General features: G+C 44.4%; 53 protein-coding genes and 1 pseudogene (1 of these 54 cut by a window edge). 28 read left to right on the top strand and 26 right to left on the bottom strand.

The window, feature by feature from the left end:
• Window positions 1-122, top strand: partial view of a DUF2750 domain-containing protein gene (locus GZN30_RS05340; protein WP_075648913.1) — the 3' end only. It extends 229 nt beyond the left edge of the window; only the last 122 of its 351 coding nucleotides appear in the window; its start codon lies beyond the left edge, outside the window; it ends in the stop codon at window positions 120-122.
• 240 nt (window positions 123-362) lie between these two features.
• Window positions 363-2,255, top strand: a complete 1,893-nt coding sequence (locus GZN30_RS05335; protein WP_161987032.1) for a tetratricopeptide repeat-containing diguanylate cyclase — start codon at window positions 363-365, stop codon at window positions 2,253-2,255.
• On the opposite strand, the gene queC is transcribed toward GZN30_RS05335, so the two are convergent.
• Window positions 2,239-2,937 carry a 7-cyano-7-deazaguanine synthase QueC gene (queC, locus tag GZN30_RS05330; RefSeq protein ID WP_075648915.1) on the bottom strand — a complete coding sequence of 233 codons (699 nt, stop codon included), beginning with the start codon at window positions 2,935-2,937 and terminating at the stop codon, window positions 2,239-2,241. The genes GZN30_RS05335 and queC overlap by 17 nt on opposite strands.
• A 10-nt stretch (window positions 2,938-2,947) precedes the next feature.
• On the bottom strand, window positions 2,948-3,613 hold the full coding sequence (queE, locus tag GZN30_RS05325; RefSeq protein ID WP_075648916.1) for a 7-carboxy-7-deazaguanine synthase QueE: 666 nt from the start codon (window positions 3,611-3,613) through the stop codon (window positions 2,948-2,950).
• A 534-nt stretch (window positions 3,614-4,147) separates the two neighbouring features.
• Between queE and GZN30_RS05320 the strand changes: the two genes are divergently transcribed.
• Window positions 4,148-5,788 carry a methyl-accepting chemotaxis protein gene (locus GZN30_RS05320; RefSeq protein ID WP_075648917.1) on the top strand — a complete coding sequence of 547 codons (1,641 nt, stop codon included), beginning with the start codon at window positions 4,148-4,150 and terminating at the stop codon, window positions 5,786-5,788.
• Between the two features lie 17 nt (window positions 5,789-5,805).
• Here GZN30_RS05320 and GZN30_RS05315 read toward each other — a convergent pair whose 3' ends face one another.
• Complete coding sequence (locus GZN30_RS05315) at window positions 5,806-7,248, bottom strand: bifunctional NUDIX hydrolase/phosphatase PAP2 family protein (RefSeq protein ID WP_075648918.1); 1,443 nt, start codon at window positions 7,246-7,248, stop codon at window positions 5,806-5,808.
• Window positions 7,249-7,258: 10 nt separating this feature from the next.
• Window positions 7,259-7,726: a GNAT family N-acetyltransferase gene (locus GZN30_RS05310; protein WP_083627147.1), complete on the bottom strand. Its 468-nt coding sequence runs from the start codon at window positions 7,724-7,726 to the stop codon at window positions 7,259-7,261.
• A 556-nt stretch (window positions 7,727-8,282) separates the two neighbouring features.
• On the opposite strand from GZN30_RS05310, the gene GZN30_RS05305 reads away from it, so the two are divergent.
• From GZN30_RS05305 to GZN30_RS05295, 3 genes are all read left to right on the top strand, one after another.
• Complete coding sequence (locus GZN30_RS05305) at window positions 8,283-9,254, top strand: tripartite tricarboxylate transporter substrate binding protein (protein ID WP_075648920.1); 972 nt, start codon at window positions 8,283-8,285, stop codon at window positions 9,252-9,254.
• Window positions 9,255-9,439: 185 nt separating this feature from the next.
• Window positions 9,440-9,952 carry a tripartite tricarboxylate transporter TctB family protein gene (locus GZN30_RS05300; RefSeq protein WP_075648921.1) on the top strand — a complete coding sequence of 171 codons (513 nt, stop codon included), beginning with the start codon at window positions 9,440-9,442 and terminating at the stop codon, window positions 9,950-9,952.
• Window positions 9,953-9,969: 17 nt separating this feature from the next.
• On the top strand, window positions 9,970-11,502 hold the full coding sequence (locus GZN30_RS05295; protein WP_075648922.1) for a tripartite tricarboxylate transporter permease: 1,533 nt from the start codon (window positions 9,970-9,972) through the stop codon (window positions 11,500-11,502).
• Between the two features lie 63 nt (window positions 11,503-11,565).
• On the opposite strand, the gene GZN30_RS05290 is transcribed toward GZN30_RS05295, so the two are convergent.
• Window positions 11,566-14,706, bottom strand: coding sequence for an HD domain-containing phosphohydrolase (locus tag GZN30_RS05290; RefSeq protein ID WP_075648923.1), 3,141 nt, complete (start codon window positions 14,704-14,706; stop codon window positions 11,566-11,568).
• Window positions 14,707-14,963: 257 nt separating this feature from the next.
• Here GZN30_RS05290 and GZN30_RS05285 point away from each other — a divergent pair, with 257 nt between their 5' ends.
• The 4 genes from GZN30_RS05285 to GZN30_RS05270 are packed head-to-tail and all read left to right on the top strand — an operon-like array spanning window position 14,964 to window position 19,662.
• Window positions 14,964-16,364 carry a TolC family protein gene (locus GZN30_RS05285; protein WP_075648924.1) on the top strand — a complete coding sequence of 467 codons (1,401 nt, stop codon included), beginning with the start codon at window positions 14,964-14,966 and terminating at the stop codon, window positions 16,362-16,364.
• 12 nt (window positions 16,365-16,376) lie between these two features.
• Complete coding sequence (locus GZN30_RS05280; protein ID WP_075648925.1) at window positions 16,377-17,351, top strand: HlyD family secretion protein; 975 nt, start codon at window positions 16,377-16,379, stop codon at window positions 17,349-17,351.
• Window positions 17,351-18,529, top strand: coding sequence for an ABC transporter permease (locus GZN30_RS05275; protein ID WP_075648926.1), 1,179 nt, complete (start codon window positions 17,351-17,353; stop codon window positions 18,527-18,529). The genes GZN30_RS05280 and GZN30_RS05275 overlap by 1 nt, the downstream gene beginning before the upstream one ends.
• Window positions 18,529-19,662 (top strand): ABC transporter permease, encoded by a 1,134-nt coding sequence (locus tag GZN30_RS05270; protein ID WP_075648927.1) that lies wholly within the window; start codon window positions 18,529-18,531, stop codon window positions 19,660-19,662. The genes GZN30_RS05275 and GZN30_RS05270 overlap by 1 nt, the downstream gene beginning before the upstream one ends.
• A gap of 131 nt (window positions 19,663-19,793) precedes the next feature.
• Here GZN30_RS05270 and GZN30_RS05265 read toward each other — a convergent pair whose 3' ends face one another.
• Window positions 19,794-20,174 carry an ATP-binding protein gene (locus GZN30_RS05265; RefSeq protein WP_075648928.1) on the bottom strand — a complete coding sequence of 127 codons (381 nt, stop codon included), beginning with the start codon at window positions 20,172-20,174 and terminating at the stop codon, window positions 19,794-19,796.
• A 254-nt stretch (window positions 20,175-20,428) separates the two neighbouring features.
• Between GZN30_RS05265 and metA the strand changes: the two genes are divergently transcribed.
• Both metA and pilW read left to right on the top strand, forming a co-directional pair.
• A complete protein-coding gene (metA, locus tag GZN30_RS05260; protein ID WP_075648929.1) occupies window positions 20,429-21,370 on the top strand; it encodes a homoserine O-acetyltransferase MetA in 942 nt (313 codons plus the stop codon).
• Between the two features lie 145 nt (window positions 21,371-21,515).
• Entirely contained in the window at window positions 21,516-22,250 is a 735-nt protein-coding gene (gene pilW, locus GZN30_RS05255) for a type IV pilus biogenesis/stability protein PilW (RefSeq protein ID WP_075648930.1), read from the top strand.
• Window positions 22,251-22,279: 29 nt separating this feature from the next.
• On the opposite strand, the gene rlmF is transcribed toward pilW, so the two are convergent.
• Window positions 22,280-23,497 (bottom strand): 23S rRNA (adenine(1618)-N(6))-methyltransferase RlmF, encoded by a 1,218-nt coding sequence (gene rlmF / locus GZN30_RS05250; RefSeq protein WP_075648931.1) that lies wholly within the window; start codon window positions 23,495-23,497, stop codon window positions 22,280-22,282.
• 8 nt (window positions 23,498-23,505) lie between these two features.
• A complete protein-coding gene (locus GZN30_RS05245) occupies window positions 23,506-24,006 on the bottom strand; it encodes a M48 metallopeptidase family protein (RefSeq protein WP_075648932.1) in 501 nt (166 codons plus the stop codon).
• A 132-nt stretch (window positions 24,007-24,138) separates the two neighbouring features.
• Here GZN30_RS05245 and GZN30_RS05240 point away from each other — a divergent pair, with 132 nt between their 5' ends.
• Together GZN30_RS05240 and GZN30_RS05235 are read left to right on the top strand one after the other, a co-directional pair.
• Window positions 24,139-24,366, top strand: coding sequence for a glutaredoxin family protein (locus GZN30_RS05240; protein WP_075648933.1), 228 nt, complete (start codon window positions 24,139-24,141; stop codon window positions 24,364-24,366).
• A 1,505-nt stretch (window positions 24,367-25,871) separates the two neighbouring features.
• Window positions 25,872-26,015: pseudogene (locus GZN30_RS05235) on the top strand (glutaredoxin family protein); the annotation flags it as partial.
• A gap of 57 nt (window positions 26,016-26,072) precedes the next feature.
• Here GZN30_RS05235 and GZN30_RS05230 read toward each other — a convergent pair.
• Complete coding sequence (locus GZN30_RS05230) at window positions 26,073-26,996, bottom strand: arginase family protein (RefSeq protein ID WP_075647876.1); 924 nt, start codon at window positions 26,994-26,996, stop codon at window positions 26,073-26,075.
• Between the two features lie 132 nt (window positions 26,997-27,128).
• The gene (locus tag GZN30_RS05225; protein WP_174855908.1) at window positions 27,129-27,569 is read right to left on the bottom strand and encodes a GNAT family N-acetyltransferase; all 441 of its coding nucleotides are present in this window, start codon (window positions 27,567-27,569) and stop codon (window positions 27,129-27,131) included.
• A 250-nt stretch (window positions 27,570-27,819) separates the two neighbouring features.
• Here GZN30_RS05225 and GZN30_RS05220 point away from each other — a divergent pair, with 250 nt between their 5' ends.
• Window positions 27,820-29,061, top strand: coding sequence for an NRAMP family divalent metal transporter (locus GZN30_RS05220; protein WP_075647873.1), 1,242 nt, complete (start codon window positions 27,820-27,822; stop codon window positions 29,059-29,061).
• Window positions 29,062-29,139: 78 nt separating this feature from the next.
• Here the strand turns inward: GZN30_RS05220 and GZN30_RS05215 are convergent, their stop codons facing one another.
• Window positions 29,140-30,012 carry a LysR family transcriptional regulator gene (locus GZN30_RS05215; RefSeq protein ID WP_075647874.1) on the bottom strand — a complete coding sequence of 291 codons (873 nt, stop codon included), beginning with the start codon at window positions 30,010-30,012 and terminating at the stop codon, window positions 29,140-29,142.
• 136 nt (window positions 30,013-30,148) lie between these two features.
• On the opposite strand from GZN30_RS05215, the gene GZN30_RS05210 reads away from it, so the two are divergent.
• The 4 genes from GZN30_RS05210 to GZN30_RS05195 all read left to right on the top strand — a co-directional run bounded on the left by GZN30_RS05210 (window position 30,149) and on the right by GZN30_RS05195 (window position 33,313).
• The gene (locus GZN30_RS05210; protein WP_075650109.1) at window positions 30,149-31,363 is read left to right on the top strand and encodes an MFS transporter; all 1,215 of its coding nucleotides are present in this window, start codon (window positions 30,149-30,151) and stop codon (window positions 31,361-31,363) included.
• A gap of 48 nt (window positions 31,364-31,411) precedes the next feature.
• Entirely contained in the window at window positions 31,412-31,984 is a 573-nt protein-coding gene (locus GZN30_RS05205; protein WP_075650111.1) for a DUF1415 domain-containing protein, read from the top strand.
• Between the two features lie 166 nt (window positions 31,985-32,150).
• Window positions 32,151-32,726 (top strand): nucleoside triphosphate pyrophosphohydrolase family protein, encoded by a 576-nt coding sequence (locus GZN30_RS05200; RefSeq protein ID WP_075650113.1) that lies wholly within the window; start codon window positions 32,151-32,153, stop codon window positions 32,724-32,726.
• A 56-nt stretch (window positions 32,727-32,782) separates the two neighbouring features.
• Window positions 32,783-33,313, top strand: coding sequence for a GNAT family N-acetyltransferase (locus tag GZN30_RS05195; protein WP_075650115.1), 531 nt, complete (start codon window positions 32,783-32,785; stop codon window positions 33,311-33,313).
• A gap of 11 nt (window positions 33,314-33,324) precedes the next feature.
• Here the strand turns inward: GZN30_RS05195 and btuD are convergent, their stop codons facing one another.
• The 9 genes from btuD to GZN30_RS05150 form a co-directional block, all read right to left on the bottom strand.
• Complete coding sequence (btuD, locus tag GZN30_RS05190) at window positions 33,325-34,080, bottom strand: vitamin B12 ABC transporter ATP-binding protein BtuD (protein WP_075650117.1); 756 nt, start codon at window positions 34,078-34,080, stop codon at window positions 33,325-33,327.
• The gene (btuC, locus tag GZN30_RS05185) at window positions 34,067-35,062 is read right to left on the bottom strand and encodes a vitamin B12 ABC transporter permease BtuC (protein WP_075650119.1); all 996 of its coding nucleotides are present in this window, start codon (window positions 35,060-35,062) and stop codon (window positions 34,067-34,069) included. The genes btuD and btuC overlap by 14 nt, the downstream gene beginning before the upstream one ends.
• A gap of 132 nt (window positions 35,063-35,194) precedes the next feature.
• Window positions 35,195-36,223, bottom strand: coding sequence for a succinylglutamate desuccinylase (locus GZN30_RS05180; protein ID WP_075650121.1), 1,029 nt, complete (start codon window positions 36,221-36,223; stop codon window positions 35,195-35,197).
• Between the two features lie 241 nt (window positions 36,224-36,464).
• Entirely contained in the window at window positions 36,465-38,264 is a 1,800-nt protein-coding gene (locus tag GZN30_RS05175; protein WP_075650123.1) for a M3 family oligoendopeptidase, read from the bottom strand.
• 20 nt (window positions 38,265-38,284) lie between these two features.
• Window positions 38,285-38,902 carry a histidine phosphatase family protein gene (locus GZN30_RS05170; protein WP_075650125.1) on the bottom strand — a complete coding sequence of 206 codons (618 nt, stop codon included), beginning with the start codon at window positions 38,900-38,902 and terminating at the stop codon, window positions 38,285-38,287.
• Window positions 38,903-38,906: 4 nt separating this feature from the next.
• A complete protein-coding gene (cobU, locus tag GZN30_RS05165) occupies window positions 38,907-39,434 on the bottom strand; it encodes a bifunctional adenosylcobinamide kinase/adenosylcobinamide-phosphate guanylyltransferase (protein ID WP_075650127.1) in 528 nt (175 codons plus the stop codon).
• Complete coding sequence (locus GZN30_RS05160) at window positions 39,431-40,210, bottom strand: adenosylcobinamide-GDP ribazoletransferase (RefSeq protein ID WP_075650129.1); 780 nt, start codon at window positions 40,208-40,210, stop codon at window positions 39,431-39,433. The genes cobU and GZN30_RS05160 overlap by 4 nt, the downstream gene beginning before the upstream one ends.
• Window positions 40,210-41,238, bottom strand: coding sequence for a nicotinate-nucleotide--dimethylbenzimidazole phosphoribosyltransferase (gene cobT, locus GZN30_RS05155; RefSeq protein WP_075650131.1), 1,029 nt, complete (start codon window positions 41,236-41,238; stop codon window positions 40,210-40,212). The genes GZN30_RS05160 and cobT overlap by 1 nt, the downstream gene beginning before the upstream one ends.
• Window positions 41,239-41,247: 9 nt before the next feature.
• Entirely contained in the window at window positions 41,248-41,859 is a 612-nt protein-coding gene (locus GZN30_RS05150; RefSeq protein ID WP_075650133.1) for a flavin reductase family protein, read from the bottom strand.
• Between the two features lie 289 nt (window positions 41,860-42,148).
• Between GZN30_RS05150 and GZN30_RS05145 the strand changes: the two genes are divergently transcribed.
• From GZN30_RS05145 to GZN30_RS05130, 4 genes are all read left to right on the top strand, one after another.
• Complete coding sequence (locus tag GZN30_RS05145) at window positions 42,149-42,829, top strand: NAD(P)H-binding protein (protein WP_075650135.1); 681 nt, start codon at window positions 42,149-42,151, stop codon at window positions 42,827-42,829.
• Window positions 42,830-43,025: 196 nt separating this feature from the next.
• Window positions 43,026-44,408, top strand: a complete 1,383-nt coding sequence (locus GZN30_RS05140) for an L-cystine transporter (RefSeq protein WP_075650137.1) — start codon at window positions 43,026-43,028, stop codon at window positions 44,406-44,408.
• A gap of 374 nt (window positions 44,409-44,782) precedes the next feature.
• Entirely contained in the window at window positions 44,783-44,995 is a 213-nt protein-coding gene (cspE, locus tag GZN30_RS05135; protein WP_075650139.1) for a transcription antiterminator/RNA stability regulator CspE, read from the top strand.
• Between the two features lie 312 nt (window positions 44,996-45,307).
• A complete protein-coding gene (locus tag GZN30_RS05130) occupies window positions 45,308-46,471 on the top strand; it encodes an HD domain-containing phosphohydrolase (RefSeq protein ID WP_075650143.1) in 1,164 nt (387 codons plus the stop codon).
• A 57-nt stretch (window positions 46,472-46,528) separates the two neighbouring features.
• Here GZN30_RS05130 and GZN30_RS05125 read toward each other — a convergent pair whose 3' ends face one another.
• Entirely contained in the window at window positions 46,529-46,747 is a 219-nt protein-coding gene (locus GZN30_RS05125) for a DUF6500 family protein (protein WP_075650145.1), read from the bottom strand.
• A 218-nt stretch (window positions 46,748-46,965) separates the two neighbouring features.
• Here GZN30_RS05125 and sbcB point away from each other — a divergent pair, with 218 nt between their 5' ends.
• From sbcB to cdd, 4 genes are all read left to right on the top strand, one after another.
• Window positions 46,966-48,390: an exodeoxyribonuclease I gene (gene sbcB / locus GZN30_RS05120; protein WP_075650147.1), complete on the top strand. Its 1,425-nt coding sequence runs from the start codon at window positions 46,966-46,968 to the stop codon at window positions 48,388-48,390.
• A gap of 42 nt (window positions 48,391-48,432) precedes the next feature.
• Window positions 48,433-48,798, top strand: coding sequence for a CidA/LrgA family protein (locus GZN30_RS05115; RefSeq protein WP_075650149.1), 366 nt, complete (start codon window positions 48,433-48,435; stop codon window positions 48,796-48,798).
• On the top strand, window positions 48,798-49,475 hold the full coding sequence (locus tag GZN30_RS05110; RefSeq protein WP_075650151.1) for an LrgB family protein: 678 nt from the start codon (window positions 48,798-48,800) through the stop codon (window positions 49,473-49,475). Before GZN30_RS05115 ends, GZN30_RS05110 begins: the two co-directional genes overlap by 1 nt.
• A 196-nt stretch (window positions 49,476-49,671) precedes the next feature.
• Window positions 49,672-50,559 carry a cytidine deaminase gene (gene cdd, locus GZN30_RS05105; RefSeq protein ID WP_075650153.1) on the top strand — a complete coding sequence of 296 codons (888 nt, stop codon included), beginning with the start codon at window positions 49,672-49,674 and terminating at the stop codon, window positions 50,557-50,559.
• An 83-nt stretch (window positions 50,560-50,642) separates the two neighbouring features.
• On the opposite strand, the gene GZN30_RS05100 is transcribed toward cdd, so the two are convergent.
• From GZN30_RS05100 to GZN30_RS05085, 4 genes are all read right to left on the bottom strand, one after another.
• The gene (locus tag GZN30_RS05100) at window positions 50,643-51,854 is read right to left on the bottom strand and encodes an HD-GYP domain-containing protein (RefSeq protein WP_075650186.1); all 1,212 of its coding nucleotides are present in this window, start codon (window positions 51,852-51,854) and stop codon (window positions 50,643-50,645) included.
• Between the two features lie 241 nt (window positions 51,855-52,095).
• A complete protein-coding gene (locus tag GZN30_RS05095) occupies window positions 52,096-52,572 on the bottom strand; it encodes a response regulator (protein ID WP_075650155.1) in 477 nt (158 codons plus the stop codon).
• 1 nt (window position 52,573) lies between these two features.
• Window positions 52,574-53,896 (bottom strand): ATP-binding protein, encoded by a 1,323-nt coding sequence (locus tag GZN30_RS05090; RefSeq protein ID WP_075650157.1) that lies wholly within the window; start codon window positions 53,894-53,896, stop codon window positions 52,574-52,576.
• Window positions 53,897-53,899: 3 nt separating this feature from the next.
• Window positions 53,900-55,318, bottom strand: a complete 1,419-nt coding sequence (locus GZN30_RS05085) for an SLC13 family permease (protein WP_075650159.1) — start codon at window positions 55,316-55,318, stop codon at window positions 53,900-53,902.
• Window positions 55,319-55,560: 242 nt separating this feature from the next.
• On the opposite strand from GZN30_RS05085, the gene purT reads away from it, so the two are divergent.
• The gene (purT, locus tag GZN30_RS05080) at window positions 55,561-56,736 is read left to right on the top strand and encodes a formate-dependent phosphoribosylglycinamide formyltransferase (RefSeq protein ID WP_075650161.1); all 1,176 of its coding nucleotides are present in this window, start codon (window positions 55,561-55,563) and stop codon (window positions 56,734-56,736) included.
• 115 nt (window positions 56,737-56,851) lie between these two features.
• Here purT and GZN30_RS05075 read toward each other — a convergent pair whose 3' ends face one another.
• On the bottom strand, window positions 56,852-57,499 hold the full coding sequence (locus tag GZN30_RS05075; protein WP_075650163.1) for a thiopurine S-methyltransferase: 648 nt from the start codon (window positions 57,497-57,499) through the stop codon (window positions 56,852-56,854).
• Window positions 57,500-57,671 lie beyond the last annotated feature (172 nt).

Genomic DNA, 57,671 nt, shown 5'->3' with positions numbered 1-57,671 from the left:
TCTTTGTTGAAGATTGGCTACTAACTCTAGATGAAGATGGCGTACTAGTCGGTACAAACTGGAACGCTCAGCTTGAAGGCAAAGAAGTTGAGCCATCTCAACTGGCAAAAATGTACCTTTAATCAGTCACCATCATGACTATATAAAAACGCCCGTGTGGCGTTTTTTTTATAAGAAATATGCACTTCTTTGCGTTAGATCGCGATTACTTTCACATTTGCCACTAATCGCACAGTAGTCCGTTGTGACGACTAGTATCCTCGCTTATCATAACATCCTAATTATCAAATATTTATTTTAGTCACAACTTCATGAAACGCTTATTCTCAATTTTTATTACTGCTTGCTCACTCGCAGCTCCATTGCCCACATTAGCAGTCAGTGACCATACCCAATGGGAAGAAGCTTATGCCAATGCATTGAAAAGTGACAAGCAAAGAGCGCTTTCATTACTGCAAGATCGTTATAATGCCCTTCCTTCTGGGGTAGAAAAACTCTATATCAGCAGTAAACTCCACGGGTTTATGGTGCTTAATGGTCAACCTTATCATGGTAATCAAAAGACTTTTGATACTGAGTTTGCCAAACAAGAACAGTTTTTTCTCGAAGGTCTGAATAGCGAAGAACAGTTAGACTTCAACACCGCTAATCAAAACTACACTGAGCTTTTAAAACACTTTGATCGTCAAGGATCGCTAGACGGCAAAATCCTATTTGAATACCACCTATGCCGTGTATTAAACCGTCAAGCGCTTTATCATCAAGCGGATGTGTATTGTTCTTCCCTCAACACCCATATTCAAGATGCGGAAGAGACCATTTTGCCTAAGTATGGCGCGTTAAGAGTCATCGCAAACAACAGGGAATTTCTTGGTAAATATCAGTCAGCTTTAGAAACTTATGAAGAGTTGCTAAGAATAATACCGACCTATGTTGACTCGTCAGGCATATATAATGACACCGGTTTATTGCTGGCAAATTTAGGCTATTTTGACAAAGCGGAAGAATATCTAAACACGGCGCTCGACTTACGAGCGAATACTGAAACCCCATTAAAACTGGCACAAACTCATCACAGTATGGGCAAAGTGTTGTTAAAGCAAAATGAGTTTGAGATAGCCATTGAACATTTCGTCAAATCGAAAGACATTTCCGAACTTTATAGCAATTTGTATGGTATCACTTTCGCCCAACTAGGCCTCGGTCAAGCATACATAGGTCTCAATCAGTTCGATAAAGGAACCCGCTACCTACTCGATGCGCTTGATAGTGCATCAAGGCAGCAAAACTCCCAAATTCGTGGGGAGATATACCTAACGTTAGCTGATTCACATTACGCTCGTGGCAAGTATATTTCGGCTATCGAATTTGCCCAACAGGCTTTAAATCTATCGAGACAAATTGGTAGTGAGCGCCTAATCGCACAATCACTCAAACAACTGGCTGAAATATCTGAGCTACAGGGAAACTATAGTTCGGCCCTTAAGTATTATCGAGAATACGCGCGGTCTGAAATTAAAAAGCGAGACAAAGACAGTAAAAATGCTTTTGTCGCGTTGGATGCAGCAAGGCAAAATTATTTCAACCAAATCAAAAATGAAACACTGACTGATGAAATTGTGTCATTGCAAGAGCGTTTACAATCTGAACAAAACAAAACATCGATATACGGTTTCAGTTTACTGTTGATGGTTATATTTATATTTGCTCAACTGGTCTATCAGCGTAAAAAATCTGCCCTGCTTAAATTGGATGCATTAAGCGGCTCCCTAAGTCGCACCGCTTGTTTACGCCATATTAAAAAGCAACCAGCCTGCCCAACACCTGAAAATAAAAGTGTTGTGCTACTGGTCGACTTAGATAATTTCAAGGCGGTGAATGATGCTTATGGTCATCCAATAGGTGATAGAGCGTTAAAAACCATCACCAATGAGATAAAAACTCAACTTGCTGCTAATGACATCATCGGCAGAATGGGAGGCGAAGAGTTTATCATTTTGCTCAAAGACGTTGATGAGCTTGATGTCGAGCAGCGCATCGAAACCATTCACCAAGTGATTAACAACGCACAGATTGCAACGGACTGTCATCAATCCGTTGCAGTAACCTCAACGATTGCTTATCTTGCCACCACTAAGGCACTAGCTGATTTTGACGAACTCTATTCGATCCTAGATCAAGCTATGTTCCAAGCGAAAAAAAGTGGCAAGAATCGTGTCATTGATGCCTACAACGACCCTATTTACTTGGATTAGCCTGTTTGCGAGTCAATTCAGCATCCACCGACTCTTTGTTGCTTAAATAGTCATTCAAGCCTGTCTTGCGTAGATCGCAAGATGGGCAATCACCGCAACCATCACCAATAATACCGTTATAGCAAGTTAAGGTATGATTTCGCACTAGCTCCAAAGCCTGATATTGCGCAGCTAATGCCCACGTTTCGGCTTTATTCAGCCACATTAATGGTGTCTTAATCGTGATATTTTTATCCATGCCTTTTACCAAAGCATCATTCATCGCTTTAACAAACTCATCACGACAATCTGGATAACCAGAAAAATCTGTCTCACACACACCAGTAATAATAGTTTGCGCACCAACTTGGTAGGCATAAATACCAGCCAGTGTCAGAAACAGAATGTTACGACCAGGGACAAATGAGTTCGGTAATCCGTTCTCCTGCAATTCATGCGAAACGGCAATGTCATCACGCGTTAAAGAACTGATCGCCAATTCATTCAGTAACGTTACATCCATTACTTTATGCGCTGACACGCCGAGATCGTTAGCCAATTGACTGGCGACTTCAATTTCCAGTCTATGGCGCTGACCGTAATCAAACGTGATCGCATGAACCTCATCATACTGTTTTAAAGCTTGAACTAGGCACGTTGTCGAGTCTTGTCCACCACTAAATACAACTACAGCTTTATTCATGTTGTTCCCTTTAAGCGATATTAAGATATTTATGAGTTTGAATAGAAAGGCGCCAGTTTCGCTCAATACAAGTATCAATACACAATTGAGTTGCACGAGGTTTTTGGCTGATAGGCTGTAACGCAATGATCGCATCGGATTTTAATTGAACCCCAGCAAGCAATTGATCCAATTGCTCAATATCCTTGCCTGTGCCAACCGGATGCTTAATCTCATTGGCTCTCGCTAACGCACTGTCCAGAACAGGCAGGCGCCCTTTCATTGCGATCTTAGGCGATACGGTGACCCACGTGTCAGCTGTTACGGATACTGGTGATGTACCACTTGTTTCGATCTGGCATTGACAACCTATTGCTTCAAAAGCTTGGGTAAGAGGCAATAAATCATATTCACACGGCTCACCACCGGTAATAACAATATGTTTAGCTGTATATTTTTGACGATAAAGTTCGACCAATTCCTGTGCAGAAATCGAACACCACTTTGGTGACTCTACCGTTTTGGACAGAATGTGTGAAACGTCCGTTTGATCGTCCAAGTCAATCTGCCAAGTTTGCTTCGTGTCACACCATGCACATCCTACTCGACATAACTGCAGGCGAATAAAAACCGATGGTACGCCAGTAAAACTTCCTTCACCTTGTATGGTTTGGAACATTTCATTCAATTTATACAAAACTACAACCTATCTTCACGAACGTTTCTCCTCTTTCGGCGCACACCTTATAAGAGCAAGCGACCTAGGTCAATCTGAACATGAATACCTAACAATCAACATGTTGCACACTGTCAATACGTAACAAAGAGCTTTGCGAGCAGCTCCTCTAAAAAGCCAAACAAACACCACAAATTATCGTGACGATAAAAACATTATTAGCGCAAACTCCATTTTCCTACAACATCAAGCACATAAAAAACGTTACTATGTAATTATAGCGTTAAGAACTAATTCTAATGGAAATGATATTAGTTCTTTCAAATTACTTTTAAGATTATAAGCACGGTGTAAATAGATTTATTTAAACCCATTCTATAAGCTTAGATTTATAAGTAAAAAATCACCTGCTATTAAGGTTTAACTAGCGTTTCGATTTACAGTTTTCTCTTTCAACTTTTTAAACATCGAACACTATATAAACAGCCAGTCTCTTTTTTATACAACTACAGAGACTAACAACGTATACAAACCAACATCTAATAGGAACATAAGATGCTGCGAAATTTATCTGTGAAACAAAAAATCACTTTCCCAATTATTGCGATTATCGCTCTATTTGCGACGAGTTCGATTATCAATGTTTTAACATCAAAACAGCAAGGAGAGCTGACATACCAACTCAATCAAGTTGTTGTCCCTACCCTATTTAATATTGAAGACGCTTACCGCGATTTATATCAAGCAACTTCTGCAGTACAAGGAATCGCACTAGCAGGAAACAATCAAGAAGCAATTGAATTTAACCACTTCGAATATAAAGACAACGCCTACAAAGCGATTCCTCGCATGAAATCAGCACAACTGGTTGTCGATGAAAATGTCCTGCCTGCCAGCATGACCAAAGACATTGATCAACTTGTCATCGCTGCCAATCAATGGCTAGCCAGCTATGAAGCGATGCTTGCCAAACCGCAAAGCCAATGGGCAAGCACCTATCAAGCTAACAAAGACCTGTTTGAAGAGCAGTTCGTTGCCGTGCGTGAGCAACTCAATGTAGTAAAAGATCAAATTGAAGCCGAGCGAAACATTCTTCAAGACGAAATCAAAGCCGCTGCAACAAAAGCAGAAGTCGCCCTGCAAACCGGCACTGTAATTGTGATCTTATTGTCTCTAATCACTTGTTGGGTACTGATTAACTCAATCGTCAAGCCACTGGTCAATATTCAACGCGCGATGCAAGAAATCGCATCCGGCGACGGTGATTTAAACCAAACCATCACTTCGGAAGCCAACGATGAAATTGGCAAACTAGCCGAAAGCTTTAACCAGTTTGTCGGTAAGATCCGCTCAACCATTCAACAAGTTGTTTCGACTAATAACGCGGTTAAAAACGAGCTTTCAAACCTAGTTGCTATGTCACACGGCATTGCCGACCAAACCAATCAGCAACGTCAGGAAAGCGAACTGGTTTCTACTGCGGTTAACGAAATGCAAGCCACCAGCCAAGTGGTCAGCGATAATGCCCGCGATGCAGCACAAGCAAGCCAAAGTGCTGACATCGAAGTACAAACAACCAACCGCGTACTCGATCAAACGGTTGATTCAATTCGAACTCTTGCGGGTGAAATTGATGAAGCAAGCGGCGTAATCAATCACCTATCTTCTGATGTCGGCAATATCGCCTCTGTACTTGATGTGATTAAAGGGATTGCGGAGCAAACAAACCTACTCGCGCTAAATGCAGCAATTGAAGCCGCACGCGCCGGTGAACAAGGTCGTGGATTTGCCGTTGTTGCTGATGAAGTTCGATCGCTAGCAAGTCGCACACAACAAAGTACGGGCGAAATCCAAGCAATGATCGAGAAGCTTCAACAAGGTGCTGAACAAGCAGTGCAAGTGATGAACTCGAGCCGTAATAGTAGCGAAAGTACAATCGATTCAGCCGGACAAGCGAGCCAGTCACTACAAACAATCCTGAACGCGATTTCAAGCATGAGTGATATGAATACCCATATCGCCTCAGCAGCCGTTCAGCAAAACACGGTCAGTGAAGAAGTATCAGAAAACATCGTACGTATCGCGAGTAATAGTGCTCAGGTGGTGGAAAGTGTCCAACGCGCTGAGCACAGTATTCAAGGTCTAAATCAGCAATGTGATCAACTTGATAGATTAGTTTCTCAGTTCAAATGCTAATACCTTTTAGACAAAACCTAGCTTCGGCTAGGTTTTTTTTCGCCTGTTATTTTGATACCCGTTATTTTGATAAAAACAAAACTAACGATAACCAGCACAGGCAATAAAGAAACATAGACAAGCAACGAGTCAAAATTGCTACTGTTTACCAAGCTATGTAGATAAGCAAAACCAAAGGTTATTATCGCCAAACAGCCAGTGAGTAACACTGCGCTTTTAGCCGAAATTAATTTCGGCAATTTCAAGACGAGCACACATATAAGCGTCGCAAAAACGACTAAAGCGAGCCCTAAAAGCGCCGGAGTTTGCCAAATAAATGCAATCGCTGACGAAGCAAATAAAAGCACTATCCACACCCCTTTGCTAATAAACAATTCGTTACTTTGTGGACCAATGGTGGTTTCCAAACGTGACATGTGCCAAGCACAAAGCCAGCCAAAGAGTACCCCAATAATACAGTCCACTAAGAACGTACTCGCGCTATAAAATAGTGCGGCTACCAGCCAAAGCAGACCAATCGCACTGCAAGTATAGAAGCGGTTCCACCCTCTCAGATCGAGCTGGCTGCTGATCATCGCGATAGCAATCGTCCACAGCGTCAATGACAAGCTTGGTAAGCCGTAACCAATTTGTTCTGCCAAGTTTAAGTTAGGCTGGTAGACAAATGGACGCGGTAGTTGAAAGCCCAATTTACCCATCTGCACCACGAGTGCGCCAAATGCTAAAGTAAACATCAACTTCAAGGTAAAATCGCGACCAAACTGGGCGTAGCAAAGTGGCAACAGCAGCAGCCACCAAGGTGACGTAAACCATAGACCAACCAAGACCAAAGAGCTCATCATGTCGACCAGTGGGTTGTCACTGTAAAGTAAGTATGACTGTAACTTTGCAATCCAAGGCAACTCAAGTTGGTTAAACCGTGGCGCAGCCTGTGCAAGAGACTCGACAAAGCTCACTTTTTGACTTGTCGCACCTAGATAACCATCAACAATTGATTGCCACTGATTAGGATAACGATAGTCCTCAGCTAAAACAGTCTTAGCATCAATAAGATGAGCACGAGCGACTTCTATACCATAGTCAGGAGCAAACCAAATTGGCAATTCATAACCACCATCTTTGTCTTGTTGAGCAAAAGCAATTAAATCTGAGTCAGAAACACAATCAAAGAAGATTGCACTCTCCCCTCGCCACAATTCCTTTCCGACACTCACCACCAATCCGGTTTCTTCCCAAACTTCTCGTTGAGCAGCTTGTTGAGGCGGTTCTCCAGCCTCAATCGTACCAGCGGGTAGAGACCATTTATCAGTGAGAACCTCTTTAACCATCACCAAGTGACTGTCGGAACGAATCAAACAGACTGCGCCTTTGAAGTTATCACTCGCAAGGCTGGGCATGGCAGTAAATAAGGTGAGTAGCAAAAAAACACTCAATAGCGAGTTACGCAAAATTGTATCCATTCGATTTCTTTTAAAGTTGTTTTCTAAGCCAGTGAATATGATGTTTAAATCCTGAATCATCGTAAAAAGCGCAGGCTTGTTGGTTAAAGTGCCAAACCTCAACAAAGACCTGCTTAACGCCATATTCAGTAAAACGTGTCTCTAAAACCTGGTAAAGCTGCTTTGCTACTTTTTTTTGTCGCCAGTTGGGTAAAACGTACAGTTCATCGACACTTCCCATTTGCACTGGTTTACTGACCGATGAGATAAGTTCACAAAAATTACCGGTAATAAAACCGACCAATTGCTCTGCATCACTAGCGACAAAAACCAAACATTCTGGATTATCGATATAACGAGCGATACTTTTTTCTTGTTCGATCTCTTCCGCGGTTTTGAAGTTGTGAGGGTCTTGTAAGTGGTGCTCATGATGCAGCTGGTACATCAACTCATTTAATTGCTCTAAATCTGCGGTGTTTGCTGCGCGAATGGCGATCACAACGGTCCCTCTTAATATCAAAATAATGATTCTAACCTAATCTTTGGCTGATCCTACAACGCCGAAAGCCCTTGTTACAATCAATATAGTCATTATGGAAAATCGGATTTTAAGTGCTGATGACTCAATTGCCTATTTTCTCCTCATAACAAATGACATCATTTTGTTTTTTTCTCCGCCTAAACCTACAACATGAACTTTATATATTTGCAATACATTCTCAATATCAGATGAAACAGAGTATTTTCAGGTTTATTTATTGCGTTACCTGCCGCATTTTAATAATCCCACTATATTGCTCACCACGCCGTGAACAAAATGAACAAAACCCCCACAATGTTCAATATTCACATTATCTCTGCTTTAAAGACATTAAATTAACACTTTCATAACCTATAACTTACCGGCACTTAATATACACCCATAAAATCACTCATTGGTGCCAACCTAGACATATAGATAATAGTACCTAATATAGGTCGAAGCATATTATTCAATGTGTTGCATTTAAACATTACCTCTAGCGCTTTGCGCTTTAACAGAAGGAACGTGAATCATGTTTAAGGGAATGAAAACAACCCTAGCAGCTTCAATCATCGCTGCATCATTTTCGTTTAATGCTCTAGCGGCTGACATAGATAAAATCCACTTTCTAATTCCAGGTGGCGCTGGTGGTGGTTGGGATATGACTGCTCGTGGCACCGGTGACGTACTAGTGAAAGAAGATTTGGTAGAAAATGTTTCGTTCCAAAACTTGTCTGGTGGCGGCGGTGGTAAGGCAATTGCGCACCTAATCGAAACCGCTGAGCGTCAAGAAGACACGCTCATGGTTAACTCAACGCCTATCGTGGTCCGCTCACTGACCGGCGTTTTCCCTCAATCTTTCCGTGATCTAACCCCTGTTGCGGCAACCATTGCTGATTATGGCGCTATCGTAACGTCTCCTGACTCTCCATACAAAACTTGGGAAGATGTAGTCAAAGCATTTGGTGAAAATCCTCGTGACGTTAAAGTTGCTGGCGGTTCTGCACGCGGAAGCATGGACCACCTAGTTGTCGCTGCAGCATTTAAAGGCGAAGGCTTTGACGCTCGTAAAGTACGTTACATCGCCTATGATGCCGGCGGTAAAGCAATGGCAGCACTTCTTTCAGGTGAAACCCCTCTCCTATCTACGGGTCTTGGTGAAGTACTAGAAATGTCGAAAGCGGGTCAAGTTAAAGTACTTGCGGTTACAGCACCTAAACGCCTTGATGCGGCGCCAGATATTCCAACGCTAACGGAATATGGTAACGAAACGGTCTTTGCTAACTGGCGTGGCTTCTTCGCTGCACCTGGTGTTAGCCAAGATAAAATCAATGAGTGGAACGCGGCATTTACCAAAATGTACAACACAGACCAATGGCAAGTGGTTCGCGACCGTAACGGCTGGATCGACAACTACAAAGCAGATAAAGAGTTCTTTGCTTTCCTAGAAGACCAAGAAAAACAGATGGGTAACCTAATGCGTGAGCTGGGTTTCCTAAAGTAAATCTAACCTAAAACAAGATTTGGAAAGCTGTTTAGGCTGATTTCTCCTCAGCCTAATTTCCCTAGCCAACGATCAACTTTGCCCCTCTCATCTATCGATGAGGCAAACTATTCACGCGACTCCTTGCCTGTGTGGTTAGTTTGATTGTTGGCTATCTTTTCCCATTAAAGTATTTGGAGTTTGATATGTCGGATACACCGTCTCGTGCCTCTACGTCCTTTTTTTCCAAAAAAAATCTTCTTTGCCGCGATCGCGTTGGGGCATTGATTTTTCTCGCAGTTTGCTTGTGTTACGGATATCAAACCTCTCAAATTCCCCTATTTCCTGGGGATGAATATGAACCGTTCACCGCTCGCACTTTACCAACCATATTAACCTACTTAGGCGTCGCGTTAGCGCTAATGCTATTGGTGATGGCGAAAGGTGATGAAGAGCAAATTGAAGTAGGCTCATTTAATTGGAAACTACTCGCTGGTTTTCTCATCTTGATGGCTTTTTATGGGCTAGGACTGACTTACGTCGGCTTTGTCATCGCCACCAGCGCATTTTTACTTGCCGGTTTCTATATTCTTGGCGAACGTCGCAAAAGTGTGCTTTTTGGCGCTTCGATACCCTTTGTTGTCGCGTTTTATTTACTGCTTACCCAAGGATTAGATATCTATCTTGAACCGGGTTTGCTGTTTTTAATGTGGTCATAAACGATAGGATTTAAGTTATGTTGGATGGAATCTTACAAGGATTATCGACTGCGGTAATGCCAATGAACATCATGATGGTAATTGTTGGCTGTTTTGTCGGTACTTTTATCGGAATGTTGCCGGGACTCGGACCCATTTCAGCTATCGCGTTGATGATCCCAATTACTTATGGATTAGAGCCCTCTTCAGGTCTGATTCTTATGGCTGGTGTGTATTACGGCGCGGTATTTGGTGGCTCAACTTCATCAATTCTGATTAATGCACCAGGCTGTTCCTCCACTGTGGTCACCGCATTTGACGGTTACCCAATGGCAAAAAAAGGCATGGCGGGTAAAGCGTTAGCACTGGCAGCTTACTCTTCATTCACTGGTGGTACGCTCTCTGCCATCATGTTATTGGTCGCCGCTCCTGCTCTAGCGAAAGTGTCACTGAGCTTCCAATCGTCTGATTATTTTGCGCTAATGGTGCTTGGTCTTTCAGCTGTGGCGGCATTCGCAGGTAAAGGACAAGTACTCAAAGCATGGATGATGACCATTTTAGGCTTAATGCTCTCTACGGTCGGTATCGACAAAGGTGTCGGCGTTGAGCGCTTTACCTTCGGTCTCACTGACTTAATGGATGGCTTTAGCTTCCTGCTACTTGCAATGGCAACCTTTGCGCTAGGCGAAACGTTGATGGGCATTCTTAAGCCAAGCAAAGATACCCGTGACGAAGAACAAGATAAGCTCTCGAACATCGGCAGTATGAAGGTAACCAAAGAGGAAATTAAAGAAGTTGCACCGGTTTCAATTCGCTCTTCGATTCTCGGCTTCTTTACTGGCGTTCTGCCGGGTGCTGGCGCAACCATCGCAGCCTTTCTAAGCTACGGTATGGAACGTAACCTAGCACCAAAAGAGAAGAAAGAAGAGTTTGGTAAAGGCAGTATTCGCGGCTTAGTCGCGCCAGAGTCTGCAAATAACGCGGCATCAAGCGGCTCTTTCGTGCCTCTTCTTACGCTTGGTATTCCAGGTTCTGGCACAACAGCAATCATGCTAGGTGCGTTGATCGCTTATGGTATTCAGCCGGGTCCACGCCTTTTCGTTGAACACCCTGATGTATTCTGGTCGGTGATTATCTCAATGTACATCGGTAACATTGTGTTGGTGATTCTGAATCTACCTTTGATCCCTTACATCTCTAAGTTACTTGCGGTGCCAAGAACGGTATTACTGCCAATGATTCTGTTCTTCTCAATTACCGGTGTATACCTAGTATCATTCAATACTATCGATGTATTTATCATGATTCTAATTGCCATGGCAGCGATAGCTTTAAGGTTGGCAAACTTCCCTCTTGCTCCACTATTGCTTGGCTTTATCTTAGGTGGTTTGATGGAAGAGAATCTGCGACGCGCCTTGATGATCAGTGATGGTGAACTGAGCTTCTTATGGGAACGCCCTATTACTCTGGCGTTTACCGCTCTAGCAGTGCTCATCCTGTTTAGCCCAATTATCATCAATGCGGTTAAGCGAGTGATGCCAAGTCGCAACGCGAAATCAGTCACAGATTAACGGCAAATAGTCACAGCCGCTAAAAAGGAGCTCTTCGGAGCTCCTTTATTTTTCGCTTTGCATTTAGGCTGGTTGCTGCTGCTTCAAATACTTAGATAGCTCTACTTTATCTCGCTGTGATTCCGGTAAGTACAGTTCAGCGTATCGCTCAAACCCACCGCTGGCTAGAAACAGAATAAACAAGTCGTAATCAATATGCTCATCCTTTGCCATACTGTGCATGATATCAATCGCGACACTCAGTGGTTTGGCTTTCTTATAAGGGCGATCCGCGGCTGTCAACGCCTCAAATATATCAGCGATCGCCAAAATTCTTTCCGGTATCGATAGATCGCTTGCGCTGAGTTTGCGTGGATAGCCTCGCCCATTCAATGTCTCATGGTGAGTTGACGCATAGCGCGGTACCTTTGCTAACTCTGGTGGGAATGGCAACGCTTCCAGCATCTTAATTCCACTGGTCATATGCTCATTGATTTTAAAGCGATCTTCTGCGGTCAACGTTCCCCGGCGGATAATCAAGTTATAGATTTCACCTTGATTGTATTGATGTTCTGGAACCTCAATATCAAAACCGAGTTTAGGATCAAATTCCAACGGTCTAACCCGATGTATTACATGCTCTGGTTTGTCCGCTAAGAGCTTTTCCTCAGTAGGCAGTGATTCCTTAGTTGGCATTTTACTGAGCTCTTCAAAAGGTGACAGTCCAAGACGATTATCAAAATGTCGCAGCCAAGTTTGCTCTGCGATTTCTTTCACTCTCGATATCGCTTCATCACTCATAAATTCGCCACCCACATTGGCTTTGGCGACAAATTCGAAGTCCTGTTGTAATTGAGCATGGCGTTGATGAAGGGTTTCAAATGCTGCTGCTTTTGAATTTGGCTCGTCCAACACCGCTTTAAGATATTCAATTTCAGCGTCACGCCAAAGCACTTCAAAACGAGTCCGTACTTCATGGATACGATTGTAGTTCGCTTCAAGCTTAGTGCCCTTATCGACAATATGCTCTGGTGTCGTGATTTTGCCGCAATCATGTAACCAAGCGGCAATTCTGAACTCACGGCGCTCATCTTCACTGTTGAACTTGAACTCTTTAAACTTACCGCTCTGCGTTTGCTCGGCAATTTCCGCCAACATAATCCCCAGCTCCGGCACACGATTACAATGTCCCGCGGTATAAGGCGATTTATCATCGATTGCTTGTGCGATAACATAAATAAACGCATCAATAAAAGCTTCACGCTCTTTATGATACTTCTCTATTTCATCGACCATTTCCAACATCGATTCAGACAGCTCATGGACTTCTTTGATTCGACTATTCACCAACTGAACCTTGTTAAATTTCCGCTGTTTAATTAACTGCGTTTCAGATCTTAACTGAGTTACAGGCTTCACTATTGGTGAGCCAAATATCCATGCGATCGGTAATATGATGATCATCACCAAAGCTGTGATCGCAATCGATGTCATCAAGCGCGACATCACCTGTGAGGTAATCACCTCTTCGGGCACAATAACAGCGAAGTACTCATTACCACCGATACCTGAAACTGAAGAGAGATAGATAAAACTGCGTTGGTCGTCACTTTGCAGAATCTGATTGTGATTCGACTCGTTGAGCGCCAATTCAAACAATTCCGGATAAGGGACAAAGCCGCCTTTAGAGACGCTTTCGTCCAGCCATTTAGTCTCTAAAGCAAGTTGCTGTTCAGCCGTTATCTGCTTTAACGCTTTTAGCATGATTGGCATAAGGTGCGAGTGGCGCTCATTGAGTAAAAGTTGAAAAGAGATGCTGTCGAGACCGACCAATTTATTCACCTCTATGGCGTCGCTATTAGCAATGCCTTTCATCTCGTTCAACGCTAAGTAACTGTCAACAACATAATCCACTTGCCCGTTAAGTAGGTGTTGTTTAGCCGCCTTGAAATCATTCACACGGAAAATATTCACATCGGGCAAGGTGCGACTAATTAGCTCAGCCATACCTCGCCCAGCGATAACACCAACCCGTTGTGTATCTATGTCATATAAGCTCGCAGGCGCGTTTTGACCAGTCACAGTGGCAATCCCAATTGGTGCAGAATAGAAATCGAGGGATTCGAAACCATACGAGGTAGCCAGATCGTCGGTCACCGAGTGTAAAACGTCAATTTTGCCAGTGACGAATTTACTCAGTAAGGTGTTGGAATCGAACCCATTGACGAACTCCAACTGGAGTCCCGTTGATTGTGCCAGCAACTTCAATCTATCAATTGCGTACCCTTGAGGCTCGCCGGCTTGGGCAAAGTCATAAGGTCCCCAATTATTCTGGTTGGAAACAACCAATGTCGGCGCACTAGCAATTAGGCTTCTCTGTTGCTCAGTCAACGCAATTGGCTTGGCTCGCGGGATCGTTATCTCATTTCGCGAAGGCAAGTTCGAAGCGATCACTTCGCCATTGTGATTAAACAAAAACGCCTCGACATTTGGATTCGCTGCAAGCCCTAGTGAATCCGCCGATATTTTTGAGCTGACTGACGACAAAACAATATCGACACCAATCACCGATGTCTTACTGCGCGTAGAGTAAGTTTGCCCGGTGATCTTTAAATGCTTAAACAGGTAAGGATCGGTTTTATAGACTGACTTTTCACTCGCAGAGTGAAACCAAGGTCTTTGTGAAGGAAAATAGTTACTGGTTTCGGATTCAATTCGCGTGCGTGATAAACGCTCTGTAAAGTATTCGGTGGTTCTAATCCGGTTTTTAGCATCGCCTTTAATTTTAATGATCACCCAACGATCATTATCCTCAGCACCTATTCGCTCACGAACAATCGGCGCAGAGTCCAGATTAATAATCTGATAGAAATCCTCATTTTTATTGCCATAGTAAAGGCTATAAAACAGCGGATTGTCGACCAACACCTGAATGAAAATATCACGAATATCGCGTTCGCTCAGTTGGCGCTCAGCCGCAATAGAAACACTGCGTAATATCTTCGCGCTGCTGCTGGCGTTGATCTCAATTTGTTGAATATATTCACTGATCTCTGCACTCGCCATGCTCAGTTTACTCAGCACATGATCTTGAGACATTTGTTTGCTGAAATAATACTGCATGCTTATCGCTATCGCGGCAGTTATCACGGTAGCAAAGATAAACATGGTTCCGACAGTAAAACGTATAGAAAACCTTCTAGCCGACGTTAACGATTGAGTCATCGCGTCTTAGCCCTCCTTTGGCATACTAGATGGGAGGCTGTGGCCTCCTCTTGTTAATTTTACGTTTAGCAAAATGGCGCTTTAATCTATCCTATTAGCGCACTCTCCCTAGTTAATACTAATCCAGTATCAGCCTTGTTGCACAAAAGTTCAATTGAGCATACTGTAAAAGTTGATATGTTTGATTTACTAAGCATTTTTTGCGCGACCAACAGTTAGAGTATATACTCTAATTTATTTTACTCAGCGAATTGCCAATGAAACTACGTCCTCATTCTCTGTTACTCAGTCTATCTCTTAGTTGCGTAGCAATATCGCCTATGGCTTATAGTGCCGCGATCAGTTTTGATGAGGCTTGGCAACTGCTACAGCAAGATAACAATTCCATCGCCGCACAACGCGCCAATGTTGAGCGTTATCAACACCTGCAAAGTGCCACTGACGATCTTAATCTGCCTAAAGTCACTATTGGCGCTAACTACACTCGTCTGGATCAAGATGTAACGGTTTCGGGAAAGCAGTTGCTCGATAGTATTGATGGTGTATCACCAGCAATATCCGGCATCCTTAACCCTGTTATTGGCTCGGTCACCTCTACGATTTCTGAACGTGATATTTTCACCTCTTCTATTCGTGCTATTTGGCCTATCTTTACCGGTGGACGCATTAGTGCCGCGCAAAGTGCTGCGCAAGGTAAAACCGACGAGGCGCGTAGCCAACTGGCAATGGAAACTCAGGCGCGTTATGAAGATTTAAGTAAGTACTATTTCAGTGTGGTACTCGCGCAAGAAGTGGTTACGACGCGTAAACTGGTTGAAAGCGGTTTAACCAAACATCGTGACAACGCCGTCAAACTCGAACAACAAGGTCAAATTGCGCGTGTTGAGCGCCTTCAAGCAGACGCGGCTTTAGATAAAGCGATAGTGGAACGCAAAAAAGCGCAAAAGAGTTTGGAGATTGCCCAATCGGCACTGACTGAAATTCTCAACCAAACCACCAGCGTCGAACCTCGCAGCGCCCTGTTTATTAACCAGAACCTGCCGCCTCTATCTGCTTTTGTCGAGCAAACACTTGAGACTTATCCGGGTCTTGATCTGCTCGATGCCAAAGAAAAACAAGCCAGCAGCCTAATTCAGGCAGAAAAAGGCAAATACTACCCTGAAGTTTATCTATACGGTGATTACAGCCTGCACGAAGACGACTCGCTAGCGAGCCAGATGAAACCGGACTGGCTGGTCGGGCTCGGTGTTAGTGTGCCGCTGATCGATAACAGCGGTCGCAGTGAAAATGTACAAGCAGCCCACAGTGCAGTTAGCCAAGTGCGCTACCTAAAAGCGCAAGCAAAACAAGATCTCTCCGTATTGGTTAAGAAAACCTATTTAGAGGCACAGCAAGCACAAGAAGAAGTCATCGGTTTGGGCTCTAGCATCGAACTGGCAAAAGAGAACTTACGTTTACGCGAAAAAGCGTTTTCTCAAGGTATTTCAACCTCAACCGATGTGGTTGACGCGCAGCTCTATTTGGCTAGCGTACAAACGCAACGCGCTGCCGCTAGCTTCAACTATCTTATTTCGCTATCAAAACTGTTGGCGCTTTCTAGCCAAATGAACAGTTTTGCTCAATATCAACACAATGCAATTGCAACTCACAGCCTGTAATAAGGAACCAGCATGAAAAACAAAAAAACATTATTACTTTCGGCCACTGCAATTGCTCTCGCCTCTTGGATTGGTTACAGCTTTTACCAAGCCTACCAACCGAAACCTATGCATCTACAGGGTCAGATTGAATCGCAGCAATACAGCATTTCCTCTAAAGTTGCAGGGCGTATCGACCAAGTTTTGGTGCGTAAAGGCGATGAAGTAAAGCAAGAACAACTAATTTTCACCATTCACAGCCCTGAAATTGAAGCCAAACTTGAACAAGCCAAAGCCGGTCAAAAAGCGGCGGGTGCATTGGCACAAGAAGCAGAAAAAGGTGCGCGTGTACAACAGATTCAAGCAGCCAAAGATCAATGGCAAAAAGCCAAAGCAGCCGCTGATCTGATGGAAAAAACCTATCTACGCGTGAACAATCTATACAATGATGGGGTGGTTGCCGAGCAAAAACGTGACGAGGCGAAAACCCAGTGGCAAGCCGCGAAGTACACTGAAAGTGCCGCGTTCCAAATGTACCAAATGGCGAAAGAAGGCGCCCGTTCTGAAACCAAACTTGCCGCTGTGGAAAAAGCGCGCATGGCTGCCGGCGCGGTAGCGGAAGTAGAAGCCTTTGCCGCTGACACACAAATCAAAAGCTGGTTTGACGGTGAAGTATCTCAGGTATTGCTACAAAGTGGCGAACTCGCACCGCAAGGTTTTCCTGTGGTTACCGTCGTCGATAGACAAGATTCGTGGGCAGTGCTCAATGTACGTGAAGATTGGCTAAAACACTTTAACAAAGGCAGCACATTCACCGCCTATCTGCCTGCATTGGACAAGCAAGTAGAATTCAAAGTAACCCATGTTGCCGTAATGGGCGACTTCGCTACTTGGCGCTCTACCGATGCCTCTCAAGGGTTTGATCTGCGCACTTTTGAAGTGGAAGCGCGCCCTGTGACACCAGAGCCAGAGTTACGTATGGGCATGAGTTTGGTGGTTGAGCTGTAATGAGTTTTCAGCAAAACGCTAATGCGATCAGCCAGTGGCAGATAGTGAGACGAGATAGATGGTTGCTCTCTTGTCTCACTTGGCTACCGATTGCGTTAGCCATTTCTATTTGGGCGATCTTTTCTCAAGGTATCGCCCGTGATCTGCCAATTGCAGTGGTTGATCTTTCGCATAGCGAAATGTCACGTACATTATCACGCTATTACGATGCGACTTCATCGATGGCAGTGGTTGAGCAAATGCAGAGTGCCAATCAAGCGGAACAAGCGCTCATCAGTGGCGATATTTATGCCTACGCAGTCATCCCCCATAACTTTGAAGAAGATGTTTATAAAGGGCTAAACCCGCAAGTTTCGGTGTTTTATAACAGCCAATTTATCTTGATTGGTAAGCTAATCAACTCTGCATTTGTTCAAGCACAGGCAACATTTAACGCGCAAATTGCCACTATCGCTAACCTCGCTCATGGCAATCAGACCTTGAGCAGTGCAATGGGGCAAGCGTTACCCATTAGAACGCAAATCACCCCGCTGTTTAATAAAAACAGTAACTATGCACAGTTCCTCGTCTCGGCGATCATTCCTGCGCTATGGCAAATAGTCGTAGTGGTAAGCACTATCTTGATCTTGGCAGCCAATCATCGTCAGCAAGGGCTGAGCAAATGGTTAGCTGAACAACCTATCAAACGACTGGTTGTGACATTGTCACCGTATCTGCCCGTATTTGCCCTGCAAGGCTTTGCTTTTCTCTGTTGGTTTTACCTTGGTTTCAAGTGGCCGATGGAAGGCAGTTTATTGATACTGGTTATCGGACAATGGGTGACGGTTATCGCGTGCATGATCATGGGGAGCTTTTTCTTCTTTATGACGTTAGACCCTGCCCGAGCGATGAGCTTTGCTGGTGCTTTTACCGCACCTAGCTTTGCGTTTATGGGAATTACCTTCCCGGTGACAGACATGAATACCCTCGCCCAATTTTGGCGTAGTCTGCTACCAATCAGCCACTATATTGAGCTGCAAGTCAGTCAAGTGAGTTATGGCGCCAGTTGGCATGTCTCTATCCAGGAGTTATTGCCTATGCTTGGTTATTTGCTACCACTGATGCTGACCGGATTGCTCATCAAAAAGCATTTAACTGCCGCAGCAATACCTGCCACTGAAAAACAGGAGCACCAATAATGAACCTGTTTGAATTGATCAAAGCCGAACTCAAAGCCTTACTGACCAATCCAGTGGTGATGTTAACTGTGTTTGGTGGGGTGGTTTTCTACTCGTTTCTTTACCCACTCCCTTACAGCCATCAGACGCCAAGGGAGCAAAAAATCAGTGTGGTTAACTTAGATCATAGCCAGACCAGTTATCGACTAGAACGTATGGTTGATGCCACTCCGCAAGTACAGATCGTACAACGAGACTCAACCATTGCAACGGCAAAAGAGGCGTTTTTAGCCCGCGAAATCAGCGGAATATTGGTGATTCCTGAGCATTTCTATAAAGACCTGTTGTTAGGTAAAAGCCCGACACTCTCTTATGCTGGTGACGCTTCTTATTTTCTGGTTTACGGGACGATTGTTGAAGGCTTGGCGCAAGCAGGCGGCACGTTAGCGGCGCAAACCACCGTCAGTCGATTGGTTATGGACGGCACACCGATAGAGCAAGCGGCTAAACAATACTCTCCGACGCAGCTTAATATGAAGCCAACATTTAACCCGCGCATGGGCTATGTGGATTATGTGGTACCTGCGGTGTTTGTGCTGATCTTACAACAAACATTAGCCATGGCATCAGGGCTTATGGGTGGAACGCAGAAGCACGGCAAAGGTTACTGGACTAGCACTCCGGCGTATAAGCTCATCGCAGTGCGCAGCATAGTGCTGGTGACAATTTACTATCTACTCAGCATGTACTATTTCGGCGCTAGCTTTACCATGCATGGCGTCAGTCAATTGGCTCAAGCCAGTGCCCTATTGGCAATGTTGCTGCCTTTCCTATTAGCCTCATGTGCGATTGGCATTTGGCTTGGTGCGATTTTACCACGTAGAGAGCTGGTCACCTTGGTCGTACTGATTAGCTCGATGCCGCTGGTCTTTAGTGCCGGATTTATTTGGCCGACCGGCTCAATCCCGAGCATTATCGTCTGGCTTGCGAATCTCTTCCCAAGTACCCCGGGCATCCAAGGCTTTTTAGCCTTGAATCAGATGGGGGCTACTTGGCAGCAAGCTGCGCCGTATTACACTCAATTATGGATTCAAGCCATAGTGTGGCTAGCAATTGCCATCTGGACGCTCAAACGACAAAAAGTCAAAGCTTAAACCATCAAGGGTGGCACTCGTCACCCTTCTTCTCGTTTCTCATTTCTTGACTCTCAGATCTCGCCTCTCAGATCTACCTTCTCAATTCTCCCCTTCTCAGATCTCAATTCTCGCTTTCTCGCCTCTCCCCCTCATACCCGCCACTCTTGCCATTTAGCGCGCATCTTCTCGATCACGCTCTGCTCGACACCATGAATACTGCCATATTCACCATGACATTCGATGATCTCAAACTCGACTTTGAGCTTTCTCGCTAACTGGTAGTATGGCTGAATCTCCCAGCGACGAACAAAGGTATTGGCGACGACCACGTCCTCTCCTCTGCGCAGCGCTTGCTCGGTTTGCTGCTTACACCATGCATGCGCTTTTTCTAACAAAGTAGGATTAAATCGGTACTCGCCATTTTTATCAATAAAGTACATGTCCGCCTCAAAGTGCTGAGCTTGGAACGTTTTCGCTAGGGTACTTTTACCCGAACCAGGTAAACCACGGATAAGAATAAGCTTCGGCATAATGTGAAAAGACAACCAACTAATTAAATTGAGGAGGCGCAGTATAAACCAGCCACATTGTTATCGCTAACTCGTTCATCTGACGTTTTTACTCTCATAGAACTCACCGTTGAGGTATTTGATCTCGCGTCGTTACCTTGGCTTGGTTTACTACTTCGTCTAAGGTAAATTAAATTTGCTGTCGACATCTTAAAATGATTGTTGTAAGTTTGGATGTATAGACGTCCAAAAAAAACTGCTTTAGGGAGAAAGCCGTGCCGATCAAGATCCCCGATCAACTACCAGCCACTGACGTGCTACGTGAAGAGAACATCTTCGTGATGTCAGAAACACGCGCCGCGACGCAGAATATCCGCCCGCTGAAAGTATTGATCCTTAATCTGATGCCAAAAAAAATTGAGACGGAAACTCAATTTCTCCGCTTACTATCGAATAGCCCGCTGCAAGTGGATATTGAACTGCTTCGAATCGATAATCGTCCGAGCAAGAATACGCCGACTCAGCATCTGGATACTTTCTATCGCCAATTTGAAATGGTAAAGCAGCGCAACTTTGATGGCATGATCATTACCGGAGCGCCGCTTGGCTTAGTGCAATTTGAAGATGTGATTTATTGGGAACATCTGCAGAACATCATGAATTGGGCAAAAGAGCATGTCACCTCAACCCTTTATGTTTGCTGGGCGGCACAAGCTGGTTTGAAGCTGCTCTATAATTTGCCTAAGCGTACTCGTAAAGAGAAGCTTTCTGGCGTTTATAAACACCAAACCGTCAATCCGCTTAGCCCACTACTGCGCGGTTTTGATGACGAGTTTTTAGCGCCACACTCACGCTATGCGGATTTTTCCTCAGAGTACCTCTCTGAGCATACCGACCTTGATATTCTCGCGACATCCGACGTGGCGGGCGTCTATCTGGCAGCGACCAAAGACAAACGTAATGTGTTTGTCACCGGGCATCCGGAGTACGACTCTCACACGTTGCACAATGAATATGTTCGCGATCTTAGCGAAGGTATGGAGCCTGCGATCCCAATCAATTACTACCCAAACAACAACCCAGACAACCCTCCGCGTGCTAGTTGGCGCAGTCATGGACATTTATTGTTTTCTAACTGGCTTAACTACTGTGTTTATCAGCAAACACCTTTCGATTTGGAACACTTTAGTGAAGCGAACTTCACCAAAGACGATTAGGCACAAGCCAGCTAGTTTAAGCAACAAGCACCAAGACCAACTCTGTTGGTCTTTTTTGACCTGACTCGATTTACCCCATTCACAACTGAAACTCAATCTTACCCTGTGCTCGATATACTCAAATTCAACCAATTAGGAGGTGAAGATGAAAGTAAGATTAGTGACGGTAAGCGTATTAGCATTAGCGCTAATAGCTGGATGTGCCAGCGAGCCTATCACTGATTCAATGCCTTCCCACCAGCAAAAAGCGGATGCGCGTATCGAGCTTGCCAAAGGCTATCTCAAACAGCGCAACCTCAGCAGAGCTAAAGAAAATCTCGATAAAGCCTTACAGCACGCTCCCAAGTACTACCGAACCTTGCTTACGCAAGCCGATTACTTTAAGCAAGTCAACGAACCAGAAAAAGCGCGGCAAACCTATCAAACCGCGCTCTACTATCATCGCGACAACAGCTATGTATTAAATGACTATGCGGTCTTCCTTTGCAGTCAACAACAATACCAGCGCGCCAATCAATACTTTGTGCGCGCGACAGCGAACCCATCCTACCCGCATATTGCCAGTAGTTACGCCAATGCCGCTTACTGTGCGCTCAAAGGGCGAGATACTGAGCTTGCGATCGAGTACTTCCGTCGCTCTTTAAGCTATCAACCAGATGACTTCCGAACACTGTTCCATTTGGTTGAATTAGAGATCGCCCATGGCTATTTTGAACCAGCAAGAACGCGATTGATCAGTGCACAGCAGCAATTTGGCACTCAAGCTCAGATCCTACAATCTCTAGTTCGATTAGAAATCAAGGCAGGAAATACCGCAAGCGCGCAGAATTATCAGCTTAAGCTGGCAAAAATAAACCCGCACATCGGCGGGTTTCAATAACATAACATGGTCAATAATTAGTTAACTAATTAATTAGACTTCACCGCCAACCATTTTGCACGCTCAGCTTTATCTTTAAAGCTCCACGCCACAAAGCGGCTAATCTTCTGCCCTTGGCTCATCTCGACAATTACTGCCTCTTTTGCACCGGCTTTTTCGAGATTTTTGCGCAACCAACGAACATTATCTTTTTTCGAGATTAAGGTCGTAAACCATAATACCTGAGTAGCAAATTCACGGCTTTCAAATGCCATGTTTTTCACAAATGCAGCTTCGCCGCCCGGGCACCACAGCTCAGCCTTTTGACCACCAAAGTTAAGTGTCGGCTTACTCGCTTTAGTCTGAGTGCCTTTTTCAACTTTCACCTGACCACGTTTGGCTTTGTGCGCATTGAGGTTATTCAGTTTGCGCTCTGTACCCTGCTGCGCTTCTTCAAGCGAAGCATGAAACGGAGGGTTACAGGTCGTCACGTCATAAAATTCATTCGGCTCAATGATGCTCTTGAAGAAATGGCGACTGTCGCTTTGTAAACGGCACGCCACTTTACCTGTAAGTACAGCGTTGTTTTGCGCGATCTGGTTTGAGTTATCTACCGAGATAGGATCAACATCACTGCCGATAACCTCCCAGCCATATTGGCTTGCCCCGACAATTGGGTAAATACAGTTAGCGCCGACACCAATATCAAGCGCTTTAACTAGACTATGGTTGAGCTTTGGCGCTTCATTGAGCAGCAATTCCGCTAGACGGTGAATATAATCCGCGCGCCCAGGAATTGGCGGACAAAGGTAGCCTTGAGGAATATCCCATTGTGTGACACTGTAATGTTCAGCAAGCAGAGCTCGGTTTAAAAGCTTGACTGCCGTCGGGTCATCAAAGCGAATGGTTTGCTCACCTTTGGGATTAAGTACCACATGCTTTTCAAGTGCTGGTAGTGCTTTTACCAAACGCTCAAAATCATAACGACCTTGGTGTAGGTTACGCTTATGCAGCCCTGCTTTTCCCGCCACGGTCGTCACCAGCATCGAACTAGTCTGCTCAGGGTTACTCTGATTAGAGTTGCTCTGCTTAGGATTGCTCTGCTTCACGGCACTCTTAGACGCTCTCGCTGGCTTAGTTCTCACTGGTTTGGCTTTCTCAGCACTTTTTGTTGCACTGGCAGCGTTGCCTTTTGACTTACGTGTCGACTTATTTGGAGTGCTGTTGTGTGGCTTGTGCTTTGAGCGCGAAGTCTCTTTATTACTCATAAGGGTCGTTACTTAATATCTTGGTAAATCATAAACAGGCGAGCATCCAGCTCTAATTGATGATAGTCCGGTTCCATATGACAGCACAGTTGGTAAAAAGCTTTGTTATGATCTTTTTCTTTTAAATGCGCTAATTCGTGTACAACGAGCATGCGTAGCAAAGGCTCCGGCGCGTGTTTAAATACGCTGGCGATGCGGATTTCATTCTTCGATTTGATTTTTCCACCATGCACTTTGGCAGCGTAAGTGTGCAGCCCCAACGCATTGTTGATCAGATGGATCTTGTTATCGTAAATCACCTTGCTCAGTGGCGAAGTCTTCCTCATATACTGGTTTTTCAGCGCCATGGTGTATTCATACAGCGCTTTTTCACTTTGAATTTCGTGACGCTGTGGGTAGCGCTTTTCAAACCACGCGCAAAAACGTCCCGCCTCAAGCATCTGTGAAACGGGAGTTAGAATATGTTCTGGGTAACCTTGGATATAACGAAGTACAGGATTTGGATTCATAACCGAACAACAAATAATAAAATCGCGCTAAGTCTACCTTAATCAAGGCGTCGCTTCACGGGAATCGTTGTCGAAAGTGCCCTATTCGCCTATACTCGCGCCAGTTTAACGTTCCAAGAGCCAATAGTGACAATGAAACGACTCGTATTATATGTAAAAGATAAGTGCCCGCACTGCAAAGATGCTCAGCGCTACCTTGATTCAAAAGGTTATCCATACCGTCTAACCAACGCAAAAATGCAACGTGGTCGCAAAGAACTCGATGCGATTGGCGCACGTTCACTGCCGGTATTGAAAATTGGCGACCGCTATATGATTGGCTGGAACGCTTCTAATTTTGAGAAAATGTACAAGGCATAAATCTTCAAGCATGAAAAACCCGCAACTAGTGCGGGCTTTTCCATTTAGATTTGTATTAACCACTCTCGGTCAATTTCAATCAACCACTTTATTAAACGAACAAATACACTAATCATTACTTACCCCTTGCACAACGAACTAGAAAACACCAAGATTTCCACCCGTATGCGTGGGCATCTAGTACCTTTGATGAATTTCTTACACGACGAAAACGTGTGTAAACCCATTTAAAGCCGGTTGGGGCTGGTTTATGGCTGATCGATTTCATGCCATTTTCTCCTATATAGGACTATTGAAAATGGACTAGCGAAAGGTTCAGTTCTTGTTGACGCACTTACCCATGCATATTATTCTGTGATAGTGATCACTGAGATAACATGTTTATTTTAGTAAATTACGACTACACATATATCGAAGTCTTTCTGGTGTATGGATCAAACTTTGGTCGGGGAGATCCACACGAAACTAGTCCTTCGTTTTGCAAATGAAACCCTCTAAGTTAACCCTTCGGAGGGTTTTGTTTCATTTGCAGGATATATTTTACTCTCATCTTGATTACTTGTAATCCCCTCTATTTTTGACAGTTTTCCCTCTTTTAACGGGAATACCCACGTTTATTTGATTCTAATCACAAATAATCAAGCAAATTACTTACATTCAACTCAATAAAAGCCCATTATTCTCGCAACACCCAACTTATCCACAGGATACATTTTCACGTTTCGTGACTTTAATCACATTTAATCTTGCGTAATTTAAAATAATTCCTGTAATGACGCCTGATGGTTGTTTAAATAACTGCACCTCAATTAACTTTGAGTTGAAATAAAGCCTTAAAACGAATTATGCAAAGAATTTACTAAATTCGTTGAATAACACCACGCTATCCATAGGATATACACAGGAATGTTAACATTCTTGCGTTTCAAGATAGAAATCCTTTTACCTTGTTATTTGACAAAAATATATAATTGTGCATTTGATATGTTGATATCAAGATATCTATCACACAAAAAACTAGATATACCCAAAAATCCCATTAAATTAATAAAAAATCACTAGATTTAGTATTATGGTGATTTAGTAGACAGACGTATTAAACTCTAAAGCACACCCCAAAAGTATTGATCTAGATCATTAAAATTCAGTTGCAGTACAATATGGAAACGATCTTGTTGGCACTGCTCCCAGATACAAAGAAAACAATGAAAGTTGCATTTTTTCTGTTATTAAACTTGATTTTTTGACAAGGCTTATCAGATAAGGGCTTATCGATCTGCGCCGCAATAAGATCGATTAAATTAGCAGATATACGTCACTAAATACTATATATAGTGTCTTTAAGCATGTTCAACACACAAGATTACCAGTGGCTCATTATTTGAGCCATCTTTATAAATGTACGTTTTATAATATGTTTATTAGATAACTATTAAAAAAGACACTTTACGATTTGTAATAAGTCTCTTAAAGCACGATAAAAAAGCCAACGAAACGTAGTACTCCGACTGGCTTTAAGTAAAATGCAACATGGTCGCAAAGAACTGGATGCGATTGGTGCACGTTCTCTGCCGGTATTGAAAATTGGCGATCGCTATATGATTGGCTGGAATGCGGCTAACTTTGAGAAGATGTATAAGAGCAATTAATTGCCACTACAGAACACAGTAAAAAGGATGGTTTACCATCCTTTTTTCGTTTTATCGCTAAGCGCGGTATCCCCACACCGCATCAATCAATTTAAGCATTAACTGTTTAGATATGCCCTGCTCATCTAATTCTGGCATGTACTCGACAAAATCAATACCGACAAACTTGTCATGGTTTGCCAAACCGTATATCAGATGAATCGCCTCTCTCGCGCTTAATCCGCCTACATTCGGCGTGCCGCAGGCGCGGAAGATACTGCCATCGAGTGCGTCATAGTCAAAAGAGACATAAAAATAATCGTAGTCACTGTCGATGGTTTTGAGCAGTTGACTTAACACATGGTTGATGCCGTGGCTTTCGATAGCCGCCATGTCATAGTTGATGATCGAGTGCTGTTTAATTATCGCATCTTCATTGGGCATCAAATCACGCACCGCGACATAGTAAAGATCATTTGATTTTAGAAGAGCCTTAGGTTCGCGACACTCCAACTTTTCATAAGATTTGCCCATCAGCATAGTGACCGGCTTGCCGTGTAAATTACCCACATTTGAGTCATTGCAATCTGCATGGGCATCAATCCAAATTAGCGCTACACGCTTACCTTGATGCATCTGATAATGATCTAGAGCCGCTTGCACGGACCCCACTGCGATGGAGTGGTCGCCACCAATGGTAATTGGGATTCGTCCCTTATCGTAACTCGCCAATACCTGCTGCTTCAGCTGCTCTGTATAGCCACTCAGCCCTTGCGCTTGTTTGTTGGTTGCAATCAAATCAGCGATAGTTGGAGTAAGCGCAATATCACCGCGATCGACTACATCCGCTCCCCATCGAGCATTGCGAACTTCGATCCATTCACTTAGCCCAACGTCGCCATTCTCATCATTATGGCGCAGACCATTAACGGTATTTTGTTTTGTGGGTCTGCAGCCCAACAAATTAAACGGAGCACCAATGATATCAAATGCTTTTGCCATACCGACTCCCTAATCGTAAATCCTGTAACCATAAGATTAATTTAACAATTTTTAAGCGAAGAGGCAGTTAATCTGGCTAACAATTCGACAGATCACAAAATTAATGCTCTGTTTGAAAAATCTAAAGGATTATCACAGCGGACGCTGCATATACACAAACTGCTCGGTTTCAGAGGTCACTTCAAAACCGTGACGACGATAAAGCGCGCCCACGCGGTTGCCTTGTAGATAGAGTAAGCTGATCGGAAGTTGCTGTTTTTGTGACATTTCAATCACATTTTGCATCACCGCACTGCCAAGCCCTTGCCCTTGATAACTTGGCAAAATAAAGAAGCGCCCAAAGTAAATTTCGTCACTACGTTGTTCAATCAGAACGCTGCCAACATCTTCACCATCGACTATGATTATCAATGGTTTAGCTAGTTCCCACTCTTGTTTATGGATCTGCCACTGAATGATTTCATCCCAACCAAACACGTTCGCTATTGCCTGCTTCTCAGTTATTTTTTTGAGTTCAAACAGGAACTCATAATCAGACTCAACGGCTTCTCTTGTTGAATAATTTATTGCCATTTTTTTAACATTCACCCCGTGATAGAGAGGGAAAAATATAAGGGAAACCGGCTAATTTAGCGATGAGAAAATAAATAAAAAACAACTATTGACAAGCGCTTACGACCTCTTTAAAATCCGCCGCCAGCAAGTAAGGACAGATTTGAAATTACTTGTTTTTACAATAAATTACGAGCATAAGTTCAGCTGATCTTGGTCAGTTGTCTTTCTATTTTTTTAAAGATAGAGACACAACATTTTGAGATTCGGCATGACAACACAATCTTCTACCGCGACCATCAACGCGACTGCTCCGATTAACAACGAGACTTCATGGCAAAAGAAAGCCATTCTTAGCGTTGCCTTCCTAATGGCGACAACGTCTGTTGGTCCTGGCTTCCTAACTCAAACCGCAGTTTTCACTAATATCTACAAAGTAGATATGGCATTCCCTGTATTCGCTTCAATGTTTATCACTTTCGGTATCGTGATGAACCTATGGCGAATTGTTGGCGTATCTGGTCTACGCATCCAAGACATCGCAAACAAAGTCGCACCTGGCATGGGCTATGTGGTTGGCGTACTACTGGCACTTGGTGCAGTAGCGTTTAACTTCGGTAACGTCAGTGGCTCAGCGCTTGGTATCAATGTACTGACTGGTATCGACACTACTTGGGGCGCCCTATTTACCGGTCTTATCGGTAGCTTACTGTTCATTGTACACAATGCTTCTAAACGCATGGACCAAATGGCGCGCTACCTTGGCTTGTTTATGATTGTTTTGATTGCTTATGTCGCAATGACAAGCCTTCCTCCAATGGGCGAAACGCTATCTGCAGCCGTTATGCCGAGCGATTTTGGTAGTCTGCTACTGCCAACACTTACCATCGTGGGGGGTGCTGTAGGCGGTTACTACACTGGTGCACAACGTCTAGTTGATATCGGTCTGCAAGGTAAAGAGAACGTTCCGTCAATCAAAACGGCAGCTTGGGCAGGTATCTCAATTGCGGTTGTGATTCGAATCCTACTGTTCCTTGCAGTATTTGGCGTAATCTCAGCTGGTGCGGTACTGGACTCATCAAACCCAGCAGCCGATGCGTTCCGTCAAGGTGCAGGTGAAACGGGTTACTTCATCTTCGGTCTAGTATTGTTTGTTGCATCAATCACCTCAGTAGTGGGCAACTCATACATGGCTATCTCGCTTATCAAAACGCTGTTCCCTGTGGTAGCGCGTAATGAAAAAGCATGGTGTGTGGCATTTATCCTAGTGACAAGCCTTGGCACCGTAACCATGAACATGCCAATCCTTCTGCTGATGCTAGCGGGTCTGGTAAACAGCATTATCCTACCTATCGTATTGGGCATGGTACTGGCGGCTACTCGTCGCAAAGACATCATCGGTGACTACAAACACCCAGTTTACCTAACAGCCATTGGTGCGATAATCGTGGTAGTCATGGCTGCATCAAGCGTGACTAACATCAGTAACTTCGTTGCGAAGTTTATCGGCTAAAGCCTTAGCGATATAAGCCGAACGATTAAGAGCCGCATCTAGCGGCTCTTTTTTATCGGCGGTGAATCGGCTTCTAATTCAATGAAAAGACTTAACGAACTCAATAAAGGTTCGATCCGCAATAGACAGGTAGCCCCCCTTTCGCCACGCCAACGCTAAATCGAGTTTTACTGGTTGTTCAAATGGCACACCGACGATATCCGCTTCATGGTGGGTCACCAAGTCGAGCAGAGCTGTAATCGCAAACTCACGTCTTACAATACTTAATATTAATGGCAGTAAATTGGTCTCAAATGCGCACTCTAATTCAAGCGCATTCTCCTTCGCCTTCGCTTCAATATAGTCGCGATGAAAGTAGCCCTCTTTGAACATCACTAAGTCCTGCTCAAAGAATTCATCAAACCTTACCGATTGCTTACTGGCAAACGGATGATCTTTTCCCACCACGGCGACCATTTCAGAATGCAGTAGGATGTCGGTCTCTAAGTCATCAGGCACCTGTTTATCGAGATTGATGACCCCTATATCCAATTCACCATTAAGCAACATGTTGCGAATTGAGCCGGTACCTGCATCCACCAAGGTAAGCTTTAGATCTGGATAACGGCTTTTAAATGCCATTAAAATTTGCGGAAAGAAATACGAACCCATCATGCTTGGTGCGCCCAGCCTCACTTCCCCTTTCTCTAACCCTTTTAGCTCATCCATCGCTAGCTTGGCATCATCTATTTGTTGTAGCACCCGCTTGGCATGTTTCAGCAACACCTTGCCTTCATCGGTGAGTTCGACCTTACGCTCATTACGGCGAAACAACGTCATACCCAGTTGCTGCTCAAACTTTTTAATCGAGATACTTAATGCAGGCTGAGCGATATGCAGCGCTTTAGCTGCTTGAGTAAAGTGACCAAACTCGGCAACGGTGACAAAATGTTTGAGGTGTTTAGAGTCCATACGAGCGTCCATTTTTGCAGCTAGAAATCACGACTATGATATACAGAATATATTAGGATGATATTTTTAATATATTTTATTAATCCAGCTTTCACTGATAACTTGATCACATCTGTTATCTTTGCATGCGTAAACCATGATTGAACTTGGCACATCTCAATACAAGCGCGTAACCTTAAGCTTAGCTTTAGGTTCATTCTTAGTATTCTGTAATCTTTATCTTTTTCAGCCAATGCTGCCATTTATGGCGGACTACTTCTCAGTATCAGAAACCCAAGTTAACTGGATTTTTGCCGCTTCGACGCTGGCGTTGTCTTTCTCTTTATTACCATGGGCAATCAGTTCAGAAACAGTGGGGCGACGAGCGATAATGCTAACCGGCTTATTCGCTATGCCCGTGATTGGGGCGCTAATGTTACTTAGCGAATCGCTATTGATGCTGGTCATTCTGCGCGCTCTGATGGGTATTGCGCTTGCTGCCTTTGCTTCGGTGGCGGTGGCTTACATGGTCGAAGAATTAAGCGCAAAGGCGTTTAGCCAAGCGATTGGCACTTATATCGCCGCGAACTCTCTCGGTGGGATTTGTGGTCGAATCGTGGGAGGCACCCTAACTGACACCCTAGGCTGGCAACAAGCGGTTCTCGCTATGGTAGTGTTTACCATTATTGGCGTATTACTCGTGGCGTGGTTGCTCCCAGCACAACAACATTTTAAACCGCAAAAAGGACTGCTCCGCTACCATAATCGCGCGATTATTTCACACCTCAAAAACCGCACCATTTGGCTTGCTATGCTGATTGGCTGCTTAAACTTTGCCTTATTCGTTAACCTCTACTCGGTGATGGGTTTCCGTTTAGTATCAGCACCGCATAGCCTACCGATAGGGTTGGCTTCACTAATATTTCTCTGCTATTTAGCCGGAACACTCAGTTCGACCTTAACCTCAGCGTGGACCAATAAACACAACGCAATTTCTGGCATGATGCTTGGCACGGCAATCAGCCTAGTCGGTATGTTGGTCGCCTACTTCGATCATCTGTTATGGATGACATTAGGCTTATTGTTGATTAGCTTTGGGGCGTTCTTCACTCACACGCTAGCCTATGGCTGGGTGAGTCAAAAAGCCAAACGCGCCAAAGCCACAGCAACCGCCCTCTACCTCGTACACTATTATATTGGTGGTAGTATTGGTGGCTTCTTCCTAATTTATTGCTGGCAGCACGGAGGTTGGCAAGCGGTGATCATGGGTGGCAGTATGTTATACCTTGCGATTTTTGTATTGTGCGCGCGCCTAGAAGCAAAAGACAAACTTCTCACCACGAATTCTGTTATTATTGACAATAAAAAATAAAACTATCGTATCAATAAACAGCTTTTTGTTGTTCATTTGGGAAGCTCTATGAATTGTCCACGCTCAACTCCACAAGTACCAGAAATCAAACAGCAAGTGAATCAATGGCTGAATGATGTTGTTATCGGGCTTAACTTGTGTCCTTTTGCTGCAAAGCCACAACGAAATAAACAGATTGAGATTTTTGTTAGCCAAGCAACCGATGATGAAGCTCTGCTAGAAGATATCTTTAGCCAACTGCTTCATCTTGATCATACCCCAGTCAAAGAGCTTGAAACGACGCTAGTTGTCGCGCCGTATATGCTCGATGATTTTTGGGATTACAATATGTTTATCGACTGGGTAGAAGGTATTATTCAGCAACAAGGTTGGGATGGTATCTATCAAGTTGCGACATTTCATCCAGACTACTGCTTTGCTGACAGTGAGCCGGAAGATGCATCCAACTTAACTAACCGTGCGCCCTATCCAGTATTTCACTTAATCCGTGAAGAAAGCATGGAAAAAGTGCTAAAACACTACCCGAATCCTGAAGCGATTCCTGAGACCAATATTGCGCGAGTTGAATCATTAACGCCACAAGAACGCTTACAGTTATTCCCTTACCTATTTGGCAAGTAACGCGCCGTAATTTGCTAAGCAACGTCAAGCTGTATTAAATCTGCACACATCCCAAAAGGATGTGTGATTTCTTACTCGAACAGTTAACTAATTCGTGCCAATGCGTAGCGAGCCGAGCTCTGCTTTGTTAGTATTGCGCGAAATTTATATTTAGCGGAAAAATCGCATGTACCTATCAAAACTGACTCAAGAAATCTTCGATCACCTTTACCGTGATATTAACGAATTCCGTAGCACTTTTGATCTTCCAGTTGCTTCACCTGAAAGCCTAGATGATAAAGCGGACACGTTACACACTTCTCTAGCTATCGAAGAACTAACTGAGCTTGCGGAAGCAGACAACAAAACCGAACAAGCTGATGCGATTGTCGACAGCGTGTACGTTTTGATGGGGCGTCTAGTGCACCTAGGTCACGACAAAGTAGAAGACAACCTAGCAATCAGCTACCTAATCGACCTATTGCTTAACGTTGCAGTTAACCGTGGTATTGATTTTATTCCTTGCTGGGATGAAGTGCACTCAAGCAACATGAGCAAAGTATGCCGCAGCGAAAAAGAGTACGCAGACACTGAAGCGCACTACGCTGAGCAAGGTATCAAGCTAATGGCGGTACAAAAAGGCGACTACATCATCGCGAAATGTGCGGAAGACTTCGTCTCTGAAGCAAAAACAATTCGCCAAGGTAAAGTACTAAAATCTGTTTACTACCGCCCTGCCGATCTAGCGCCACTCACTCGCTAATTTCATTATTCTAAGACCGCCTACTGGCGGTCTTTTTTTGCCATAAGGATCTTGGCATGCAGCTCATTCCGCTCAGCCTGCAACATACCCAGCAACTGCTCAAATTTGAACGAGATAATCAACACTGGTTTGAGCAACATATCCAAGCAAGGGCGAGCGATTTCTATTGTGAATTAGGTGTGCAGACCCACATTGCTGAACTGCTAATGGACCATACCTTAGGCAAGGCTTTACCCATGCTTATCGTCGACAATAGGCAAAACATTATTGGGCGCATAAACCTCCACAATATTCATCGAGGTAAGGCATTTCTCGGTTATCGTTTGGGTGAGCAATACATTGGTCAAGGGATCGCACAGTTAGCCGTGCAAAAAATGTTGCCGCTAGCACGTGACAATCATGTTCAACGACTGATTGCTATCGCTTCCCGGCAAAATATCGCGTCTCAAAAAGTACTGACAAAAATTGGGTTTGTCGCCATACGTGATTTAGCCAACTTCACCCAAGTGCAAGGGACAATGCTCAACTGCATCGAGTATCGACTTGAACTTAAGTCTCTCAGCTTCGGTAAACAAAATTGTGGTTAACTTATTCTTAGTTAATCAAACAGTAAAATCGATTTACCGTTAACATCCACTCGTTCTACTTGGGTATTAAATACCTCGCCAAGTTGCGCTGGAGTCAATACTTGTGAAACCTCACCGAAGGCTTGCATAACACCTTTGTCGAGCAGAATCGCTTTCTTAGCATGCTTAAGGGTACGATTGAGATCGTGGTTCGACATCAACACTGTTAGCCCCATCGAAGCAACCTTTTCAATTAACTGATACAACAACGCTTCCTGACCAATATCAAGAGGAGCTGCTGGCTCATCTAATATCAGTAGCTGTGCATAAGGATTTAGCGATGGCCAGATTTGCAAACAAATCGCACATAACCGCACACGCTGCCACTCACCACCGGATAATTGATGAATACTTCGATGCAGCTTGTCATCAATTTGCAAAAGGTCGGCAAGCTCAGAGACGACCTGTTCTATTTTTGAGGTTTCATGCTTGGCATTGGCAGGAATCGACAAAGCCAAGTAATGCGCGACTTCTAGGTTAAATGCAGGGCGATCAGATTGAGATAAAAAAGCTCGATAAGCGGCTTGCTGTGCAAGTGGCGTTTCACTGAGGATCACCTCATCTAATTCAACTTGTCCTTTATGCTCAAGCAGTCCAGAAACTGCCGACAACAAGGTGCTTTTCCCACTGCCGTTGGGACCAATGACATGAATAATTTCACCGGGCTCTGCATCAAAAGAGAGCGGGAGCAGCCTTTCTCCAACACTGAGTGCTTTAACGTGCATCATGGTTTTTTACCAACATCCAAACAAAGATTGGCGCACCAATTGTGGTCGTAACCACACCCAGTGGCAATTCAGCCGCATCCAACGCTGTTCTGGCAACGATATCGGCAAAAACAAGTAACGTGGCACCTGCTAACGCAGAAATCGGAATTAAATATCGGTTCTCACTGCCTAATGCTAAGCGGAGTAAATGCGGCACAACCAAACCAACAAAACTGATCACCCCACCGAGCGCCACCGCGCCGCCAACTAATACCGACACAGCTAGAATAAGCTTCCAACGAATCGCTTCCACATCCAGACCTAACTGTTTGGCATGGGTTTCACCCATCATCAGTTTGTCGAGAATAGATCCTTGGCAACAGAGCCAGATCATCACTGGCAGAGTGATAAGAGTCAAAACATGTTGATACCAACTCGCGCCCCCAATACTGCCCATCAGCCAGTACATCAAAATACGCAAACTCATATCATCACTAAAGTAGAAAGCCCAGGTCACCACAGAGCTAGCGAGGATACCTAACGCGACGCCAACCAACAGCAAGCGTGTCGTGGTTAAGCGCAGCACTCGAGTCATGGTTACGATGAGTAACGTAAATAGCATAGCGCCCACCACCGCAGCAATCATAAAGCCAATCGGTGTTGCTAACATAGGGAAGAAAAACAGTAAAATAACCATCATGACACTTGCCCCACCCGAGATACCTAACACTCCGGGCTCTGCCAATACGTTACCCAGCAAGACCTGTAATACCGCGCCAGATACGGCGAGCGAAGCACCAATTGCGATTGCCGCTAACAAACGCGGCAGACGTAACTGTGTAACAAGCTGTTCGTGTAAAGGAGTGAGTTCGCTAAATGGAGTAATAAATACCTCACCAACCATCAAATAGACCGTGCTGACGATCAGTAGGCTTGCCACCATCCATGTTATCGTGCGTCGCCAGCGCAGATGTTTGCGGGCAATCAGTTGGGAAAATTCCATAAAGCGTTAACTATGTGTCAGTTGTTCGTCTATACCTAATACTACGTCAGATGTTGAGGTATAGATAAAAATAATGGCCTAACGATACCGTTAAGCCATTTAAATAGAAAGAATTTTTACTGGTATTTACGATCAGTCGTATACGATTTGCCCATCTTCGTAGCGCACTTGCACCGGACAAATCATCAACGCAGCGCGCTGCCCAATCTCCACATTTCGATTTGGGAAAACGATCGCCTCTCCTTCATTTTTCGCCATTAATGGCTTGTCGCCATCATGACCAAACACCTCACCGTGCTTAAACGAAGTAAAGTTGGCAATGTCGTCATCGAACAAGAAATCAAAGTCTTCGTGGATACGAACGATGGTACGGCTTACGCGGTACATCAAAGGCTTTCTTGGTAGATGCTCTGATTCACTATTGGCAATCAAATCTCGCAGTGCGAGATCAAACGCGACCAACTTGCTGTGGTCGTTGTCACCAAACTTAGCCACGCGACCTAATTCAATCGTCAACGCTTGGGCGCTAAATGTTTCACCGGTATACCAACTGAAGGTGCTGGATGGCGCATTGGAAAACAAGATCGCTTCCATATGGGCACTCTGCACAAAATCCATCAAGGCTTTACTTCTCACAGGATGACGCGTTTTCGGGCTCACCGCGAAAGTATAAAAACGCGAATCGCGAATCGCACTATGAAGGTCAAAGTGCCAACGTTGTGATTCCTGTGTGCCAGCAAAAAACTTCGTTACACGCTCTTTTAGCATGTCAGCAATAGCGAGTTCTTTTGAAGGCTCGTGAGCTTTAGCATCAAACAAACGATTCAAATTGGCTTCAATGAAACGTGTATGCGCATTGGTCGCTTCAGGATGAGCAACAATCAACAATAAACGCTCTTTAATCGGCTGAAAGCCCGTTTCAATATCCGCAAGAATCTTATCCATTAACTCCATCGGTGCCGTCTCGTCACCATGGATACCACACGAAATCACAATATGCTTGCTATCGTCGTCTAACGCGGCTGGAATCACTTCCAACACGCCTCGCTGATGCAGTTTCAATCGGGTACCAGAGGCGACAAACACCTCTCCCTCAAGCATCTCTTGAGTAAGATCTAAGCTGTCCAAAAGAAAAGATTGGCGAAATAATTTTTTCGTCATGCGCTACTCCTTTATTGCACAGCGGTATGTTAATGAAATGTTCTGACAATTTTTGTTGTAGTGATCGCACTTACAAGCAGTAGTTACGTGCTTCATCGAAAAGTCAAACCTTGTCACACTACGTAACCTCTTGGTATTCGTAGGAAAGAAAGAGAAAGCTGTACAATTTCTACCGAGAAAGCTCGGCGATGCGATATTAACATAAGATCTATCGTTTGTTTTTTGATCTAACACGAATTGACTAGCTAGATTGCCCTCTTTGCGCGATTAACGCCTCAAATTGGGAAACTTTATCATTCACTAAATCAATGCTTTGCTGCCAAAACTCTGCTTTCGATAAGTCCATACCCAGATGCCTTTCCACCACATCTTCCGCCACCATTGAGCCAGTATCGCGCAATAACTCAACATAATCGCGATAGAACTGCTCACCTTTCGCCTCACGCTGAGCATACACACCGATACTAAACAGATAACCGAATAAGTAAGGATAATTGTAAAAACTGATTTCCGAGATTGAGAAATGGAGCTTACTCGCCCAAAAATAGGGGTCAGGTTCGTCCATCGAACTGCCATACCACTCTTTCCATGTATCGCTCATCAACTGGCAAAGTTGTTCTGCATCCAGCTCACCTTCTTGGCGACGCTGGTAAAGAGCTTGTTCAAACTCAAAACGAACCGGAATGTTAATCATCAGCGCGTAAGCTGAAGATAACTCCTCCCACAGCATCTCCAATTTATCTTCATCAGATTCAGCAACAGAAAGCAGATAGTCTCTCACCACGTTCTCGGCAAATATGGATGCGGTTTCCGCCAAAGTCATTGGGTATCGAGTCTGACATAATGGCATATCACGCATTACCCAATTGTGGAACGCATGACCAAGTTCATGAGCTAAAGTCAGCATGTCAGAGCGACTTCCACCCCAAGTCATAAAGACAAGCGGCGTACGAGTTGCTGCAAACTTAGTGCAATATGCCCCTAAACGTCGATTTGGCGTTGGCTCGGCATCAATCCAACCATTTTCGACCATCATATCGACAAAGTCAGCCATCTCCTGATCAACTTGTGCAAAAGCCGCTTTGATAACTTCTACCGCTTCATCAAAACGGTAGTATTGGCTTGGTTGGTCATTATCTAAACTCGGCATTCCTGCCATATGATTCCACGGTTTCATCGAACCAAGACCATGAACTTGCGCCATCAAGTTGCCCGCTTTTTGCCCCACAGCTCGATTACGTTTAGTGGTCTCAATCATCGCCTCTAAGGTGGCGAGTTGGATTCGGCTCCCATGCAAACTTGCATCAAGAAAGTGTACCGGCTTGTGATACGAACGCTTCTGATATTCCGTGTGACGCCAACCGGCTAAAGCATTGATAATGGCGGCAAAGCTCTCTTTGTGCTGCGCCATCGCTTTTTGAATACCACGCCAAGCCGTTTCTTGTTGCTCGAATTCTGTCCCATACAGCAAACTTGCCGCCTGCGAAAAGCCGATTGTCTCATTATCCGCCATCTCAATCTGGATCGAACCAGTAATGCTGTCGTACAAGCGTCCCCAAGCATCACGACCATCCACTTGCATAGCGGCAAGTAATTGCTCTTCTCTTACGCTTAATTTCGTCGCTGCCACTCTGCGATCACACGCGATAAGAAAAGCCTGCCCATAAACGTCACCGCTTTCGTGCGCCAAAACTTGTTTGATAACGTCGATTGGCGCGCTAGCTAAGTAGTCTTGATAAGGTGTATAGGCTTGGGTCAATTCAGAGTTGAGTTTAGCAAGTTTGCCCGTCAAAGCGTTTGCGTCGCTATTTCGTGCATCTTGAGAAGCGTAGCAATGGGCAAAGGTATCTATGGTTTCCAGTAACTTGCCAGCCGCCTCTTTGGTTTGAATCGCGTTTTGCATCACGTTCACCAACTCGCGGCGTTCGACGTGTTGCTGCAGTACAAGAATACACTGCTTAATTAAATCAATATCTTGATTAATTTTCTCATCAGAAAGAGATTGATAAGCAATCGAAAGATTCCAACTCGGTGCCGTCATAGCCATTCCTTAAGCAAGTTTTAACTGGTAGTTAGCGGTGCGCCGATCGAGCACACTTGCGGGTACAATTGATCCGCAACGGTAATGCGGATATGAGTTAGCGATTGATTGCCAATGTGCAGCGTAGAAAATAGCTTAGCATTGGTCCAATCCAAACCTAACGTATGTGCCAATATCATACGAATTGTACCACCATGGCATATCAGTAAGGTATCGTGTTCACTGTTGTTGAGCAGTTTTTGCCAGCCTTGGCTCACCCTAAGATAAAAATCTTCCAGCGGCTCAGCTTCAGGTAGTGGACTTAAGGCTGGATTTTGCCAAAACTGCTCCAACTGCGACCAATCCTGGTCAATATCTTCAAATGGGACACCATCAAAACGACCAAAATTGATCTCTTTGAAGGCATCATCCACCACTAATTGACACTGAGGTTGTGTTTGGTTTAGCAGATTTGCCAAATCAGAACAGCGTTTTAGGGGGGAAGACACCACTTTTTTTATCGCTAATGGCAATTCAAGTAGCGCCTGACAAATGGCTTGTTGTTTATCGCTATCAACCAACACATCTGTGTGTCCATAAAGAGCGGGTGCACCCTCAACTTTACCATGGCGCAGTAGATAAAAATTTACTGTTCGCATGCCGTTAGCCCTTCATCGTCAAAGGTAAGCCTGCAGCGATAAACGTCACCCTATCGGATACTTTTGCAATGGCTTGGTTCATCCACCCTGCATGGTCGACAAATAAGCGGGAAACCTCACCCATAGGAACAACACCTAAACCCACTTCATTGGAGACCAGCACCACATCGGCACGGCAACACTTTAATGCCTTAATAAGTTTAGCTACTCTTTGGTTGATCGCCGCTTCACTTGCCGTCTCACCATGCTCAAAAATCACGTTGCTCATCCATAAGGTCAAGCAATCAACCAAGACCACATCGTTGTCAGAAAACGAACCTAAATGCGCGGCAATTTCTAACGGGATTTCATGCAAACACCAGTCACTATCTCGACGAGCCTGGTGATGATCAATGCGGCGTTGCATCTCATCATCGGTGATTGTTGCTGTGGCTATGTAGTGACGATACTGCTTATCGCTTGCCAGCACTTCAGACTCAGCAAAACTCGACTTGCCAGAGCGAGCACCGCCCAATACTAGGTGAATAGTCATAACGAATGCATCATCCAAGCCAAAATTATTAGGTAACTGGTTAACTCAAACAACTGTTGTGCGGCACCTAAACAGTCTCCGGTAAAACCACCAATACGTTTGATTAACCATGCTTTAAACAAAACACGGAACAACCATGCTGAGCCAAGCAAAATCGCCGCTAAACCGAGAGGTAAAATCAGGCTTACGCATACTCCCGTGGCGATCAGCACAGCAAGATCAACCTGACTTTGTTGATTCGCCAACGGCTTACTTTTACTGCTATCAGGATCGCTAACATAAGGCATATCGTAGATCAGTGATGCGGCAACCGCGCGACTTAAGGTATAAGCCACCACGAACACTGGCAACATGCTGGTTAATGACGTCAATTCCGTTAACAGCACATATTTACTCAATAGAGCCATTATCAGAGTTGCTGCCCCATAAGTGCCAATGCGGCTATCTTTCATGATGGTGAGCCGACGCTCAAGCGTCATACCACCACCAATGCCATCCGCCATATCGGTCAAACCATCTTCATGGAAAGCGCCAGTCAACATTAAACTGAACCCCATGGTAAGGATAACGGCAACGGAATCGGGAAAAATCGCATTAAAAACATAAAACAGTGCCGCACAAATAAGCCCGAGCACCACACCAACCAAGCCAAAATATCGTCCAGCTTGATTCATGCGTTCTTCACTATAAGGAGTACGGGAAGGAATAGGCAGACGTGAGAAAAAACCCAACGCTAGCCAAAACAGTTCGAGTTGATAGTGCAAAGCTTTACGCATTACATATCTACTCCTGCATCTTCAAAACTTGCCATATTATTGTAAAACTCGACAGCAGCTTGAATTAACGGCACCGCCAAAACCGCGCCCGTCCCCTCACCTAATCGTAGTGATAGATCGAACAACGGTGTAGCCGCTAACTCTTGTAACATAAACTTATGACCTGACTCATGCGATTGATGAGCAAAGATCATGTACTCTCGACAGCTCGGTTCAATTTTCGCCGCCACGTAAGCGGCTGAAGTTGCAATAAAACCGTCAACTATCACCGGCGTATTGTATTTGGCTGCGGCAATAAACGCACCTACCATTTGCGTGATTTCAAAACCACCCACTTGACGCAATACTTCTTTAGCATTTTGTCCTCGGCAACGATTTACACCTCTTTGCACCAATTGACGCTTTTTGGTCAGTTGTTGTGCATTTATCCCTGTACCTAAACCAACACATTTTTCCACGCTACGCTTTGATAGCGCAGATAAAATAGCCGATGCGCTGCTGGTGTTGCCAATCCCCATCTCGCCAAACATCAGTAAGTTAGAGCCTGAATCTATTGATTGTTTAACGATCTTTTCGCCGTACTCTAAACCTTTATCGACTTGCTCATGAGTCATCGCAGGACCGTATGCAAAATTCTCCGTCGACTCACCTAAACGCTGTTGAATCAAATGTTTTGACTGGCTTACCACTGGTTTTAAGATACCGGTATCAATCACACGAAGCTCAACATTATTTACGCGGCAAAAGCAATTTACCGCCGCGCCACTGGCTAGAAAATTCTCCACCATTTGTTGCGTCACTTCCTGCGGCGCAATACTCACGCCTTCACGAGCAATACCGTGATCACCGGCGAAAACCAGCACGGTTGGCTTGTTTATCCAAACATTAGTGACAGGGTCACTCTTATTCTGACTATGAATTAAAGCGAGTTTATGTGCCACATGCTCTAATTTGCCTAGTGAGCCAAGCGGTTTAGTCTTATTGTTGATGCGATTCCAGATCGCTTCTGAATGAGTTGTATCTAACATGTATAGTGCTTACTTTGGTCGTGCTACGGAAAATGTTTTATCTAAAACGGCGTATTGAGTGCCACCTAGGCGGCACAATGGATTAACAGCCAAAGTATCCAACTGTAATCTCTCTTCTTGGGACTGAGTCACTTGTGAATCGATGTAAATTTGCTCAATTTCAGCAAATACCAAATGCTGTGGCGCATCCCCTATCGGTTTCACTTCATATAACCGACAAGCAAATGCAATCTGGCAATCTTGTAAGCGAGGCAATTCAAATGCGTGGAACGGAGTAACGCTAAGTTGTGCGGCTTCAACCTCAGACTCTCCATGTGGCAAGGTTGCCGCTGTCTGTGTCACTTTCTCAGCCAGTTCAGCACCTGCAATATGAATCACCATTTTACCTGTCTCAATTGCATTACGGACCGTGTCTTTCGGCTCACCCGTTGGTTTGTTGCCAGCTGAAAACATCAATAATGGCGGCGTGCTTGAAACTGCCGTGAAATACGAAAATGGCGCTAAGTTGTAATTGCCACTACCAGACTCTGTCAGCACCCAAGCAATCGGTCTCGGCACGAGAGTCTGTGTCATTAAATGATACGCCTGGGTTGACGAAAGCGTACTCATATCGATATTCATAGACATCCTTGTTTTAGCTAACCTAGTGTAGTCACGCTTAGTTATGTCACACTATGTGCACTTAGTTGCTTTAGAATATTTCTTGAAAAGCAATAAGTTATCAAAAGTACCCGCATAGATACACTGGCTTTTACTGTTACACTTCGCACTTCAAAACTTTCATTAGATAAATAGACAATTGGGCATTTAAAATTTCGACCAATAGCAGCAAAATATTTGTGATCGAATAAATAGATCTTAACAACGAAATAGTCGAAGCTTTGATTAGTCGAATACGCAAGGGGTTATCATGCTTAAACAACAAATCGTAATGATTGCTGGAGCCACCGGATTGGTTGGTAACGAGCTGATGAAATTGTTGCTTGAGGAGCGTGCGATTGAGCATATCTATGCGCTTACTCGTTCACCACTGCCTTATAGCCACACCAAACTAGAGACAATCCAAGATCCGCAACTAAGAATTGTTGACTGGGACGAGTCAAAACCCGCTGCTGATAAAGGCTATATCTGTTTAGGTACCACGCGTAAACAAGCTGGTTCTAAAAAAGCATTAGAAGACATCGACTATCATCTGGTGTGCGAGCTCGCCAAAACGATGAAATTGCTCGGCGTACAGCACCTCTGTGTCGTATCCAGCATTGGGGCTCAACCTCGCTCTCCCTCACATTACTTGCGCTGCAAAGGCAAAATGGAGCAAGCGATAGAGAAGATGGGTTTTGCCAGTGTCACCTTCGTTAGACCAGGTCCATTGGTAGGTTTACGCGATGAACCGCGTACCGATGAAGCCGTGGTGCAATGGGTATTTAAGTTCCTTCGTCCACTAATGGTTGGCGCCTTAGCCCGCTATATTCCTATCCCCGCAGAGCTTGTGGCAAGAAGTATGTTGTATAGTTCATTTGAATCGACACCTCGCCCACTAAAAATTCTCGACAGTGTTGATATGCGCTCATTGATTAAGAAATACCAATAATGCTGACAAATACCCCTAGGTATGCGGGCTTTTTATACGCGATTTAAACTTAAGAACTAAAAGTAATAATAAATACTGTTTTCTTATTTCAATTCATCATGACAAATCATTAATTTCGCAAACCCAACCAGATTGTGAGTTGAGTCAAACTTTTCTGCAATCTAGTTCAAATTAGAATTACTAAAGGGTTTCGACTATGTCTATTGCAGTTTTTGCTGCGCTAGCAATCTTTAGCGGCGTACTATTTTTCTTATATCGTTATCAAAGCCAACAAGGACCACTTTCTCGTCAAGTATTGCTTGGATTAGTACTTGGTAGCTTATTTGGTTTAGCGCTCCAGTTCCTCTTCGGCGAGACAAGTTCGGTGACGCAGCAAACGTTGCAATGGACAAATATTATTGGGCAAGGCTATGTCAACTTGCTAAAAATGATCATCATGCCGCTGGTGTTAGTGTCGATGATCGCTGCCGTGGTTAAATTGGAAAATGGTGGTTCATTAGGAAAAATCTCTTCGATCACCATCGCTGTATTGATGCTAACCACTGCAATCGCAGCATTAGTCGGCATTTTGGTTACCTCAACCTTCTCGCTCTCTGCCGAAGGTTTAACAGAAGGTGTGCGTGAGTCTGCGCGCATTACTGAACTGCAATCTCGAGCGCAAACCGTTGGCGAGCTGAATATCCCTCAGATGTTGATCAACTTTATTCCAACCAATCCTTTTGCCGATCTGACAGGAACGCGTTCGACGTCAATTATCGCTGTGGTTATTTTTGCAGTACTTGTTGGTATTGCGGCTCGTAAAGTGATGGCAGAAAAAACTGAGCTTGAAACGCCCATTCGTACTTTTGTTGAAAGTGCTCAAGCGATTGTGATGCGACTGGTTAAAATGATCATGGCATTGACGCCTTACGGCATTGCCGCATTGATGACTAAAGTGATTGCGACCTCAAATGGCAGTGACATCCTTAAACTATTAGGCTTCATTGTCGCGTCTTATGTTGCGATTGCTCTCATGTTCTTGGTTCACGCACTCTTGGTATCACTCGTCGGGGTGAGTCCAAAAGCCTACTTCAGCAAAATTTGGCCCGTGTTGACCTTTGCATTCTCCTCTCGTAGCTCAGCGGCGACGATTCCTTTGAATGTAGAGACGCAAATTACCAAGCTAGATGTCCCACCAGCGATAGCCAACTTATCTGCCTCGTTTGGCGCGACAATCGGACAAAATGGTTGTGCGGGTATTTACCCTGCGATGCTTGCGGTAATGGTCGCGCCTACAGTGGGCATCAACCCATTGGATGTGCACTTTATCGTTTCGTTAGTCGCTATCATCACCATTAGCTCATTTGGCATTGCGGGCGTAGGCGGTGGTGCAACCTTTGCTGCACTGATTGTTCTCCCGGCGATGGGATTACCTGTCACCATAGCCGCATTGCTTATCTCTATCGAACCGCTGATAGATATGGCGCGAACCGCTCTCAATGTATCAGGGGCGATGACGGCTGGCACTTTGACTAGCCGCCTTCTAAAAGCAAGTTGCGAAGACTCAAATCAAACCGTCGATACACAAGCCACAAGCTAGTTAGAGACAAAGCCAGCACCGCTGGCTTTATTCATGCAATAAATAAAACCGCTCTGTTGTTCAAGAATCACTCAGCTTGCTAGCTTGTTTTATTCAAAAATTCAACAACTAAGCATGATTTTCTCCTCAATATGATGCTCCAGCACGATAAATTGAAGAAAATCCAAAATAACTTTTGTTATTCGCCCAAGTACGTGTATAGTACTCGCGGCTCTTAAAGATACGAGCTATTAATAAAGATTTAAGTAAAGTGTTCTCTCAGTCATCTTTCGATACCTATCGTTTAGCTCCTGCGATTGCTTCTCTAGAAAATCAATACAATAGCTTTTGTCATCAGCTTTAATACATTACAAATTTAAATATAGGTATCTATCATGTCTAACAAAATGACTGGTTCAGTAAAATGGTTCAACGAAACTAAAGGTTTTGGTTTTATTTCTCAAGACAACGGCGGCGCGGACGTATTCGTACACTTCCGTTCAATCGTTTCTGAAGGCTTCAAAACTCTTACTGAAGGCCAAAAAGTTAGCTTCGAAGTAGAACAAGGTCAAAAAGGCCCACAAGCTGCTAACGTTGTAGCTCTATAATTTCGATTACTTGTCTTTTGACAAGTGATTCTAAAAAGCGACCTCTGGTCGCTTTTTTTATGTCTATCACCTCACAATCTCTCATCTTTTCTGCTGCGTAACTTTGATTTCGCTCCAAATAACGTGCCTGCATAACATTTTTAAAATCATCAATTACAACATTGTTGATCATTTAATTTAACAAAACTAAAGTACTAGAAATAACCTTAAAATAAGTAATGGAATAGTACTAAGTCGCTACTTAATGATTAACCGAAGCATCGGCTAAAAGACTTTACGTTGCGCCAAGTACTCACCGCTGCGGAGCCACGGATGCTGGACTTTCACAAATTAGACCTAATCGCACGAAAAAATAAGAAATTTACATCTCTTACCAATGATATCTTCGAATATGTGAGAGCGTCATACCCTTGCTTAGGTCGTATATCGCTGATCTCAATTGACGGCAACAAGTTGTCCACTTACCACACTGAAGACATATCACAGCGCGAGAAGTCGATTGAGTTTGAAGAAGTCGTCATTCGCCAAGGGTCAAGCATTGAGCAAATTATTTCCCAATCTTGCTATCGCATTATCGATGATATTCGAGCACTACCCGAGACCCGACATGTACAGATGTTAAAAAGCTCAGGCTACGTCAGTAGCCTCGCCTATCCTGTCATTCACAATAGCAAAGTGATTGGTATTATCTTTTTTAACTCTAAAACCCCTTACCTTTTCCAAGATACAGCCGTCAAAAAAGATTTTTTCTATGTTTCTCAGTTGATTGCTACTTTGCAGATTTTGGTGTTTGAACGTCAAAGTCACTTTAATAAGTTGCTCACCATCGCACTTAAAATAGGGCACGAGCGAGACCCAGAAACTGCACAACACTTGGTGCGAATCGGACGTTACAGTGAGGCTTTGGCGAGACTGCTAGCCAGGCACAAACCCGAGATAACCACTGAGTTTATCCATCGAATCAAGTGCTTTGCGCCATTTCATGACATTGGCAAATACCGTATTCCTGATCACATCCTTTTCAGTACTGAGGTATTTACCAAAGAAGAACGCGCCATAATGAACCAACACACCATTTACGGTGAAGAAATTATTACTAATGTGGTCAATATGGCAGATCTCACCAACATCCCTTCAGAAGATGTGACATTCCTGAAAAACATCATCCGCCACCACCACGAAGCTTACGATGGTACAGGGCACCCTGATGGTCTATCGGGGGTACATATCCCTCTGGAAGCACGAATTGTTACCCTCGCGGATGTATTTGATGCGTTGTTGACGAGACGTCCCTATAAAGAGCCTTGGCCGCTGGAAGAGGTGGTTGCTTTCGTCAAGCAGAAATCCGGTTCATTGTTTGACCCTCTTTGCGTTGATGTACTGCTCGCGAACCTAAATGAAATGATGATTATCCGCCAAAGGTTTGCAGACGATCCAAGTGAAACACATCACTTAGAGGGAGAATCTGTCGTTTAACTGTCACCGTTAATCGTTACAATCGCGACCTATACTTTGCTAAATCGAGAAGAACCATTATTGACCGGATTCAACCATGGCAACAATTTTAACTGCCTTTTCAAAGTGGTCGAGTTGATGAGTTTGGATCCACCACGTCGCCGCCTCTATCAGTAATTCTGGATCGTCATTTTTGTTGGCAAAAAATGCATAAAATGACACACCAACGTTGTCGCCTTTCTGCGTTATTTTCTTTTGGCAAACCTGAATGACTTTGTTTCTTAGCGACTCTCTCATGACTAAACCTCCCTATTTCAATGAAAATCATCATTGGACTGTACAAATATACAGTGATTAATTTTAATTTCAATCCTTTGCCTAAATTTGATTTTCATGCTGTCTCTTAACCGATAGTAAAAGGCTTGAAAAATCAGCGTTTGACGCATCACTCGATTGCTTAGCAAGCGCCTCAGTGGTCTAATAGTGAGATAGTTAATATGTGTTTGGAAAATACAATGCAACAAGAGCACCAACCTACGTTTTTCTTCTTCGACTACGAAACGTGGGGAACCAGTCCCGCTAAAGATCGTCCGAGCCAATTTGCAGGCGTTCGCACGGATATGGATTTCAATATCATTGGTGAGCCTCTTGTTATCTATTGCCAACCACCATCGGACTATTTGCCTTCTCCAGAAGCGGCGCTCATTACTGGTATTACGCCTCAATTAGCGGCGAGTAAAGGTCTACCAGAGCCCGAATTTATCGCCCAAATTCATCAGCAACTCGCCACGCCAAATACCACTAGCCTTGGCTACAACAGTATTCGTTTTGATGATGAAGTAACGCGCTACACTTGCTACCGTAACTTTATCGATCCTTATGCCTGGAGTTGGCAAAACGGTAATTCACGCTGGGATCTATTAGATGTGATGCGCGCCTGCCATGCACTTCGCCCCGATGGCGTTGAATGGCCAGAAAATGAAGAAGGTTTTATCAGCTTTAAACTCGAACACCTCTCTGTTGCAAACGGCATTGAACACAGTAATGCCCATGATGCGATGGCTGACGTAATTGCCACCATCGAAATGGCGAAAAAAGTCAAAGCGGCGCAACCAAAACTGTTCGATTACTTCCTCAGTATGCGCCATAAACGCAAGCTCAATGAGCTGATCGATATCGTCAATATGACCCCGCTGATGCATGTATCAGGCATGTTGGGTAAAGAGTGTCATTACACCAGCTGGATTGTGCCTGTTGCTTGGCATCCAACCAACCAAAATGCGGTAATCACCGTTGATCTTGCAAAAGACCCGCAAGCCATCCTCGACCTCGATGCTGACACGCTGCGCGAACGTCTTTACACCAAACATAGCGATTTAGCCGAAGATGAGTTGCCAGTCCCGGTAAAATTGGTGCACATTAATAAGTGCCCTATCCTCGCTCCGGCAAAAACATTGACTGCGGAGAATGCAGAGAAGATCGGCATTAACCGTGAACAATGCTTGGAAAATTTACAACGACTTCGCCAACATCCAGAAATTCGCGAAAAGTTGATTGCCGTGTTTGGCGTTGACCGTGAGTTTGAAAACAGCGCTGACGTTGATAGCCAACTTTACGACAATTTCTTCTCACCATCGGACCGTGCCGCGATGGACATTATTCGCCAAACACCAGCGGAGCAGTTAGCCGATCTCGATATTAGTTTCAGTGACCCTCGCATCGAGCCACTGCTATTTAGATATCGCGCGCGTAACTTCCCTTGGACTTTGAGTGAGCTAGAGCAACAAAAGTGGATGAACCACTCTCGTGACTACTTCCAAAGTCGCATAGACGACTACATGATAAATCTTGAAAACTTAGTTCACGAACATGAGAGTGATACAAAGAAGATTGCACTATTAAAATCTGTGTACCAGTACGTCGAGAAACTTGTCTCTTAATTTCTACTTTTCTCGGTGATTTTTCGCTAACGGCGCACCAAAATGGCTAACAAAATACTTAAATATGCCGTCTCTATGGGGTTGATCCTGCTCTGCCTTCTAGCTGGCGTTAACATTCAAAGCCTACTCGGAACATCGATTCCGGGTAGTATCATTGGCATGCTGATCCTGTTTGGATTGATGGCAAGTGGCTTAGTACCTGGCGATTGGGTTCAACCCAGCGCCAATTTATTTATCCGCTACATGATTTTGCTCTTTGTACCAATCAGTGTCGGCTTAATGGATCATTTCGATACCCTGATCCACAACGCGTTACCGATACTCGCAGCTGCGGTCGGTGGTACATTTATCGTCCTTGTTGTATTAGGTCTCATGCTCGATCGACTATTGAAGCGAGGTAATAAATGATGTGGATGCTCGCAACAATCATCACCTTTTTTATTGCCCGTTGGATTAGCCGAAAATGCAATACGCCGATAATGAACCCACTGCTTATCTGCATTGCAATACTGATCCCAATCCTCACTTACTTCAAAGTGCCCTTCGAAACCTATTATGCGGGCAATGAGTGGCTGAGTTTTGCTCTGCAACCTGCAGTCGTGGCGTTGGCATACCCTCTCTATGAACAGTTACCTCAAATTCGAGCAAACTGGCGGATTGTCATGTTGGCATGTGGTGTGGGGAGTATTATGTCGATGCTCACAAGTACCCTTATCGCCGTAGCGCTTAAAACCGACCTATCACTGATTGCGAGTCTACTAGGTAAGTCAGTCACCACCCCAATCGCAATGGAAGTGTCGCGTAACTTAGGTGGCGAACCGGCAATTGCGGCGATTTTGGTTTTGCTCGTTGGCTTGTTTGGCGCGATTCTCGCCTACCCAATCTACAACATGCTCAACATTACCCACCCAGTTGCCAGAGGCTTGACCATGGGTACCGTATCTCACGCGCTTGGCACCGCAACCTGCGCTGAGAAGAATGGTGAAGACGCGGCATTTAGCTCACTTGCCTTAGTTCTTTGTGGTGTTATCACTTCCATTATCGCCCCAAGCTTCTTCGCTTTTGCGCTTTGGCTAAGCGCATAGACTACAATTCAACCAATCAGACACGATAAGGTCACACTACTTGTGTGACCTCACTCTAACTATGTAATAATGTAATCCGTTGCATTTTGTATAATGATCTGTGTCACGGTTTATTCCCAATATCGACATAGAATGTAAATTCAAAGATAACGAAAGTTCACTTTCTAATCGAAATAGAATTACTAAAGGATTTCTTATGAGAAGCCGTATCGAGCAAGCATTGCAAACTCTACCATCCAACGTAGCTGATTACCTTTCTCCTATCGTGATGGCGGAAAGCTTTGATGCGACAATTAGTCCAGAGCAATACAATGAGCTATTAGCACTCTCCGATATGGAAGATGCTAAGCTTCGCGTCGCATTGCTCCCTATTGCTGCTGCCTATTCATACGCGCCTATTTCAAACTTCTACGTTGGCGCTATCGTTCGTGGTTTAACAGGTCGTCTATACTTTGGTGCCAACCTTGAGCTTAATGGCGCGCAATTAGGTCAAACCGTTCATGCCGAGCAATCTGCGATTAGCCATGCTTGGATGAAAGGCGAACAAGGCTTAAGTGATATTACAATTAACTTCAGCCCGTGTGGTCACTGCCGTCAATTTATGAACGAGCTGACTACCGCTGACAAGCTGATTGTTCAACTGCCTGAACGTGCAGAGATGACGTTGCAGCAATACTTGCCTGAATCATTTGGTCCTGCCGATCTTGGCGTCGAATCAGGTTTGATGTCGCTGGTTGATCACGGCAAGCAAGCCGAAGAGCAAGACAGCCTTGCCAAACTTGCACTGGCAGCACTTAACCGCAGCCATGCGCCATATACCAAAAACTTAAGTGGCGTAGCAATCAAACTGAAAAATGGCTCGGTATATCAAGGTAGTTATGCCGAAAACGCTGCATTCAACCCTAGCCTACCACCACTGCAAGTTGCGCTTTGCCAAATTCTTTTAGCTGGACAGAGCTTTACAGAGATTGAGTCAGCAGCACTGGTAGAAATGAGTGATGGTAGCATCAGTCATCTGGCTGATACCCAGTCAACGCTAGAGGTGATCAATCCAGATATTCCGCTAGTGTATTTGGCGGTATAAACCCTTAGTACTGAGTTGTACTGATAAGCAAAAGGCGCCAATTGGCGCCTTTTGTATAAAAACTACAGTGAAGAATAGAACGATCAAAGGTCGAAAAATGGTTTCGGGTCAATCTCCAATGTATGCGGAGCAACCGCTTTTTCAATCTTGACTGCGCTGTGTTTAAGGTCGACAAAACTCACTTCAATGAAGCGCTTGTACTTGCGTGAATAGAAACATTTGATCTCTGGTTTCAACGGTTCGTCTTGATTCGACGTCCAAACAATGCCAATTCGACCATCGCTTAGCTCAACTATCGACCCCACCGGGTAGACACCGATACAGTTGATAAATTTATACACCAGATCCTTATCTAAATGGTTGCCACTTAGACTCAGCAAAATCTTAAATGCTTCTGCCGAACTCATGCCTCGTTTGTAACAGCGGTCCGCGGTTAACGCATCATAAATATCCACTATGCTGCTCATCCGTCCATGCAGTGGCAGTTGTTCAGCGGTCAAACCTGCCGGATAGCCTGAACCATCGAGTTTTTCATGGTGCATGAGACAAACATCACGAGCGATGCTGCTTAAACCTTTAACATTATCGATAATATCTTTAGCGAACACTTGGTGAAGCTTCATGTGTTCAAATTCTTCTGCGGTGAGCTTAGCTGGTTTATGCAGTACTGCATCATCGACTTTAATCTTGCCAACATCGTGGATAATGCCGCCAATCGCAACTTGCTTAAGTGTCTCTTTTGGCAAGCCAAGATGTTTACCAAAGCTAACCAGTAGACAGGCGACATTGACAGAGTGCTCTAAAAGGTACTTATCTTTATCTCGCAAAGCGGAAACACATTGCAGCGCGTCAGAATCAATCAGTACTGATTCAATGACATCGTCCGCCCATTGATCAATCTCATCAACATGAATAACCTTACCTTCGAATGTGTCGGAGATAAGTTTTTGCACCAGACCACGAGCTTCGTAAATAAGTTTAGACGCACGCTTTTGCTGAGCAAAACGACTCTGTCTCTTAGGTCGAATATAAGATTGAAGCGTAACTTCTTGAGCTGGTGCTGGTTCAACACCCTCTTCAACAGGTTTAAATTGGCAACGTTTGTCCGAAAGTGTTTGATCAACCCACGCAAGCTTAACGCCGTTATTTTTCAATTGTTGAATGGCATTGGCATTAGAAACTCGACCAGCATTGGAAAGGTTAACACGCTGACTATGTTCTATCGCTGTCACAAACATACCCACAGCCAGAGTATCAATAGAGATCTTTATAGAATTTTTTGGATCATACTGCATCGTGATATCAAATTTCGTATCCATTCAAAGCAAGCATGCATTATATTACGACCACTAAAATATATCCTCCTCCAAAGTATTGTTTGCGTTATTTTTGTTCATACTTAAGTTTAGAAAACTCTAGCAGTTCACAAAATCTTCATAACTCACTCGCAAAATTTACTCACTATCGAGTTAATACTTATTTATATGTGCTAAACGAAAGCGCCCTGTTGACAAACAGAGCGCCTAAATATTCACACTACATTCTCAATTTCTCTAAAACCACTTGTTGATCTAAATAACTATGGTACTCGGTGTAATCTAAGCCTGAATCGAATATATATTCAGTTGCAAGACGAATAACCGCCTCTAATAACTGATCGGCTTGCCATGGCTTTTCAAAATATTGATTAATACCAGCGGTATTAATCGCTTGAATGGTGTCACTATGTGTCGCCTGCCCGGTGAGTAATATCTTCTTAGTCTTGCTGAAGCGTCGGTCACAACTCACTTCAGTCAGTAACTCTACGCCCGTTTTGCCCGGCATCACATGGTCTGAGACCAATAGCGCAATATACTCGCCTTCCGAGTCCAGCTCATCCATAAGCGTTAACACTTCATCAGCTGATTCGCAATCTTCAATATTGAGCCATTCAGCCAATGGCTCAAGATCTTGCAATACCGCGCTCAGAACCTCTCGTTGGTCGTCGACACAAATTACATTTAGCTTGTCCATGTTAATCCTCGATAGGTAATTTAATTCGAAAAATAGTTTGATGTGGTTCGCTTTTAACCGCGACAGACCCGCCATATCCCGAGACAATTCTTCTGACAATAGAGAGTCCTAATCCCAAGCCAAACGATAACCCTCCTTTTTTTGTGGTGAAATTAGGGTCAAATATTCGTCTACGAGTATTTGAATCTATTTCAGGTCCATTATTCGTAATCGTGACTAATATTCGATTACGATTTAAACGGGTTTTAATTTCAACTTTCGGCTTTTTGGTCTGGGTCATCGCATCGCATGCGTTCTTGATAATATTGATCCAAACTTGCACCAACTCAGTTTGCGACCCTTTGAATTTTGGCAACTCTCCCGGGCTTATCCTCACTGCAACGGGGCGTAAATCACTTTGTAATAACGCAACAGCACGATTGATACTTTCATTAATATCAACCTCTTCTACCGTATCAATATCGGCGCGCCCTAACTGTTTTACTGAGCGTACAATCCCAACCGTATGTTTTGACGCCGAGCGCAGATCATGCAAATCCCGCCCCATTTTCCAATACTTGACTGCCAACTGAGGATTGCGTAGCCAATGTTGAGAGAGCTGATCGCTTGGCAGTGCTCGAGCAAGATCTTTTGCCGTAGCTCGATCTAAACCATAGCGTCGCTCTATCTCCTTTGCCCGTTGTCGCACATCACTAGACGTACTTTTTTGTCCATACAATAAGCCGTGATCAAAAAACTGACTCGCTTCTGGATGCAGCTCTTCCAGCAGATTAACAATCACGCTCTCTAGCCGCTCAGATTTGCTACTTACCACACCAATAGCGTTGTTTAGCTCATGCGCAATGCCCGCAGCCAGTTGCCCGAGAGTCGTCATCTGCTCAGCTAAGTTGAGCTTTTTCAGTGCTTTTTCTTTTGCCAGTGCCTCTTGCGTTGCACGCCACTGCCGACGTGACAGCTCGTTAACGATCACCGGCGTAAACTGAGCGGTTAAAGGACCAAACGTCGCTTCCTCAATAGCCGGAATGTTGCGATCTATCCAAGCTAAACGCGCATCGGTCTTTGCAATTACCGTCGATGACGCTATCCACATACCGGAAAAGAAGCTGTGCACGCCAATAAAAGCACCTTGGCTGGCAGAGAACACCTTGGTTGTGTTCTCGCCTTTTTCCGATACAAATCCTTGCAACTCGCCATCCAAAACGTAATAGAGTCGCTCGTTTCGTCCATTCTGCTCAATTAAGGTTGCCCCAGCTTCCACCAGCAGTGTGCGTTCTGGTTGGCTGAAATAACGATTTATTAAGCTCGATACATCTGGTTGATACATTACTTAACCAATATGCCCCACTGAATGTAAAACCCAAACCAAAGCAAAACTAAGCCCGACGCCGACGACGCCAAGAATCACCCCCACTTTCGCCATTTGACTGCTTTCTACGTTGCCAGTGGCGTGAGCCAACGCATTAGGTGGCGTACTGATCGGTAAGGACATGCCCAAAGAAGCAGCAAAGGTCACCACAAGGATCAATGTTACTTCACCACCAAGTGGTGCAAGTGAGGTCATTGATGCACCTAGCGCCGCCATGATTGGCATCAGTAAGTTTGCCGTTGCGGTGTGCGACATAAAATTCGCCATTAACAAACAGAGGAATGCCGCCCCAAATAGCACCACATAAGGTGAATACTCATCAAACGGAATACTGTGCACCACCAAACTCGCCAGCCCAGTTTTGTCTAACGCCAAGCCAAGTGCGATACCACCCGACACCAGCCAAAGCACGTCCCATGAAATTTTCTTTAAATCTTCTTTATTAATAATGCCGGTCAATGAGAACACCGCAACCGGAATAAGCGCCACCGTGTAAGAGTTCATGCCATGTGTAGAACCCATCAACCACAATAAAATCGTCAATCCAAAAGTGATGTACACCACGATAGCTTTCGGCGTTTTCAGGAACTTACCTTTAATCGATAAGTCGATGCTCTTTTGCTCTGCGGTAAACAGTGCATTAATTAAAAACCAAGCGAGCGCCATCATCACAACCACAAATGGCACACCGAACGCCATCCATTCCCCAAACGAAATGTAGTTATCACCGACGAGATATTTAAGTGCGATAGCGTTTGGCGGCGTTCCAATTGGCGTGCCGATGCCGCCGATATTCGCCGCAACCGGGATACAGAGTGCAAACGCCACCCGTCCCGGATCTTTGGGACCAAACACTGCGATAACCGGAGTTAAGATCGACAACATCATTGCTGTTGTTGCCGTGTTTGACATAAACATAGAGAAGATCGCGGTGATCAACATCAGCCCAAGCATTACGTACTTAGGATCGCTACCAAACGGTTTAAGCAGTACGCGCGCTAAGTTAACATCCAAGCGATATTTGGTTGCTGCCATCGCAAGGAAAAAGCCGCCCAAGAACAGCATAATTATTGGACTGGCAAAGGTAGCCATGATTTCGTTGTATTTGAGCAGTTGACCAAAATGCGCCTGCCCTTGGTCTAAGCGGAAAAAAATCAGACCTTTGTCAGAGAGCATCAACAGCTCAAGTACGATGATGACCACAGAAGTGGCATAGATCGGAATCGGCTCCAACACCCAGCATAAGGCTGCCAACAAAAAGATTGCGATAACCCTTTGTTGTAAAATCGTTATTCCTTCAAATGGAAACGCACTTAACGGCATTAAAAGAATCAACAGTGGAATCACCACTGGAATGATGTATTTCAAATAAGAACGCATTACGCTACTACTCTTCCTGAGATTTTAAATTGTCTGCTGCAATCATCCTCCTGTTTTGCTTGCCAAATTTGGTGTTAGATCAATGAATTCACATTCACAGATCACGCTGTTAAGAAAATGTGCTTTATCTCTTACTTTGTAACTATTGGTGAGTTATCACACCTTGCGCAAACGTTTGCTTTTTGTCTTTATTCCAGTATGATTCGTCGCAGTTTTCAACGTCTTTAGATTAAAGGGTATGTATGTTTGGTACAGCAACTAGTGAAAATTCTACTCGTGTTCTGCTTTTAGGTTCTGGTGAGCTAGGTAAAGAAGTCGCGATTGAGTGTCAGCGTCTAGGCTTGGAAGTGATTGCCTGTGACCGATATGAAAACGCACCGGCTATGCAAGTGGCGCACCGTAGTTACGTTTTAGATATGCTCGATGGTGACGCGCTAGCAGACATTATTGCTAAAGAGAAACCGGCATACGTGGTTCCTGAAATAGAAGCGATTGCGACTTCAAAACTGGTTGAACTAGAAGCGCAAGGACTGAATGTAGTACCCACTGCCAATGCCACCAAACTTACGATGAACCGTGAGGGCATTCGTCGTCTTGCTGCTGAAGAATTGAAACTGACAACCTCCCCTTACCGCTTTGCCGATAACTACCAAGACTTCACAGCTGCGGTAGAAGCAGTCGGTATCCCTTGTGTGTGTAAGCCAGTGATGAGTTCATCGGGTAAAGGACAAAGCGTAATTAAAAGTGCAGATGACGTAGAGAAAGCTTGGCAATATGCGCAAGAAGGTGGTCGCACTGGCGCTGGACGCGTGATCGTTGAAGGCTTTATTGATTTTGACTACGAAATTACTCAGCTAACGGTTCGGGCTGTGGATGGCGTCCACTTTTGCGCACCAATCGGACACCGCCAAGAAGACGGCGACTACCGTGAATCTTGGCAACCACAGGTAATGTCAGACCGAGCACTAAAAGCGGCGCAACATGCGGCAGAAAAAGTCGTCAATGCTTTGGGTGGTTACGGCATTTTTGGTGTCGAGCTGTTTGTAAAAGGTGACACTGTCATTTTTAATGAAGTCTCCCCTCGCCCTCACGATACTGGTCTGGTGACGTTGCTTTCACAAGATATGTCGGAGTTCGCGCTGCATGTGCGTGCATTTACTGGCATGCCAATTTCAGCGATTAAGCAATACGGTCCGTGTGCATCCGCGGTTATCTTGGGTCAAGGTACTTCGAGCAACATTCGCTATGAAGGTTTAGCCGATGCGTTAAATGCGCCACAAACGCAAGTGCGCCTATTTGGTAAACCGGATATTGATGGTCGCCGCCGTTTAGGTGTGGCAATCACTCAGCGCCCGACTACAGAACAGGCGATTGAAGATGCGATTACTGCTGCAAACAAAGTGAAAGTGATTTACTAGATTTCGCTAAGCTGTCCATCTCAGGTTGGACAAACTTAATCGATTAAAAAACGCTTGGCGACTTATCATCGCCAAGCGTTTTTGCGTTATCGTATTACCCGAAAATAGTTAGCAACTAACTCTCAATCAAATACACTTCTTCTGCAAATCGAGTCAGGTTATTACGCACAATGCGTGGGTGGTTCTCATCACCTTCATCACGGTAAAGCTTCGTGATTTTGTAATCGGCAAAATGACGACGCACTTCTAACTCAGGCACGGAAAACGGAGGACCTGCCATCTCTTCTTGAACATAATCTAACGTCACAAGAAGAATGCGAGCACCAGGATTCAATAAGCCCTTAAGACATTCCACATAAGCGTCACGCATCTCTTCCGGTAGCGCCACCAGCGCCGCACGGTCATAAACAATATCCACTGGCTTGAGTGGCGCTGTGAAATAGTCGCCGACATAAATCGACAACTCATCAAATTGGAACAACTCATGCTGACCATTGATTGGCATAACCATCGGGGTATAAAAGTGTTCTGCGAAAAATGCACGTACGGCAATATTACTCAGCTCTACGCCCTGTACGTCTTCATGTTTCGTTGCTAACCAAACCAAGTCTTCTGACTTACCACACAGCGGGACAAACACTTTGTCACTGTAGTTAGGTTTGGTGTGTTGCCAATAGTTAATAAGCAGCGGATTCACGTCTTCAAGGTGAAAACCAATCTGGTTGGCAGCCCATTTATTGTGCCAAAATTCTGGATCTTTCATTTTATAATTTTCTCAGCTGACTTTTGAGCGCTAAGACTATCGAAAAGCTCATCAAAGTTAAACAGACCATTCAGATTAGGTTCATTTTGCATCGATATACTTAGTTACATCTTGAAAGTGAACTTCCTGTAATAGCGCAGTCAAAATTAGAGCAATGAGCTGTAATTGAGAT

The sequence above is a fragment of the Vibrio ponticus genome, from assembly GCF_009938225.1.
Classification (GTDB): domain Bacteria; phylum Pseudomonadota; class Gammaproteobacteria; order Enterobacterales; family Vibrionaceae; genus Vibrio; species Vibrio ponticus.
Note: the sequence above shows the minus strand (reverse complement) of the source record. Positions and strands in the feature narration are given on the sequence as shown.

Coding starts and splice junctions, on each gene's coding strand:
- GZN30_RS05090 (WP_075650157.1), bottom strand. CDS start 53,896: ATGTATCAACCAGATGTATCGAGCTTAATAAATCGTTATTTCAGCCAA.
- GZN30_RS05100 (WP_075650186.1), bottom strand. CDS start 51,854: ATGCAGTATGATCCAAAAAATTCTATAAAGATCTCTATTGATACTCTG.
- GZN30_RS05140 (WP_075650137.1), top strand. CDS start 43,026: ATGTCTATTGCAGTTTTTGCTGCGCTAGCAATCTTTAGCGGCGTACTA.
- GZN30_RS05085 (WP_075650159.1), bottom strand. CDS start 55,318: ATGCGTTCTTATTTGAAATACATCATTCCAGTGGTGATTCCACTGTTG.
- GZN30_RS05295 (WP_075648922.1), top strand. CDS start 9,970: ATGTTGGATGGAATCTTACAAGGATTATCGACTGCGGTAATGCCAATG.
- GZN30_RS05150 (WP_075650133.1), bottom strand. CDS start 41,859: ATGAATATCGATATGAGTACGCTTTCGTCAACCCAGGCGTATCATTTA.
- cspE (WP_075650139.1), top strand. CDS start 44,783: ATGTCTAACAAAATGACTGGTTCAGTAAAATGGTTCAACGAAACTAAA.
- cdd (WP_075650153.1), top strand. CDS start 49,672: ATGAGAAGCCGTATCGAGCAAGCATTGCAAACTCTACCATCCAACGTA.
- GZN30_RS05265 (WP_075648928.1), bottom strand. CDS start 20,174: ATGCCGAAGCTTATTCTTATCCGTGGTTTACCTGGTTCGGGTAAAAGT.
- GZN30_RS05215 (WP_075647874.1), bottom strand. CDS start 30,012: ATGGACTCTAAACACCTCAAACATTTTGTCACCGTTGCCGAGTTTGGT.
- GZN30_RS05285 (WP_075648924.1), top strand. CDS start 14,964: ATGAAACTACGTCCTCATTCTCTGTTACTCAGTCTATCTCTTAGTTGC.
- GZN30_RS05225 (WP_174855908.1), bottom strand. CDS start 27,569: ATGGCAATAAATTATTCAACAAGAGAAGCCGTTGAGTCTGATTATGAG.
- GZN30_RS05130 (WP_075650143.1), top strand. CDS start 45,308: ATGCTGGACTTTCACAAATTAGACCTAATCGCACGAAAAAATAAGAAA.
- GZN30_RS05175 (WP_075650123.1), bottom strand. CDS start 38,264: ATGACGGCACCGAGTTGGAATCTTTCGATTGCTTATCAATCTCTTTCT.
- GZN30_RS05195 (WP_075650115.1), top strand. CDS start 32,783: ATGCAGCTCATTCCGCTCAGCCTGCAACATACCCAGCAACTGCTCAAA.
- GZN30_RS05145 (WP_075650135.1), top strand. CDS start 42,149: ATGCTTAAACAACAAATCGTAATGATTGCTGGAGCCACCGGATTGGTT.
- GZN30_RS05230 (WP_075647876.1), bottom strand. CDS start 26,996: ATGGCAAAAGCATTTGATATCATTGGTGCTCCGTTTAATTTGTTGGGC.
- GZN30_RS05170 (WP_075650125.1), bottom strand. CDS start 38,902: ATGCGAACAGTAAATTTTTATCTACTGCGCCATGGTAAAGTTGAGGGT.
- rlmF (WP_075648931.1), bottom strand. CDS start 23,497: ATGAGTAATAAAGAGACTTCGCGCTCAAAGCACAAGCCACACAACAGC.
- btuD (WP_075650117.1), bottom strand. CDS start 34,080: ATGATGCACGTTAAAGCACTCAGTGTTGGAGAAAGGCTGCTCCCGCTC.
- cobU (WP_075650127.1), bottom strand. CDS start 39,434: ATGACTATTCACCTAGTATTGGGCGGTGCTCGCTCTGGCAAGTCGAGT.
- GZN30_RS05290 (WP_075648923.1), bottom strand. CDS start 14,706: ATGACTCAATCGTTAACGTCGGCTAGAAGGTTTTCTATACGTTTTACT.
- GZN30_RS05320 (WP_075648917.1), top strand. CDS start 4,148: ATGCTGCGAAATTTATCTGTGAAACAAAAAATCACTTTCCCAATTATT.
- GZN30_RS05205 (WP_075650111.1), top strand. CDS start 31,412: ATGAATTGTCCACGCTCAACTCCACAAGTACCAGAAATCAAACAGCAA.
- GZN30_RS05220 (WP_075647873.1), top strand. CDS start 27,820: ATGACAACACAATCTTCTACCGCGACCATCAACGCGACTGCTCCGATT.
- GZN30_RS05110 (WP_075650151.1), top strand. CDS start 48,798: ATGTGGATGCTCGCAACAATCATCACCTTTTTTATTGCCCGTTGGATT.
- GZN30_RS05315 (WP_075648918.1), bottom strand. CDS start 7,248: ATGGATACAATTTTGCGTAACTCGCTATTGAGTGTTTTTTTGCTACTC.
- sbcB (WP_075650147.1), top strand. CDS start 46,966: ATGCAACAAGAGCACCAACCTACGTTTTTCTTCTTCGACTACGAAACG.
- GZN30_RS05075 (WP_075650163.1), bottom strand. CDS start 57,499: ATGAAAGATCCAGAATTTTGGCACAATAAATGGGCTGCCAACCAGATT.
- GZN30_RS05280 (WP_075648925.1), top strand. CDS start 16,377: ATGAAAAACAAAAAAACATTATTACTTTCGGCCACTGCAATTGCTCTC.
- GZN30_RS05180 (WP_075650121.1), bottom strand. CDS start 36,223: ATGACGAAAAAATTATTTCGCCAATCTTTTCTTTTGGACAGCTTAGAT.
- queC (WP_075648915.1), bottom strand. CDS start 2,937: ATGAATAAAGCTGTAGTTGTATTTAGTGGTGGACAAGACTCGACAACG.
- GZN30_RS05240 (WP_075648933.1), top strand. CDS start 24,139: ATGAAACGACTCGTATTATATGTAAAAGATAAGTGCCCGCACTGCAAA.
- pilW (WP_075648930.1), top strand. CDS start 21,516: ATGAAAGTAAGATTAGTGACGGTAAGCGTATTAGCATTAGCGCTAATA.
- cobT (WP_075650131.1), bottom strand. CDS start 41,238: ATGTTAGATACAACTCATTCAGAAGCGATCTGGAATCGCATCAACAAT.
- GZN30_RS05275 (WP_075648926.1), top strand. CDS start 17,351: ATGAGTTTTCAGCAAAACGCTAATGCGATCAGCCAGTGGCAGATAGTG.
- GZN30_RS05270 (WP_075648927.1), top strand. CDS start 18,529: ATGAACCTGTTTGAATTGATCAAAGCCGAACTCAAAGCCTTACTGACC.
- GZN30_RS05200 (WP_075650113.1), top strand. CDS start 32,151: ATGTACCTATCAAAACTGACTCAAGAAATCTTCGATCACCTTTACCGT.
- GZN30_RS05305 (WP_075648920.1), top strand. CDS start 8,283: ATGTTTAAGGGAATGAAAACAACCCTAGCAGCTTCAATCATCGCTGCA.
- GZN30_RS05300 (WP_075648921.1), top strand. CDS start 9,440: ATGTCGGATACACCGTCTCGTGCCTCTACGTCCTTTTTTTCCAAAAAA.
- GZN30_RS05095 (WP_075650155.1), bottom strand. CDS start 52,572: ATGGACAAGCTAAATGTAATTTGTGTCGACGACCAACGAGAGGTTCTG.
- btuC (WP_075650119.1), bottom strand. CDS start 35,062: ATGGAATTTTCCCAACTGATTGCCCGCAAACATCTGCGCTGGCGACGC.
- purT (WP_075650161.1), top strand. CDS start 55,561: ATGTTTGGTACAGCAACTAGTGAAAATTCTACTCGTGTTCTGCTTTTA.
- GZN30_RS05125 (WP_075650145.1), bottom strand. CDS start 46,747: ATGAGAGAGTCGCTAAGAAACAAAGTCATTCAGGTTTGCCAAAAGAAA.
- GZN30_RS05115 (WP_075650149.1), top strand. CDS start 48,433: ATGGCTAACAAAATACTTAAATATGCCGTCTCTATGGGGTTGATCCTG.
- GZN30_RS05210 (WP_075650109.1), top strand. CDS start 30,149: ATGATTGAACTTGGCACATCTCAATACAAGCGCGTAACCTTAAGCTTA.
- GZN30_RS05160 (WP_075650129.1), bottom strand. CDS start 40,210: ATGCGTAAAGCTTTGCACTATCAACTCGAACTGTTTTGGCTAGCGTTG.
- GZN30_RS05245 (WP_075648932.1), bottom strand. CDS start 24,006: ATGAATCCAAATCCTGTACTTCGTTATATCCAAGGTTACCCAGAACAT.